The organism is Zunongwangia atlantica 22II14-10F7 (assembly GCF_002094855.1).
Lineage (GTDB): Bacteria > Bacteroidota > Bacteroidia > Flavobacteriales > Flavobacteriaceae > Zunongwangia > Zunongwangia atlantica.
Genome location: NZ_ARYN01000002.1, coordinates 1 through 57,671, shown reverse-complemented (window position 1 = coordinate 57,671; position 57,671 = coordinate 1). Strand labels below are relative to the sequence as shown.

Genomic DNA, 57,671 nt, shown 5'->3' with positions numbered 1-57,671 from the left:
AAACAAAAGTTTCCTTTCTGAAGAAAGTCTGAATACAGAGAATAATGAAGATTTCTTTAAACTGCTTCAGGAAGATGAAAGTAAATTTAAAGAGATCTACGAAGATGCGGCTAAGGATGGAGCTCAGCTTAAATACGTGGCGCAATTAGAAGATGGAAAAGCCTCTGTTGGTTTACAAAAAGTAGATGCAGATCATCCTTTTTATAATCTTAGCGGTAGCGATAATATTGTATTGTTCTTTACAGATCGTTATAGCGTTCAGCCATTAATCGTTAAAGGAGCCGGAGCAGGAGCAGATGTTACAGCTTCGGGAATATTTGCCGATGTTATACGAATAGGTAAGAAATAATGATGGAAGAAATAAAAGTTTTTGCTCCGGCAACGGTAGCTAACCTTTCCTGTGGTTTCGATGTTTTGGGCTGTTGCCTTGATAATGTTGGAGACGAGATGATCATTAAAAAAAATGATCTAAACCAGCTTCGAATCACAAAAATGGAAGGCCAGGATCTTCCTATGGAAGTCGATCAAAACGTAGCTGGCGTAGCGGTAAAAGCTATGCTGGAAAAACTGCAATCTAACGAAGGTTTTGATATCGAAATTTATAAAAAAATAAAAGCAGGAAGCGGAATTGGTAGTAGTGCTGCCAGTTCTGCTGGAGCTGTTTATGCAGTAAATAAGCTATTAGATTCCCCATTTTCGAGTGCAGAACTTTTACCTTTTGCAATGGAAGGAGAACGTTTAGCCAGTGGAAATGCGCATGCAGATAATGTGGCGCCAGCCTTACTTGGTGGTTTTACACTAGTAAAAAGTTATGAGCCATTAGAAGTTTTATCGCTGCCATCTCCAGAAGAATTGAATGTAGTTATTCTTCATCCACAAATCGAGGTGAAAACCAAGGATTCTCGTGCGATCATTAAGCGAAATATTAGTCTGGATAAAGCGGTAAGCCAATGGGGAAATCTTGGTGCTTTGGTAAGCGCTTTATATACTAATGATTATGATTTATTGGGAAGAAGTCTTAAAGATGATATCGTAGAGCCAATCCGGTCGATTTTAATACCGTATTTCGATGAAATTAAGGCCATTTCTTTGGAAAGCGGAGCGCTTGGTTTTGGTATTTCAGGTTCTGGGCCATCGGTTTATGCGATGTGTAGAGGCCAGCAAAATGCCGAAAATGTAAAAGCAAGTATTGCCGAATTTATGGAAAAACAAAGTATAACTTACGATCTTCATTTATCAAAAATTAATCCTGAAGGAGTTAAAATATTATAGAAAACATGAACTATTTTAGTCTGAATAATAAAAGCCATTCTTCTAGCTTCGAGAATGCGGTAATAAAAGGTCTTGCTCCTGATAAAGGATTATATTTTCCTGAAAATATCGAAAAATTACCAGATTCTTTTTTTAAAGATCTGCCCAATATGCCACAAACCGAAGTCGCTTACCAGGCGATAAAGCAATTTGTTGGCAATGAAATTCCTGAAGCCGAACTTAAAAAAATTATTGCTGAAACTTTAGATTGTGATTTTCCGGTAGTGCATGTAAAAGATAATGTGTACACTTTAGAGCTTTTTCATGGGCCAACTCTGGCATTTAAAGATGTTGGAGCGCGCTTTATGGCAGGTAGTTTGGGGTATTTTATCACAAAGAACGAAGTTGGTAAAGTAACCGTGCTCGTAGCAACCTCTGGAGATACCGGTGGGGCAGTGGCTAACGGATTTTTAGGAGTAGAAGGGATCGATGTGGTAATCTTATATCCTAAAGGCAAAGTGAGCAAAATACAGGAAAAACAATTAACCACGCTTGGTAAAAATGTAACCGCTTTAGAAATTGATGGCGCTTTCGACCAATGTCAGGATATGGTGAAACAGGCATTTCTAGATGACGAAATCCAGTCGGTAAGACAGTTAACTTCAGCCAATTCTATAAATGTAGCCAGATGGCTTCCGCAGATGTTCTATTACTTTTTAGCGTATCGCCAGTTAGCTTCCGAAGGAAAAGATATTGTATTTTCTGTACCAAGTGGAAATTTTGGGAATGTTTGTGCCGGGATGGTTGCGAAAGAATTAGGGCTTCCTATCAAACACTTTATCGCTTCGAATAACGCGAATAGAACGATTACCGATTATCTGGAAACCGGGAATTATGAGCCAAGACCGAGTGTCTCGACAATTTCAAATGCAATGGATATTGGGAATCCAAGTAATTTTGTGCGAATCTTACAGCTTTTTCAAAACGAATACGGAAACGTAAAAGAAAATCTAACCAGTTTTAGTTACGACGATGAAGTTACAAAAGAGGCCATGCAAGAGGTTTACAAAGAAACCGGTTATGTGATGGATCCTCATGGAGCGGTGGGTTATTTAGGACTTCAGGAGTATTTTAAAGATCATCCAAATGAAATTGGTGCTTTTTTAGAAACTGCACATCCTTGTAAGTTCCGTGAAACTGTAGAAGATGCCATTGGTAAGCAGATCGATATTCCAGATTCTATAAAAGAGGTTTTGGATAAAGAGAAAAAAGCTATTTCGATTAAAGATTATGCCGAATTGAAATCTTTTTTACTGAGTTAATCTTAAAAGAAGCTATTTTTAATCAAATTTTAATGTTCACTAATTGTTGTTCGTACAAGAAAGCAGTAATTTTATTGCTTATAGATGAAACATTAAAAAATCATGGAAAATAAAGTAGTAATTATCACTGGTGGAGCAATGGGGCTGGGTTATGCAGCCGCAGATGTTTTAGCTTCACAAAAAGCGAAACTTGTCTTAGTAGATTACAATGCAGATGCATTAGCAGAAGCAGAGGAAAAACTAAAAAAGACATACGAAGGTTTAGAAGTATTAAGCGTTACAGCCGATGTTTCTAAGGAAGATCAGGTAAAAGCTTACGTCGATCAAACAGTAGAAAAATTTGGTCGAATTGACGGTTTTTACAACAATGCCGGGATTGAAGGAAGACAGGCTTCAATGATCGATTATGATATGGATGTCTTTAAAAAAGTTATCGATATCAACTTAATGGGTGTTTATTACGGTTTACGTTATATCCTTCCAATAATGAAAGAGCAGGGATATGGGCGTATTGTAAACGTAGCATCTGTTGGAGGTATTCGTGGAGTGCTTAATCAATCTCCTTATGTTGCCAGTAAACATGCGGTGAGTGGAATGACTAAAAATGCTGCATTAGAATATGGACAATACGGAATCCTTACGAATGCGATCGCGCCTGGAGCAATTTTAACTCCTATGGTAGCCGAAGCATTTAAACAGGTGAACCCAGAAGATCCAAAAGCAGCCGAAAAAGAATATGCAAGCAGAAACCCAACTAGATCTTTGGGAGATCCTCAGGATGTAGGAAAACTGGTAGCATATTTGCTTAGTGCAGATAATGGTTACGTAAGCGGCCAAACAATTGCAATAGATGGTGGGGAATCTAACATGTACGGTAATCCATAATTGTATTGGCGCCGCCAAAGGGTATAATACTCCGAGGCTTGCCTCGAAATTATTTTTTTAGTGAATGACTTGTGGGCTTGCCCCGAGGTAGTTTACTTATAATTTTAGATAAAAAAAGCCTTTCCAGATCTGGAAAGGCTTTTTTATATTAATAACTTCAGCTTAATATTTTACTGGAGCCCCTTCAGCAGGTAAGCTGTTTTTAATGAATTCACGAATATCTTCGTTTGCAGTTTCTAGATCAGCTTTTCTAAGATACATCATATGTCCACTTTCGTAACCTTTAAAAGAAAGTCTGTCTTGCATTTTCCCGCTAGGATCTAATTGCCACATCGAGTATTTCGCATTAAAATAAGTACAGGCACCATCAAAATAACCAGACTGGATCATTACATCTAAATTGGGATTTTGCGCCATAGCCTGTCTTAAATTCTCTCCTGTGTTATCGCGACTTCTATCCCATGGATGAACCGGGCCAAACATAAAGTATTTAAGATCGGTCTTAAAATTAAGATCTTCTCTTAAGTAATAATTGATCGCCGGAGTAAAAGAATGCAACCAAGAGGTTAATTCGGCATTATAATCTGGATAATTACCAGACTCTTTACGATCGATTCCTAAGTAACGAGAATCCAAACGCCCTACGGTAAAACCATCTTCGCGACGAAGTTCTTTCCAAAAAGCACCAATAGGTAATTCTAAATTATTCTGAAGATAAACCTCTTTATCTACGCTAGAATAATAAGCCATTTTTTCAGCAGTGGCATTTTTAGTTGCTTCTGAAGCAAAACCACCTTTAACCAGTACTGGAAGTAATTCGTTAATGCTATATTCTTCAACCTCTTCTAAAAGATCGGTTAAAGATTTACTCTGTAATTCCTGTGGAAGCAATTTGTGATACCACGCCGTAGCCGCAAAATAAGGTAAGCGATTAGCAACTTCAACAGGACCTTCACGATCAATTCCCAGTTCGGTAGGGGAAACCAGGATCACTCCATTTAAATACATCCACTGGCTATCCTGAAGCTCTAAAGCTAATCCACTTACTCTGGTCGTTCCGTAGCTTTCTCCAATTAAATATTTAGGCGATAACCAACGATTTTCGCGAGTAACAAAAGTATTTAACCATTCGGCCAAATAACTAATATCCTGGTTTACACCAAAGAATTTAGATTTATCAACTTTACCATTCTCGTCTGGAATAGGTCTGGAATATCCAGTATTTACAGGATTTACATAAATGATATCGGCAACGTCTAATATCGAATATGGATTTTCTTTAATTCCGTATGGTTGTACAGGATAACCTTCATCGTCGATTTTTAGGATTCTTGGGCCAGTATAGGCAATGTGCATCCAAACCGAAGCAGAACCAGGCCCTCCATTAAAAGAGATCACTAAAGGTCGATTTTCGGTGTTTTTAACATCACTTTTTTTGTAATATGTATAGTAAAGGCTGGCAATAGGATTGCCCTGATCGTCCCAAACTGGTTGCATCCCGGTTTGAGCTGAATAATTGATGTTTTTTCCTTTTATGGTAACCGAATGATCGGTAACTACAGTAGTATCTACCGGAACTTTTACTTTTTGAGCAAAAGAAACTGTAGCCATAAGTGAGAAAAAGAGGAAATAAATTTTCTTCATTGGTGATTAAATTGTTTAGGGTTAAAGCTGAAAAATACTGCTATTTCTTATGTTCTACAAAAACAGGGCTTAAATTGTACAAAATCGGCTTAAAATAAAAGGAGCCTTTAAAAAAATAAGGCTCCTTTTTATCGAATTTCGGCCTGAATATTATGGCTCGTAGATAAGTCTTAAAAATGAACTGAATCTTTCATTATCTTTATCTATGGGGATTCCTGTAACGATACCCACCAATAGATGATCACTTACATCTACGCGCATTTGTGGTCTAATGGTCATATCAAATTCACCATCGTATATTTCTTTATTAAATTCTACTCCAATAAAATTTCGTGTACCCGGAATCATATAATGGATATTAGAGTTGATTTGCCAGGTAGTAGTGATATTTCCATTATTAAAATGATGATCGAATACCGGCCCGGTATAAATAAGCGAATGAAAATTACTGCCTAGTCGTTTTGCAGCGATCAAAAACGGATTGTAAACCAATCCTGTAAATAAAGTTTCCCTGCCATAATTATTGAATTCGGTTAGCGTGAATTCCTGGATATAACCAATCGCCATAGAAGCCTGGTGTTTTTCTGAGACTAAAAAACTGTATTGCCCAGCCATTTTTATGCTGTTAAGGTTATTTCCGGGAGCAGATCCATCTTCAGTTGGATAGTATAAAGAAAAAGGTAGTTCGATCTCTAATCCTAATCGATCCATTGGAGCCCATTCATATTCTATCAAGGCAGTGTATTCGTCATAATTTTCGTTATCGGTAAGGCCTACACCAAGATTCCATTCTCTTTCGCCTTTTCTGGCGCCCAGATCCCTAATTAAATCGATATATAAAGGTTCAGCATGTAAAACTTTTGCGGGAAGACTGTCTTTTTTTGTTTCTGTATCTTCAATATTTTGAGCCGTAATAGCTGTACTTACCAATAAAATTGGAAGTATAAGTTTACTTATGATTTTATTCATTATAAGTTTAGATTTTTTCAAATAATAATAGTCTCTAAATCCTTTCAGAATGCAGGATTAGAGTTGGTAAATTGTTTAGAAAGCAAAAATTAATTTGCCAGATGAAAATTAGAATCTAAACTTTTGGAGGGGGAGAAGTAACTTCTGGATAGAAATTGTAATATTTATGCTGATATTCTGAATTCATTAATTTCTGTAAAGAAATATCGAAAAAGATTTCAGGTTTTTTATCCAAGACATAATTGTCTACCGAAAAATCTTTTTTTACCAGTTGATTTTCACTATCACTGTCTTCATATTCAGGAATCGCATTTTCAAAACCCAGAATTTTTTCGATCAGGATTTCAACAATACTTTCCTGATCATTAAGATTAAGATCTTCAGGGAATTTCTTATTAAAGTCGGGCGAATCGACACTGATGTTTAAGATCACCAAGCCAATGATTAAGCTGAAATAACGTAAAGTTTTATTATTCCTGAAAATTTGCATCAACTATATTTTCCTCGCAATCCTGATTTTTTTAATTGAATTGCCGCCGGGGTTTTTGATTTTGGAAAAATACTATTTCCAACTGAATTGAAAAAGTGGAATTTTATTTTTTATTATTCAGGTTGTTATCTCTAAAAATGATCACATAACTAAGCCAGATTCCTAAAAATGCAGCTAGTATAAAAAATAAAATGGCGAATCCGGGATATCCAAAGATCACAAAATCTGTTGGTATTTGCATAAGCATTGATGCTCCAATAATCATTGCTGCAATGATGATCCCTAACGTAATTCTATTGGCTATTTTCTGAAAACCATCGGTAAGCCTTTCTTCATCTAGAGCTTCGATATTTACTTTAAACTTATTTTCAGCAAGATTATCTGTGATCTTATTTAAGCGCTCTGGGATATGTTCTACCAGTTTTTTGGATTCTAGTAGCATCGAGAAGAAATTCTCTGGCTTCAGTTCATCATACATCTTTTTTTGCATGATCTTTTGTGCATGTTTTTTTATGGCAACCCTTAGATCAAATTCAGGATCTAAAACAGCGATGATTTGATCCATATTCAGCAATACTTTCCCTAGAATATTTACTTCAACAGGCATATGAATACCGGTTTCAGCCGCAAGGCGATTTAACTGAATCAATAATCTACCTGTTTGCAATTCTTTCGCTGGGCTATTCTCACTTTCCATAATTATATCACTAATTATTTTATTGAAAGTAGGGAGATCGCTATCGTCATCAATCTCACTCATATTGATAATGATATGAGCTGTTTCTGGCCCATTGTTGTTACTAATCGCTATAAGTAGCTGAAGCAAACATTCCTGCATGTGGCTAGTAAATTTAGCCACCATTCCAAGATCAATTAGTGCAATTTTGCTATCTTTTGTAAACTGAATATTACCGGGATGTGGATCTGCATGTACAAATCCGTCGTTAATGATCTGTTGTAAATAAGCTTCAACCAATTGATCTACCATCGGCGCATAATCAACTTCTAATTGCTTAAGCGGGGAGAGGGATGTTATTTTTTTTCCGTCGATAAAATCCATCGCTAAAACTCTGCTTCCACAATAATCTGGCACAGGTTCAGGAACGATTAAGTAATTATACGGCAACAGATTTTCTCCTAGTGTAATAAGATTTTGCTGTTCTTTTGAATAATCAAGTTCGTTCAATAAAATGCGACGTAATTCGGCTAAAACCGTATCGATCGCATATTTTTTAGCAATTTTTGAATGTTTAACTGCCAGATCTGCCATTTCCTGAAGCGTATCCATATCGTCCAGGAACTTTTTCTTAATACCGGGACGCTGAATTTTTACCGCAACCGGCCTACCGCTGCGCAATGTGGCATAATGCACTTGGCCAATAGAAGCACTTGCGATTGGTTTTTCCTCGAACGTATCAAAAGCTTTTGAAATTCGTGTTCCCAGATCCTCTTCCACGATTTGGTGCACTTCTTCGTAAGGGATTGGCGGCACATCGTCCTGTAAGGTCGCCAGTGCTTTTAGATAGGCGTCTGGTAACAAATCTGGGCGAGTAGAAAGCAATTGTCCCAATTTAATATAGGTAGGTCCCATATTTTTTAAATCTTCTACTAACTCTTCAGGAGAACGATCATAACTATCCTGATCTTTATTTTCGCTAGAAGCATCTTCAAAAGCTTTTGCGGTAGTTTTCTTAAAGAGATCACTATTAGCATATTTCAGCATAAAACTGAAAAATTTACGATATCGTGTAAAGTTTTCGGGTAGTATAGACATTGCTTTTTGCTTAGGTTGCAAAGCAAATTACAATTCTTTAGTCTTTTAGCCGTGCATCTTAGCTTAGTTTTAGCACTTTAAAGGTTTAATCTTTTTCTTTCTGAAATTACAGCTATAGTTTTCTGAAAAATAAGGGCTAAAATTCGATAAAATCGGCATATATTTTTAAACCGCTAATAAGCTATTTAGATGATTGATATTTGAAGGATTGCCAAAAACATAAATAAGGTCACCGCGTTTAATTTTGGTTTTCGGTGTGATTTCAGTTAAGTATTTAGTATCTCTTTTGATAGCAAGAACCGTCACACCGTAATTTTTAGCCATGCCCGATTCTTCCAGACTTTTTCCAACAATATTTTTGTCTTTATGCTGAACGCTAAGCGTTGCAATTTCTTTGTTAGGGATGTTTAGATGATGTAAGGCAGGATTATGCGGTTTGTCTTTTAATCGGGTTAGCATTTCGTAATCTGCGGAACGAATATTGCTGGTAAATTCAACAATCTCGTCGTAAGGAACCAGGTATTTTTTAAGCACCCTGGTAAAGATCTCTATAGAAGTTTCGAAATCTGCCGGAATCACTTCATCTGCGCCTACACGAAGATGTTCTTCGATTTCTTTTACCTGCCTTGTTCTAACGATGATAAAAGCTGTTTGCGTAAACAAACGAATGGTGCTAATGATCTTTTTGGTAGCGGTAGTATCTGAAATAGCAATAACTACCACACGAGCTTCCTGAATATGAATATGTTTTAAGATTAGTGAATTTGTTGCATCACCAAAAACTACCGGTTCCTGATTTTTCTTTGCATTCTCGAAAGAATCTGGATCGATATCTACCACCACATAAGGAATATCTGCACTTCTGGCTGCTTTTGCAATATTTTCTCCGTTAGTTCCATAGCCAATTATTACGATATGATCGCTTAGATTTTCTTCGGAAAACTGCTCATCTGTATGTGCACTTTTTTTAATATTCGATAAACGATGTCTTACTGCTGAAGGGATTGGCGCTTTTAGAATAGTATAAGTAAGTTTTGAAGAATTCATGATTAAAAACGGAGTAAGCGCCATACTCAAGATCGATATTGCAAGAAAATACTGATAAATATTTTCAGGCAATAAACCATTATCCAAACCAACGCCAGATAATAATAAAGAGAATTCTCCTACCTGAAATAGGCTAAAAAGCGTTATAAAAACCGTTCTGGGTTTATACTTCAGTATTAAAACGGTAATTCCTATCACTAACATTTTCAGTAAAACTACACCAAGAACCAGCAAAAGAATATAGCCGATATTATCGAAAAAGAAACCTAAATCTAAAAGTGTTCCTACCGAGATGAAAAAGAAACTGATAAATATCTCACGAAAAGGAAGCACATTTGCAGTAGCCTGATGGCTGTAATCTGATTCAGAAATAATTAGTCCGGCAAAAAAAGCACCCAGCGCTAAAGAAAGACCAACAGAACTGGTAAGCCATGCGATCGCAAAACAAAATACGACCACAGTTAAGATAAAAAGTTCCTGGTTTTTAGTTTTTACCACCCAGCTAAACACTTTAGGAACTACATATTTTGCCAGTAAAAATATAACCAGTAAAACCAGTGCAATCTTACCAATTAAGATCCCTACCGTCATTAAAATATTATCTGACTTTCCTGCCAATATTGGTGTAAGCAGCATCATTGGAACAACGATAATATCCTGAAAGATTAAAATACCAATACTAATCCTACCATGTGGAGAAGTGATCTCACCTCTTTGTTGAAATAGTTTTAAAACGATCGCTGTACTACTTAAAGAAAACAGGAATCCCAGGAAGATTGAAGTATTTAAAGGGAGACCTAACAGTTGGGAAGCTAAAGTTGTAAATAAAATTGTACCACCAACCTGCAAACCACCGCCAATAAAAATAGTGTTCTTAATGGCAGCCAGGCCTTTTAAGGAAAGCTCGATCCCAATAACAAAAAGTAGGAAAATGATTCCTATTTCACTTAATAATTCAACCTCATGGCTATTGCTTATAAGATTAAAGGCATGCGGGCCGGCGATGATCCCTGCCAGTAAAAAACCTAAAATGCTAGGGATTTTTATCTTCTGAATTACAAGAATAATAAGGACCGATAATCCCAGAATAACTACAATATCCTGTAAGATTGGGATTTCCATAGCAAATTAGTTTTGGTTAGTTTGATGGTAATTTAGTTGAATTAAACGGAATAAAAAAGCTGCTTAAAATACTTCTTCAAACTATCTAATTTTGATAGAAAAGAGGCATCTTAAGCAGCAATGATATAAGCTGAAATTAGATGTTTTTGATTCTAATTTTTTGGCTTATTTTTTAAGCCAGGCTTCTCTTAATTTTACTTTTGGACTATCTGCTGGAAGATCCATTTCTGTGATCGAAGTTTCTTCAGTTTGTGGTTGAGAAACTTTAGCAGTAAGTGTTACTTCTTCGCCATTTCTATCTACAACGATCTCTACATCGTCGCCTTCTGCCCAGGATTGTGAACTTGTAATTAATCCGTAAACATTTTGAACAGTGTATTCTGTTCCGTTTATGGTTTTAATTACGTCACCACCTTTAGCACCAAGTTTCTCTAAGAACGTATTAAAACCAATACCTTCTCTAAAGAAAAGTTCACCAGAAGCAGGATCACCATCGATATAAGGAACCTGCCCATTTAAGAAATAACTGGTGTTTACCATAACAGATTTTTCTTCTAAACCAACTTTAGCGAAAAATTCGTTGTAAGGAATTGGCGTTTCTCCGGTTACATATTGGTCGAAAAATGATTGAATTTCAGGATAGCTTAATGCAACAATATCACCTATTAGATCTTCATCATTAAATGGTTTATCTTTCCCGTATTTCTTGCTTAATTTTTTCATAAGATCAAGAATACCCATTTCGCCATTACTTAGTTCTCTTAGACGAATGTCTAATGCCATTCCTATTAAAGCACCTTTTTGATAAACATTATAGTAGCTGTCTTTATATTCGTCTGTAAGAATATTTTCGCTCATTACTGTAAAAGGAACGGTATCATCAAAACTCATCGATGAAGCAATCTTTTCAGACATACGATCGTAAAAATTCTGGTTAGCGATTAATCCCTGATTGATCTGAAAAAGATTCGCAAAATATTCAGTCACTCCTTCATACATCCAAAGATGCTGAGACATTTTTGGATCGTTATAGTCGAAATAATGAATCTCGTTAGAATGCACACTAAGTGGAGTCACAATGTGGAAGAATTCGTGAGAAACCACATCTTTCATTGTTTCGTCTAACTGTGCTTTTTGCATGGTTTCTGGTAAAACCACGGTAGTACTGGTATGATGTTCTAAAGCACCAAAACCACGAGCATCTTTTTGCTGAAGATCAGATAAATATACTAAAATTGCATATTTTTTAGTATCATTTATATCTCCTAAAAATCTCTTTTGGGCGGCAATCATTTCTTCGATTCCTGGTTTAATATCTAATGCAGAAAATTTGCCGTTAGGGGAATACACATCTAAAAGCACTTTCATACCCTGAACGTCGAAACTTGTAGTATCAGGTTTTGCGTACATAATAGGATGATCTGTTACTTCAAAATAACGTCCTACATTAAAAATATCTGTACTAAAATTGTCTTCAGTATTTTTATCTTCAGTAGTAACTGTTAGTGAAGTTCCGCCAACAAGATTGTTTGGTTTAAGAATTTCTATGCGATAAGGTTCTTCCTGAAGTTTACTAAAATAGCCTACAAAACCATGCAAATTCAGCATAAAATTGGTAGAAGCATCGATATTAGTTCCGGCAGGAGAAAAGACACCGTTCTCACCTTCGATATCGTAACTGTCGTTTACCTCGTAGCTTACTTTGTCTAAGGCTTTGGCATTGGTGATCGTCCAGGTATTATCGTCTTGATGTGTAAATTCTAACTCGTTACCATCGTAATCGTAGGCTTTAAAGTTTTCGATAAATCTTCCGTAATTATCGGTAGAGTAAGTTCCGGGAACAGTTTTCGGAATAAAAAAGCTAATTTCTTCAGTAGTAATTTTAGCAGGATCTACACTTACTTTTACTTTGTCGTCTTCTACATTAACCAAATCTATTTTAGTGATAATTGGTTGATCTTCAGAAGTTAGGTTTTGTGTAGTTTTACAAGAGTACAAACTTGCCAGTAAGGCAGCGGCATACACTATTTTCTTCATGTTTATTTTATCTTTCTTATTGGACTATTAAAAACTCAAATAGTTACATTTTAGTATCCATTTTTTCGAATTTAAGACATTAAAAAGGGTGACAATCTTGTCACCCTTTTTGTTTTTCCATTTATAATGAAAATTATGCTCTAATATGCCCGTCACCAAGCACATAATATTTATTTGTAGTTAACTGTTTTAATCCTAATGGTCCTCTATGGTGAAGCTTATCTGTACTAATTGCCAGCTCTGCACCAACACCCATTTGTCCGCCATCAGTAAATCTGGTTGAAGCATTATGATAAACGGCAGCACTATCTACCTGTTCCATAAATTTAATCGCTTCTTCTTTATCTGTGGTAATAATAGAAGCTGAGTGTCCACCAGAATATTTGTTGATCTTTTCGATCGCAGCATCTAAACCGTCAATACTACCAATTACGATCTTCATAGCAAGAAACTCTTCGTACCAGGTAGATTCAGATGGAATGCTTTCCTCATCGCTAAGCACTTTTTTTACATCATCATCTACTAAGATGTTTACTTCATTTTCTTTGAACATTTCCTGCAGTTCTTTTATTTTAGCTTCGTAATCTGGAAGGTTAACATCTACAAGAACTTTATCTAATGCATTACAACCCGAAATTTTATCGATTTTCGCATTTAGCATCACTTTTTTAGCGGTTTCAAAATCAGCATTTTTAGAAACATAAAGGAAGTTGTTTCCTCTACCACTAACTAAAACTGCACCAGTTGCGTGTTCTTTTACGAATCCAATTAAACGCTCACCACCTCTTGGTACGATTAAGTCTAATTGTACCGGTGGATTTTTAAGAAATTCCTGAGTCTCTGGACGGCTAAGGTGCAATAACTCTATCCAATCTGAACTTAGATCATTTTCTTTAAGCGCCTCATGCCAGCATTCTACAAGAATTTTATTACTGTTAATCGCTTCTTTACCACCTTTAAGGTAAATTTTATTATTTGCTTTAAAAGCAAGCACAGCGGCCTCGATGGTAACATCTGGTCTAGATTCGTAAATAATCATGATGTTTCCAAAAGGAGCTGTTTTATTAGTAATATCAAGACCAGTATCAAGTCTCCTATGCTCGATAGTTTGTCCTACAGGATCTTCCTGTTCCATTACTTCTTTTACTGAAGTAATCATACCATCCACCTTCTTATCGTCACAAACCAAACGATCGTACATCGCCTGATCTCCTTCTCCAAAAGCTTCAAGATCCTTTTTATTTTCTGCGATAATTTCTGCTCGTTTTTCATCCAAAATTCGCATCATGGATTTTAAAACATTATTTTTTTTATCTGAATTTAAAAGTATCATTTTATCTGCTTTAAGTTTAATTAGTTAATTACCCGTTTTACCAGGTTTGTATATTTTAGAGCTGCTTTTTTGGAATGCTTATGATGTAAACTTAGTTCCAACTGGTTTACCATTCATAATATCCAAAATTACATTATGGCGTTTTCCATTGGCAATGTAAGTGGTGATGTTTTTAGCAGCAGTTTCTTTGGCAATCTTAATTTTAGACTCCATTCCGCCACGACCTTCACCTTCACCTTTATCAGATTCCTGAACATATTTCTCAACGTTTTGGTCGATCTGAACTTTATTCAGTTTTTCTGAATCATCATCATCTGGATGTCCAGTATAAAGTCCGTCTGTATCACTAAGAATTATTAACGAATCTGCACCGATCAATTCGGCAACTAAACTTGCTAGCTCATCATTATCAGAGAACATCGACATGGTAACAGAAACCGCATCATCTTCGTTTGCGATAGGAATAATACCTTCAGAAAGTAAAGATTCATAGCAGTTAATCATGTTTTCTCTATGAATTCCCGGACTAAAATCTCTTTTTGTAGCAAGAACCTGGGCACAACGCATACCATAATCATGAAAAATTCCGTAGTAATGTCTCATCATTCTTGGTTGTCCTACTGAAGAATATACCTGTCTTCTTTTAGAAGGATCGTGTACATTAATTTCTCCAAGAATTTCTTTACCTGCAATTGCAGAACCCGAGGATACCAGAACGGTCATAATATCTTCTTCATAAAGTTCTGATATTTGTTCTACTAAATGTTTTAGAACAGGCCCTAAAATTCTGTTGTCTTTGTTGGTCATTACGTTAGTTCCAACTTTTACAACGATTCTTTTTTTCTTATTTTCCATTATTAAGTTTGATAGTGTTAGTTAGTAGATTATTTGCCTTCCCCTAGTTCTACTGCACGGTCAAATGCAGCATAGGCAGCTTCTTTAATTAGTTCTTTAACGTTGTTATCGTCCATAGAATCTAGTGCTGCACGGGTAGTACCACCTTTGGAAGCAACTCTTTCCATCCAGGTATCTGGTGAAAGATCATGCTGGTTAAAAAGTTCAACGGCACCTTCAAAAGTCTGACTTACAAGAACTCTACTGTCATTTTCTGAGAATCCCATTTTAAGAGCAGCTTCTAACATAGATCCCATAAAATAAAATACATAAGCTGGACCACTACCACTAATACCAGTTGAAGCATCGATAAATTTTTCGTTTTCAACTTTAATAGACTCTCCGGTGGTATCTAGAAGATTTCTTACCATTAGCAGTTCTACTCTAGAAACCTCTTTAGCCGCAGTGTAAGATGTTACACCTTTACCAACCTGAGCTGGCAAATTAGGCATAGATCGTACAACCTTTTTCACTCCTAAACCATCTTGAATGGTTTTTATAGTTACCCCTGCCATTAGGGAAACGAATATTTGCTCATCATTTACCATTGGTTTAATTTCTTCAAACAAACCGTCAATATGGTAAGGTTTTACAGCCAGAAATACTATATCTGCCTGAGGAAGGCAGTGCTCTACTTTATCGAAAACATCAAAATGGTCTACTTTACTTAAGTCGGTAATAACTTCAGCAGACTTATCGAAGATCATTAGATTTCTTCGATTTAGAAGACTACTTTTTGCCATACCTTCGGCATAAGTAAGTCCCATATTTCCTGCTCCAATAACTAATACTTTCATTTCTGTGTTTTTCAATTTTGTTGTGTGGCTTTCTGCCACGATATTAAGTTAAACTTGCCTTTTATTGCACAAAGACCGTGCGAGCCAAAAAAATATTTTGACACTATTATTTTTAAACTCTTTTAATTTAGGCTGAAATTGTTTTAACAAAATCTCAATAAGGGTTAAAGAATAGCAAAAAAAATGAAGTTTTATTTTAATAATTTCAGTGATATAATAAGCTGTAACTGTTATTTTATGCTGATTTTGAAAGAGAAAGTGCTCCAAACTCCTGTTTTTTTAGATGTTAAATTTTCATAATAAAATGAAGGTATTAATGGGGTGAAATCTTTATATTGAAAATTACTATGGTGTATAGTTATTTCTTATAGCTGCCGAACTGACAAAAGCAACTGTTAAGCTGGCAGGAAATTATTGGGAACCTTCTATTTAGAAGTGATAAAAATGTGGTGGATAACGTGCATTTTAAAAGCATTTGTAGTACACAATGTACTTTTTATCCAATATATTTGACATTTACACGTGTAAACTACTGCCCAAAAAATTCAATGACTAGAAATAACAAACTAACACCAAAGGTAAAACCAAGACAGAATAAAAATGCTAAATCCAGAATTATTGCCGTAGGGGCAAGCGCTGGAGGCCTGGAGGCTTTAAAAGCATTTTTTAATGGGATTCCTGAAGAAGATAATAATACCTATGTGGTGATCCAACATTTATCTCCAGATTACAAAAGTATGATGGGAGAATTGCTGGCAAAATCTACCAAATTCCCTATCAAACAGATTAAGGACGGAATGGAAATGGAAGAAAAAACCGTTTACCTTATTCCGCCAAAATGTAATCTTCTGGTAGAAGATGGTTGTTTAAAACTGGTAGAAAAACCAGAACGGGCACATCTTAACCTTCCTATAGATATGTTCTTAGAATCGCTTTCGCAATACAAAAAGGATAAAGCGATTGCTGTTATTCTAAGCGGTACGGGAAGTGATGGTACACGTGGAATTAGGGCTGTTAAAGAAAAAGATGGGATGGTAATGGTACAGGATCCCGAGCAGGCAAAATTCGATGGGATGCCACAAAGTGCCATACAAACAGGTCTTGTAGATTATATTCTACCAGTAGAAGAGATGGGAGAAGAGCTAAGAAAATTTATCAATGCTCCTCTTATTTTTGATATTGAAAATCATGATGTTGAATTTGATCAAAAAACCATTTCCAAAATTCTTCACTTAATCGACGAAAAAACAGGTCTCGATTTTAGAGAATATAAATATTCTACATTGGCCAGAAGGGTTGCCAGAAGAGTAAATGTTAGTGGTTGTAGTAGCTTAGAAGAATATTACGATATGCTTTTGCATAACGATGAAGAAATTCCCATGCTATACCGGGAGTTTTTAATTGGGGTTACTAACTTTTTTAGAGATCAAAGGGTTTGGGAAATCATTGCAGATGATATTGTTCCAGAACTTGTAGAATCTAAAAAAGATAACGAAGTTCTTAAAATTTGGGATGTAGGTTGTAGTACAGGAGAAGAGGCTTATTCTTTGGCGATGTTGCTTCATGAAGAAATGCAGCGGCAGGATAAAATGCTGGAAATTAAGATTTTTGCCACAGATATTTCACAAGAGCATTTGGATATTGGTAGCGCCGGAATTTACTCAGAAAGTATTGTTGCCAATGTAGAAGATAAGTTCCTAAAGAAATTCTTCATTAAAAAGCCAGAAGGATATCAAATTGTAGAGAAAATAAGACGTATGGTTATTTTCTCTAAACATAACATTATTAAAAATCCACCATTCAGTAATATGGATATGGTGCTTTGCCGTAATCTGCTTATTTATTTTCAGTCTACGATCCAAAAGAAAACAATGGATGTGCTGCATTATGCCTTAAGAGAATACGGTTTCCTTGTTTTAGGAACAAGCGAAAGTGTGACCTCGCATAGAGATTCTTTTGAGGACATTAGTAGAAAATGGAAGATTTTTAGAAATGTACATCCAAGATCACGCATTCGAACTCAAAATTTAAGATCTACTACCGGTAGACCGCATATAGATTACGAAGAAAAGAGTCGTTCACCTAGATACACAGATAATCGCACTTATAATAATAGTAAGCAAAAGTTTGTAAATGAACTTAATGAGGCGATTATGGAGCAGTTTGGAGCTGCCAGTGTATATGTAGATTCAGAATTTAATATTATGGAAGCTGTTGGCGAATTTAGAAAATACGCTAATCTTCCCGTATCTGGATTTACAACCAACCTTGTCGAGATGCTTAATAAAGATCTTAAGCATGTTGTACAGTCTACAACTAAAAAATCCTCGAAAGAAAAAAAACGTGTAGTTTATCACGATGCTATAGTAAAAGAGGCTGATGGTAGCGTGATGAAGCTGGATATTGTAGTGAAGCCTTTTAAACCAAAAAATCTGGATAACGAGAATAACTTCGTTCTAACTTTTATCGAAAAAGAAGTTAAGGAAGAAGATACTATCGAAGTAGAGCAGGTTACGATAAATGGCCGAACTCAGGAATACATTGCAGAACTTGAAGAAGAGCTAAAGAAAACAAAAGAAGAACTACAAACTTCACTTGAAGAAATAGAAACCAGTAATGAAGAATTACAGGCTGCAAATGAAGAATTATTGGCCTCTAATGAAGAGTTGCAAAGTACTAATGAAGAGCTGCAAAGTGTAAACGAAGAAATTAATACGGTAAATGCTGAGAATATCCAGAAAATGGACGAGCTAGCTCAGCTTAATGCCGATATGAATAATCTTCTTGAATCTACCAATATTGGTACTATTTTCTTAGATAGCGATTTAAGAATTAGAAAATTCACTCCAGCCATTAAAAAGCACTTTAGCTTGATAAACAGTGATATTGGCAGGCCTATAGATAATTTTACCACTAATTTTGGGGTAAATAGAGGTAAAGGACTGGTAGATCGTTGTAATAAAGTGATGGAAACCGGGAAAATCCTGGAACGTAATATTCTTTCTAAAGAAGGTAGGAATTACCTGCAACGTATTTCTCCTTTTAGAAATGGAGAAGATAATACTGAAGGTATCGTAATTACTTTTGTAGATATTGAATCATTGCAAAAAGCTAAGAATAAATTATTGGCTAGTGAGAGAAGATTTAAATCTTTCTATGAGGAAGATCCGGTTTTACATTTTAGTGTAGATCCAAAAACTTCAGAAATTGTACAATGTAACCAGGAGGCAGTAGAGAAATTAGAATACGATTCTAAAGAAGATATCATTGGGAAACCTATTTACGAGTTTTACGAAGATGAATCAAAACTAAGAGCATTACGTCTTAATAAATTATTTCAGGAAAAAGGAGAGCTTAAGAATGTAGAGCAGGATATGGTTACCAAAACAGGTAAAATTGTTCCGGTAATTATGAACTCTACCGTAGAGCTTGACGAAAATGGTAACGGGATTACCAATAGATTTACCTGTGTAGATATTTCAGCATTAAAACAGGCTCAGGAAGAACTGCAGCAACAAAAGAAAGATCTGGAGAGAGCCAATCACGATTTAGAGCAATTTGTCTCCATTTGTTCTCATGACCTTCAGGAACCTCTAAGCACTATTAAATTTGGTAGTGATATCTTAGGAAAGATTTATTCAGATAAATTAGATCAAAAAGGAAAAGATTATATTCAGTATATCGACGAAGCTTCAGATCGTTTATCAGCACAGATAAAAGCTTTATTAGAGCATTCCCGTATTGGTAGAAATACAAAGAAAAAACTGGTAGATACAAGAGAACTTGTAGAGGTTGTAAAATACGATCTTACCAAGCGAATAAAAGATACTCAGGCAAAAGTACATATTGGTAGTTTGCCAAAACTAAAGGTTTACGAAGTTGAAATGCGTCTTTTATTCCAGAACCTTTTAAGTAATGCTTTAAAGTATTGTGCAAAAGATAAGACTCCAGAAGTTCGAATTTCAGCATATCAGGAAGATGAATATTGGGTATTCTCTATAATGGATAACGGAATTGGTATTTCTGAAGAAGATCAAAAAAATATATTCACCATTTTTAACCGTGTACCAACAGAAGAGAAGTACGAAGGAACCGGAGTAGGATTGGCACACGTACATAAGATTGTGATATTACATGGTGGTTCGATTTGGGTAGATTCGCAACCAGGTGTAGGTAGCACATTTTATTTCAAAATCAAAGCAAAATAAATGAGCAAAACCGCATATAGCGAACAAGAAGTAAATATCACAAATTGCGACAGGGAGCCTATACATATTATAGGTAAAGCTCAGGAACATGGTGTTATCGTTGTTTGTGATTTAAATTCTTTCAATGTTTCGCAATGCAGTGAAAATATTGAGACTATTTTAGGCATTCGCCATGCCGATGTTTTAGGCAAACCTTTAAAAGAGGTTTTATCTAAAAAAGTGGCTAAATCTTTCAAAAAGAAGTTTAGAAATGATGAATCTCTTTTGCCCGAAAAACTAAAAATCGAAGAGCAAAAGTTTTTATGCATTCCTTCAATTTCCGGTGATCATTTAATTATAGATGTAGAACCTTCAGGAAAGTCATTAGATCCTATTCGTTTTCAGGAGCAATTAACCAAAATTTTAACTGAATTAGACGAATCTGAATCTATAAACGATATGTGCCAGCAGGCTGCATTGCTTGTGAAGCATTTATTCGATTACGATCGTATAATGATTTACAAGTTTGATGAAGAGTGGAACGGTGAAGTTGTTGCTGAAGTAAAAGAGCCCGAATTAGACAGCTGGTTAGGTTTGCATTATCCAGCAACCGATATACCTAAACCTGCAAGAGATATTTTTCTAAAGCAAGGTGTTAGGATTATTAGTGATGTGAATTATAAAGCATCTCCCATAACTCCAGAAATTTCGCCAATAACAGGTGAACCTTTAGATATTTCAAATTCTGAATTGCGCGCGGTTTCTCCTATTCATATCGAGTATTTACAGAATATGAAAGTTGGAGCTTCTTTAACCGCTGCGATTGTTCTAAATGGGGAATTGTGGGGACTAGTAGCTTGCCATCATTATTCTCCTAAATTTATTAATTACCATCAAAGACAATCTTGTTTGTTTTTAACACAGGTTTTTTCAAATAAACTGGCGCTAAAAACAACAAAAACCTTTTTAGAGAATACAGCAAAGTCTGATGAGGTTAGGAAAAAGCTGGTGCTGCAAATGACTTCAATCAAAAATATTGAAGATGCGCTTTATCGTTTCGATCCAAAGTTTACAGATCTTATAGAATGTGGTGGTGGCGCATTGGTGATGGACGGAGAAATTTATCTTTCAGGAGAAACACCAACAAAAGCTGAAATTAGATATTTATGCGACCAATTTTTAGCTAAAAAAGAGGTTTATTTTTCAACAAAATCGATTTCTGCTTTATATCCAAAAGCACTGGATTTTAAAAATACCGCATCAGGAATTCTTAGTGTTCAAATAGGGGAGCAGGATAATAATTTTATCATGTGGTTTAGACCAGAGGCTAAGGAAACGGTAAATTGGGGCGGAAATCCAGAAAAAAATGGCTACGTAAAAGATGGGATAGAATATTTAACTCCCCGAAAATCTTTTGAGCGCTGGACAGAGAAAGTAGCCGGAGTTGCACAGCCGTGGGAAGATTATGATCTTGAAGCTGTTGGTAGTTTAAGAGAAAGCATCGTTCATATTTTGGTAAAGCAACAAAAGGATAAAATTGATAGTCTAAACGACCAGTTATTAGATGCTAATAAAGAGTTAGAAACCTTTAGTTATAGTGTGTCTCACGATTTAAGAGCTCCGCTTCGCGGTATCGATGGTTATGCCAGGATTTTACAGGATCATTATATGGATAGGTTAGACGATTATAGTCAAAAAGCCGTAAAGACCATTGTTAGATCAGCTTCAGAAATGGATACACTTATAGACGATATTTTATCATACTCTAAAGTAGGGCAAACACAATTGACTAAGCAGGTGTTATCGATGAAACAAATTGTAGAAAATGCTCTCGATTCTCAAAATGCAGAAAGTAATTATCCAAAAACAACTATAAAAGTTGCAGAGAAATTACCAAAAATCGTTGGAGACCGTAGGATGCTTTCGCAGTTGGTAAATAACCTGATTAGTAATGCTTTAAAGTATAGCGGAAAAAAAGAGCAACCTTTAGTAGAAATAGGTTTTAAAAACGAAAACGACCAAACAGTTTACTTCATCAAAGACAATGGCGTGGGGTTTGATCCCTTACATAGAGACAAAATTTTTGAAGTATTTTCACGAGTGGCCACAGAAGATTTTAAAGGCTCTGGAATAGGACTTTCGATCGCTAAAAAAGTGGTAGATAAGCATAAGGGTGAGATATGGGTAGAAACAACTCCTGGAGAGGGTTCCACTTTCTATTTTAGCCTGCCAGACATGGAAGAATAAGGGATAAATTAAAAATTTATTTTGTATTTTTCGGCCACCAAACCAAACTAACTAGATGATAAAGACTGCACTTAAGATATTGCTGGTAGAGGATTATGACGTCGATGCCGATCTTATCACTATGCAAATTCAGAAAATCGTAGAGAATCCTGAAGTAAAGATTGTAGATAATGTAGAAGATTGTAAGGATAAATTACACAATTTCGTGCCAGATGTTGTGTTATCAGATTATAATCTGCCAACCTGTACCGGTCTGGATATTCTTCAAGTGGTAAAGCAATTTGATGATAACTTGCCATTTATATTCGTTACCGGGACAATAGATGATGACGAGCTTGCTGCGAATACCATTCTATCTGGAGCCTCTGGATTTATTCTGAAAAAGCATATGAATACTCTGGGTGAAAAATTGAAGCCATTACTTAAAAAAGTGGTGTTCAATATGCTGGAGAAAGAAGAACTTCGCGAAAAAATACGTCGAAATAAGATTGCCGTAAACCAGATCTATCAATATCTAGATGATATTAATGCTGAAAATGAAGAGCAGCGAATAAGTCTTAATAAAATTCGTGCGAATATAGAAAGCATAACACTCGAGAAAGACAATGCTGCAGACGCTTAGAGAACAAACAGCCACATTACACAAAGAAATCGAAAAGGATAATACTGCAGGTTTGATCATGGATCACAGTATTACTCTTGAAGAATATAAATTATTATTGCTTCAAAACTATTTAGCTTATAAAATAGTGGAGGACGAAATTAAGCAATTTGAGTCTGAATTTTCTACGGATAAAAGCGAAAGACTGGCTGAAGATCTCACTGCACTAAATATCGATTTTTCTTCGCCTTTAGTACAGTTCGAGAGTCAATTTCATTGTAAGGATAAGATTGAAGCTTTGGGAGCTGCGTATGTTTTAGAAGGTTCTGCAATGGGCGGAATGCTTATTGCAAAAGAACTTCAAAATTGTACAAAATTGGCTTCAATTTCCAAGCATCATTTCTTTAACGGAGATCGTAAAAATGTGCAAGGCTGGAAGGAGTTTATGAAAAGAGTGAATGCCAGGGAGTTTTCAGAAGAAGAAATTCAGAAAGCAACACTTAAAGCTCAGGAAACCTTTAGTTTTTTTGGTAAGATCTTTGAGTATCAGCCACAATTTTCAGCTTAATTAGAATAATTTCTTTCAAATAATATACAATTTGACTAGGTTTAGGTTTTCGATCATATTCCTAAACCTATGAAAAAAATATATACCCCACTATTTCTTATTATTGGATGTTTTTCGCCATTATTTTCAACTTTTGCGCAAAGTGGCCGTATTCCTGTTTCTTCAGAAAAAGGGATCGTTACCAGTAGTCATAAACTCGCTTCCCAGGCGGGAGCGCAGATTCTTAGTGATGGCGGTAATGCCATAGATGCTTCAATTGCAACTGCTTTTGCACTTGCGGTAACTTTACCTTCTGCAGGTAATATTGGCGGTGGCGGATTTTTGGTGTATCGTGGTGAAGATGGTACAGAAACTACTTTCAATTTTAGGGAAAAAGCACCTTTAGCAGCTACAGAAACCATGTATCTTGGTGAAGATGGCAAAGTAAAAGACAATTCTAATCACGACGGATTGTTAGCGGTTGGCGTTCCGGGAACGGTTGCCGGACTTTATAAAGCACATCAAAAATTTGGAAAGTTAGATTGGGCAGCGCTTTTAAAACCTGCATTGAAATTAGCAAAAAAGGGATATCCAGTAAGTGAGGATATGCAATGGTTTTTTAAGTGGGTTAAGGAACACAAAGATGAGTACGCAAGTACTGCTGAGATATTTTTGAAAGAAGATGGGAGTCTTTATAAGAATGGCGAAATTCTGGTTCAGAAGGATTTATATAAGACCTTAAAACGAATTCAAAAGTATGGACCAGATGGGTTTTATAAAGGCAAAACAGCCGAATTGTTGGCCGATTTTATGGCAAAGAATGGCGGAATTATTACTGAAGAAGATCTTGCCAAATATGAAGCTGAAGAAATGAAGCCCATCAAAGGAACTTATCGTGGTTACGATATTATTGGAATGCCACCACCAAGTTCTGGCGGAGTTGCGGTAGTAGAAATGTTGAATATCCTTGAAGGCTATGATATGGCTGAATTTGGACAAAATTCGGCTACTTCTTTACATTTAATTACTGAAGCGATGCGCCGCGCTTTTGCAGATCGCGCCATGTATTTGGGAGATACCAACTTTAATCCTAATATGCCTTTGGAGGAACTGATTTCTAAAAATTATGCTGAAAAACTTCGAAAATCGATTTTGATGGATGCAGCTTCAGAGAGTGATTCGGCTAATTTCAATAAAGCGCATTTAAAATACGAGAGTAAAGAAACCACACATTTATCTGTTGTAGATAAAGAAGGCAATGCGGTTTCCCTAACCTATACTTTGGAGCAGAGTTATGGTTCTAAGTATGTGGTAGAAGGAGCAGGATTTTTACTGAATAACGAAATGGGAGATTTTAATCCAATTCCGGGTTACACGAATTCAAGAGGTTTAATAGGAACAGATCCTAATTTGATCGCTCCTGAAAAAAGAATGCTTTCCAGTATGAGTCCGGTGATCGTCTCAAAAGACGGAAATACGGTGCTAGCAATTGGCAGCCCTGGTGGACGGACGATCATTAACACTGTGCTTCAGGTTATTTTGAATACCATAGATTACGATCTTGATATAGCTAAAGCAATAGAGTCGCCAAGAATCCATCATCAATGGTTGCCTGATATTACTTATTTTGAAGAATGGGGATTCTCTCCAGATACCAAAAGAATTTACGAAGAAATGGGACATAAAACCGGCACAAGAAGCAGCCAGGGTAGAGCGATGGGAATTTATATTGATCCTGAAACCGGAATGCGCTATGGAGCAGCAGATTCCAGAAGTTATAGCGGCGGAGCTGTAGCAGAAATGGAAGATTAAGTTTATTGGAAGCTAATCCTATTTGATAATGTAAGTAATTAACGCAACCATTTTTAAATTGATGCATCTACAATGAAACAAACTCAATGAAAAAAAAATTATTTTATTTTGTTCTAGTGTTATCCATTTTGTCATGTTCAACAGATGATAGCACCTTAACTGTAGGTGCTCAAAAAGTTGATAAAGTTATTTTTGGAGGAATATATGGAATGTGCGGCGGAGACTGCAGGGATCTATATATGATAAATGAAAATGGCTTATATAAAGATGCAGATAGTGAAGCTGATGAATATGGAGAATGGTCAAATACGACATTTACTGAAAAATTAAATTCTGAAATGTTCGATAATACTTCTGACTTATTGGATATACCTTCCGAAATTTTGGAAGAGGGTTTAACTCAGGAAGACTTAGTTCAATCGTGGCTCGATATTGATTACTACATATACATAGAAAAGGATGGGAAATCAGAAGAATTCATTTTAGATCACATTCATAAAAATGCCAGCCCTGCTGTAAAGGCCTATTTTAAAAAATTCCTTGAAAGCTATAAAGAATTAGGTGGATATATGATAGATACAACAAACGTTGAGAAATATTATTGATGTGTATAACTAATCCTATCTTAAAATAATTAATTCGACGCATTTTAAGAGGTAAGAATATTATATAATTATTAATAGCTGTGTGTAAATCAAAATACACGACACCATCTAATATGTATTGAGGCTTGCTTCGTGTCCTCCTTCCAAAATCACATCAGCATATAATTTGGTAATTTTAGCTATCAAATTTTTGAAGTTCGATTACTTCACCGCTATCCATATCGTTTAGTTTTTCATTTCCTATTCGTACACGAACCAAACGAAGTGTTGGGAAACCAACAGCCGCCGTCATTTTTTTTACCTGGCGGAATTTCCCTTCAGTAAGTGTGATCGAAACCCAGCTGGTTGGGCCGTGACGTTCGTCCCTAATCTTTTTTGCACGTTCAGGAAAAACAGGTCGGTTTTTTAATTTAAAAGCTTTACAGGGCAGCGTTTGATATTTTGAACCGTTAATACTTATCTCTACGCCATTTTTTAATAATGCTACAGCTTCTTCAGTAATATCACCGTCAACCTGAGCATAGTACTCTTTTTCTACGCCACTTCCGGTAATTCTGGCACTTTCTTTTCCATCTGTGGTTAAAAATAAAAGTCCTTCAGAATCCTGATCTAGTCGTCCTACGGCCATAGTTTCTTCAGGGAAATCACCCAGTTCTCCCAATAATTTTTTCTTTTTTCGTGGAATCTCATTTGTGATAAACTGACTAAGATAACCGTAAGGTTTGTAGATTTTAAAGTAGCGATGCATAGAAAAAATTGTTCAGCAAAAATAGAAAAATAAAAGTGCTGTAAAATGCCTAATCTTGATTGAGAAAAATCAGCAATCAATATTCTATAATTTTTCGAGGTTTTTTTCTGAACGTTCTCTAAAGTCGGCTTGGTCCATATTATTCTCCAAAACGGCGAGATAATCCAAAATTGCCTTGCTATGATTCATGATCTCTTTTACGGCCTCGTCGCCAGCTTTCCAATGCCGTTCTATTTCTGGGAGTTTATCATGCGCTTTCTTAGAAAGACGCAGTAAATGTTTGCGTTTGTCTTTTTTATCTTTTACCGAGTTGATGTAGCCTTTTTTCTTCATCTTATCTACCAGCTGAACGATGGCAGGGTGGGAGAGGTGTAATTTTTCTGCAATTTCCATGACCGTTAATTTTTCATGTTTTTGAAGTAAAAGAAAAATCATGTGCCAGTTTGGTTCAATTTCGAGTCCGTGATCTCGATAAAATTGCCGGGTAGAATACACAAAAGCATCACTTAACCTTTTTAATCTTCCCGTTAAACCGGCATAACCCATTTCTACTAAAAAATCATTATCCATAAATCTTATTTAAGAACTGCAGTAAAAGTAAGCACTTACGTAATTCTAATAAAGAAAAATGTTACTCGAAAATCGAGATTATTGATTTAGTATTGTATTTAAATTTCTATTTATAAAATGTAGAAAGCCTGGCTTGCAGTATTTTTTTGCTCACGCAAGATTACATATTCTTTCATTGGATTTTCCAGATGAACCATGCCAATAGGATAATATTCGTAAAGTCTTAAAAGATCTTTTTCAGGCTGATTTTCTTTATCTGTATCGACGCTGATAATCGCTCTTTTTAGATCAAATTTTTCAAAGATCTTATCTACAGAAGAAATGATGCTATTCTCACTTTCTTGCTGACTCAGGTTTACATGATCAAACAACCTAAATTTAATCTTAGCTTCTTTACCTTCTCTAATGGCGGTGACACTTACAAAACCAATCGTTTCCTGATCACGAGACCACAATAAATGATAGTTTTTTGTTTGGTGATTTTCCAGGTTAAGTTCTGCTTTTAAGAATGTAAGCAGTTTACTAACGTAAGGATCGGTTTGCTCGTTATTGGTGTTTGTTTTTGGTAAAAAAGTAGATGCAATGTTTTCTAAATTCATTGCATTGAGTTCTTTAATGTCTAGTGCTAAATTGTTTGTTCTCTCTAAGATCATAACTCATTTGTTTACAAAATTGATTTTTCAATTTCAGGTCATAATTCGGTTTTAAAATATATACGTAAGTGCTTACGCAAATGTAGTCAAATAAAAAGGTAAGTGCTTACATTGTTTTTCGATTTTAACGATAATTTAATTACTTATTAAGTTTTTAATTCTTAGAGATTTGATCCTGAATTGATGAAAATTGTTTTGATATATAGTTAGTTAGCGTGTTTAGACCTTTTGGGTTGTCGTTAAATTTTTCACTTCGGAATTTTATAAAACAAAAAAGCCATTCCTTTTAAAGAATGGCTTTCATTATTCTATTAAAGTAACCGAATCTTATTGCTAAGATTCGATAAAATTAAGACCGATTATTTTTTCGGAATTGGGAATCCGCGATCGCGCATCAACGCATCGATATTCGCATTTCTGCCTCTAAATTTTTTATAAGCTTCAGCAGGATCCATCGCATTTCTTGGTGCAAACAAGAACTTAACCAGCTTATGCGCGGTTTCTTTATCGTAAAAACCATCTGGGGCTTCAGCAAAAGCTTCCGCAGCATCAGCGGTTAATACATCAGCCCATAAATAACCGTAATAACCTGCAGCATAACCTTCGCCAGAAAAAACATGCCCAAATTGAGTAGATCTGTGACGCATTGGGATTTGCTCTGGTAAACCAAGTTCGTCTAGTTGTTGTTGTTCAAATTCCTGTACGTCTGTAATTTCTGAAGGGTCTGTCGTATGATATTTCATGTCCATTAAAGCCGAAGCTAAAAATTCTGTCGTTCCAAATCCCTGATTAAAAGTAGCCGCTTTTTTAATCTTTTCTACTAATTCTTCCGGCATTGGCTCGCCAGTTTCGTAATGACGTAAGAATTGATCGATCACAGCATCTGTAGATAACCAACGCTCTAATAATTGCGATTGAAATTCAGTATAATCTCTAACACCGCTATTAAGTTTCGGATATTTAATATCTGCAGAAAGGAAATGCAGCGCATGCCCAAATTCATGGAAAAAAGTTTCAGCATCATCCCAGCTTACTAGTGTTGGTTCTCCTTTTGCAGGTTTTACAAAATTTGAATTATTGGAAGCTAATACCGGTTTGCTTCCCATTAATTCATCTTTGCTTCTATAAGTCGTTGCCCATGCACCAGAACGTTTTCCGGGACGAGCATAAGGATCTAAATACCAAAGGCCAATTACTTCTCCGCTTGTTTTATCGTTAACTTCGTAAACAGTCACATCTGGATGAAATACCGGAACATAGCTGGTATCTACAGGCGTAAAATCGAAATTAAAAAGTTCGCCTGCAACGTAGAATATCGCCTTTTTAAGATTGCCTAATTGTAGATATTGTTTTACTTCTTCGCTATCCAGATCGTATTTTTCTTTTCGAACTTTTTCCATGTAGTAGCGATAATCCCAGGCTTGGATTTCAATATCTTTACCTTCTTTATCGGCAAGTTGCTGCATGTCTTTAATCTCTTCTTCTACACGACCTAAGGCAGCAGGCCACACCGCTTCCATCAATTCCATCGCCTGTTTAGGTTCTTTTGCCATACGATCCTGCAAACGCCATTGTGCATAGTTATCGTAGCCCAAAAGTGCCACACGCTCGTCACGAAGCTTTAAAATTTCCTTGATTACCTGGTTGTTATCAAACTCATCTCCGTTATTTCCACGAGAATAATAGGTTCTCCATACTTTTTCTCGAAGCCCACGTTCATCTGAATAAGTTAAAAAAGGATCCATTGAAGACCTGGTGTTCGTAATCGCAAATTCTCCTTTGTGATCTCTTTCTTCAGCAGCGCTGGCGGCAGATTTTATAAAACTTTCTGGTAGTCCGCTTAGTTGCGTGCTATCAATGTAGGTCACATAACCTTCTTCATCGGCCAAAATGTTATTAGAGAATTGCGTGTATAATTCAGATAATTCCTTATTAATTTGAGCATAACGTTTTTTGTCTTCTTCGGAAAGATTAGCGCCATCCATTTCAAAATCTTTGTAGATAAGATCGATGGTTCTTTGTTCAGCCGAATCTAGCGGAGTTTCCTGAGATTGCTCGTAAACAGATTTGATTCTTTGAAAAAGCTTCTCATTTTGTGAAATCTTCGAACTGTATTCAGATATTTTTGGGGATAGTTCTTTCTGAATTTCTCTAAATTCTGGAGAAGAAAGGTTGCTGCTAAAAATTCCGTAGTACGTAAACGCGCGATCTAGTGCTTCACCAGATTTTTCGAACGGGATAATCGTATTTTCGAAAGTGGCAGCTTCAGGATTATTAGCGATACTGTCTATTTCTTCAAGGTGTTGCTGCATACCTTCAAGAATTGCAGGTTTCAGCATTTCAACTTTCATTTTATTAAAAGCCGGTACTCCCTGGTAAGGACCTGTCCATTCAGCAAGAATAACATTGTTTTCCATAGCATCATTTTTATTTTGGGAGTCGTTTTTACAGGCCGCAAACAATACGATCGCTGCCATTCCCAAATGTTTTGTAAACTTTCTTTTCATGCGTTTTGAGAGTGTTGAGGTTTTAAGGCCTGAATATACAAAGACTGTAAATTCTGAAGAATGAACTGATAAAAAAGCTTGAAAAATTTATCGATTCTGAATGCAAAATAATTCTATATTTATCGCCGATTTCAGCAAATTATAATGAATCAAAAAGTCAATCACATAAATCAATCAAAATGAATATCAGGAATTTATTTTTTATCGTTTTATTATTTTCAGTATTTAAAATTACTGCGCAGGAGCACCAGTTTGGAGTAAAAGCAGGCGGGAATTTAGCGAAATTCACCGACGCATCTGGTAACGATTATCGTTTTAGAAATCGAGGGGATTTTAAATTTAAGCCAGGATTTTATGCGGGAGCGTTCTATGCATTTAGGTCTGGAAATTACCAATTTCAGCCAGAGGTTTTATTTGGATTACAGGGAAGTAAAGTGGTAAAGGATGATCTAAGTGTTCCTGCTTTCGATTATTACGGCAATCCCATTTCATCTTCAACTTACGAATATAAATATAGCATCCACGAATTAAGCATTTTGGTGCCCTTAATGTCTCGATTTTATGTAACAAACGGGTTATTTTTTGAAGCAGGGCCACAGTTTGCTTTTATTGTAGATCGCAATTTACAATCTGATTACCAGGTGATCGAGGGAGAGAGTGATAATTTTATTATGCGCGACGGAGATTCTTTTGATGCCGGATTAAATCTGGGTGTGGGACATCATATAAACAAGACGATATTAGTGAATTTTCGCACTTATTTTGGAGCAATAAAAAGAGAGAATGAGATTAGAGGTATCGTTTTAAATTTAGGCGTAGAATATCGAATTTGGTAGAAAGTTTTTGTATCATTTTTGATTATCATGCTTTTATGTTTCTTTCAAAGTAAATAAACTCTTATTATTGCAGCTCCAAACGTTATAATTGCATTTCTGAACCTATGAATTTGAAGTCTACTATTACTGTTTTTTTCTTATTGTCTTGTTTGTTCTCTTTTGGACAGGAATCTTTTCAAAAAGGTTATTTTAAAGATGAAAATGGAATAAAAAATGAAGTTTTTATTAAAAATTTAAATTTGGATAATAATCCTAACAGTATTGATTACAAAAGCGATCTATCAGAAGAAGAAATCAGTCTTTCTCTATCTGAATTTACTGAATTTGGAATTTATAATCAGGTAAAGTTTATTAAAAAAGTTGTTGATATTGATCGTTCTTCTGAAAAAGTAAATGATTTAAGTATTTCCAAAAATGCTGAGTTTGAAAAGGACACTATAGTATTAAAAGTTCTTGTAGAAGGTGCTGGAAATCTATATTCTTATAGAAATAATAGTCTTAAACGATATTTTTATAATGTAGCAGGAAATGATATCGAACAGTTGGTGTATAAAATGTATAAGACTCCTAGTAATAAAATAGCTACTAACTCAAGATACAAACAGCAGTTATTTAATAATTTAAATTGTGAGATCTTTACAGCTTCAAAACTTAATAGTATCGAATACAAAGAAAAATCTTTGATAGGTTTCTTTAAAAAATACAATGAATGTAAAGATTCAGAGTTTAAGGTTTACAAGACGAAAACTAAAAAGGGAATTCAATTAACGATTAGGCCTGGAATTTATCAGTCTTCTTTAAGCATTGACAATTCTAATTCTATATTTTCTACTGTAGATTATGGAGATTATACTGGATTTAGATTAGGACTAGAGTTAGAAAAGAGTATAGGGACTCAGAAAAAGTTTAGTCTTATTTTGGAGCCTACTTACCAAAATTATAACAAAGAAGAGTCTGTTATTACTTCTGAAGTTAGTGGAGGTATTCTTTTTACTGAAATCAAATATTCTTCTTTAGAAATTCCTATAGGCTTAAGATATTATGTGAATTTTGGAGAGAAATCGAGAATATTCTTAAATGCCGGTCCTGTAGTAGATGTGGACCTTGGTAGTTCTTACGATGTAAGAAGAACCAATAGTTCTAGCTTTCCTTTGGAACATGAGTTTACTACAGCTATAAATGCAATGGGAGGTATAGGTTATCTATACAATGATAAATTGTCTGTTGAACTAAGGTACCAAACAGAAAGAAATATTTTTGGCTCTAAACCTTTAAGCTCAGAATATAAATCTTTATCATTTATAATTGGCTACAGACTTTTTAATTTATGATCAATGATGATCATGACTATGGTCTTCATCATGCTCATGCTCTTCGCTGGTAAGCAGTTCACAACTTTCATTATCTAATTCGGTTTCGATGGTGTAATGATCAAAATGATATGCTTTTAAAACCTCTTTTATCTGTTTTTTTACCTCGAGTAATTCCTGGAAATCAGTAATATTTTTCAGTTTAATATGGGAAGTAAAAACGTGATGTTCTCCTTCTAAACTCCAAACATGCATATGATGTAACGAGTCAATATTGTTGATTTTTAGGATGTCTTTTTTAATTTTTTCGGGCTTAATTTCTTTAGGAACTCCCTGTAGAAAAATGTACAGTGTCTCCTTAAGCCTAAGTATTACATTGTAAAGAATATACAGCGTAATTAACAGCGATAGGGCAGGATCTAAATATTGATTATCTGTAAAATTTAGTACGATTGCAACGATTAATACCGCTACCCAACCTAAAACATCTTCAAGTAAATGCCAGGAAACTGCTTTTTCATTGAGACTGGTGCCGCCACTTAGTTTCCAGGCTGCAAAACCGTTGACTAAAACACCTACAATGGCAAACACGATCATTCCTTGTGCATCTGAAGGTTGTGGATCAAAAAGTCTTTCAATAGCTTCAGAAATAACGTAAACAGATCCAGCAATCAATACAATGCTATTGATTAAAGCTCCCAGTAACGAAAATCGCTTATAGCCAAAGCTGTATTTTTCGTCTGCTCCTTTTTTAGACTTTTTATCCAGATACCAGGCTGTTCCCAAAGAAAGGCTATCGCCAAGGTCGTGAACCGCATCAGACATAATGGCGATACTGTTTACGTAAATTCCGCCGAAAAATTCTAAAATTGTAAATCCTAAGTTTAGGAAAAACGCAAGCTTCAGGTTTTTACCCGATTGATTATGGTGGTGATGGTGGTGGTGTGACATGGTGTAAAAGTACATCGGGACTTATGCAATCCCAGTGCAAATCTAATCGGTAACCGAGATTAATTATTTTTGTTTCATACGGAATCGGCATATGAACTAAATAATATCAGCTTTCAATAATTACATCAAACATTCTTCTTTAGGTAGTTATTTTAAGAATTTAAGATAATTTCTTAATGATGGCAATAACATCTTCAGCTCCAAGTTCAGCTTCGGCGTTTTTAAAAGTGTTATACGCAGCATTTCCAACCGGTTTGTCAAATCCGCTGTTTTGCGCCAGTCTTAAATCTTTGGTAAGATGCTCTAAAGTAAAGGCTGCATTGTAATTTTCGTTAATAGCGGCTTCTCCTTTAATTTTTCCAAAAGTACTTCCTAAGGCGCTGTTATTAATAATCTCCATAAGATCTTCAGTTTTTACATTTTTTGTACGTGAAAATTGAATAATCTCAGCCAGTCCCTGTGTTAAGATCCCTAAGTAAGTATTTACCGCTAATTTTGCAGCATTTCCAACACCATTTTCTCCCACAAGAATAGCTTTTTTAGAATAGGCCTCTAAAACCGGTTTCACTTTATCGAAGATTGATTGTTCGCCACCAACAATACTTACCAGTGTTGCATCTTCAGCTTGTTTTACACTCCCAGATACGGGAGCATCCAGATAAAATGCATTTTTATTTTTTAATTCTTCGGAAAGGGAAATGCTTAATTCCGGAGAAATTGTACTGGCATTTATAAAGATCTTATTTTTTACTTCCGCAGAAAAAATTCCGTTTTCCTGATTGAAGATTTCACTTACAGCCTCGTCATTAGAAACCATAATGAAAATAGCATCTGTTTTTTCAACCAATTCTTTAGCCGTTGCGGCAGAGGTTGCTCCTTCGGTTTCTAAAGCTTTTGTTTTTTCCTGAGAGCGATTATAAACTCTTAATGGATATCCTGCTTTTAAAATTTGTTTAGACATGGGATTTCCCATTTTTCCTAAACCAATCCAACCTATTTTAAATTTTTCTGAAGTCATTTTATATATTTCAACTAATAATTTCTACGTTCCATATCGATATTGTACACAAAAGCCCTGTATTTTAATAGTGCTACAAAAACACCACCACCAATAGAGTTTCCTAATAATCCAAAACTTTGAAATTTAAGATAATCCAGAATTTCGATATTTGGCGATACAATCATACCGGCAAAAACCTCTATACTACCTATAATACTGTGGTGAAGCCCGGTAAAGGCCATTGTTGCAGTAATTATAAAAATGATAAAAATACGGCTCATGGTATCACGTGAGGAGGTTATAAGCCATGAAAGTAAGCCCATAAGCCATCCTGCTAAAATAGCGCTTACAAAGATCACAAAACCATTATAATCGGTAACGTGATGCGCAATTTTTTCTATTGTATTATGCTCAAAAAGATTAAGTTTTGGACCAATCCAAATTAGGATAAACGCAATAATGTAACCACCAAGAAGATTACCTGCGATTACCGTCCCCCAGATCTTCAACAAACTTTTAATACTTCTTTTGTTGTTTAAAACAGGCAGGGTAAGTAGTGAAGTTTGTTCTGTAAATAAAATCGACTGCCCTAAAATCACTAAAATAAACCCAACAGGATAAACAAATGCCATGATTTTAAACAAGGTTTTTTCAGGGAAACTATCACTAAAAAAAGAAAATACGCTACAAAGTAAAAGATAGCTAAAACCTATTTCTAATCCGGCGGTGATAGAACTTAACAAAATACTGCGAGGGTTACGATCGTATGTTTCCTGGCCTTCAATAATTTGCTGTTTTAAAATCTCACCATGAGATTTTGTACTGTCGTCGCCAGAATGTGAAGTTGAGTCTTTTAGCTCTTTGTCTATGCTCTCCTGTTTTTTTTCCTGCTCCTTTTCCTTTTTCTTTTCTTCTAATTCTTCGTTTTCCATTTCAAAAATTTAGTTCAAGTGATATAAAATACACTAATAAAATCTGGCCGTCTTTGATGTCTAAAGTAAATATTTCAAACTATAAAAATGAAGTGCTGTAGCGACTTAAGCATTTATTTAACACAGATACATAAAGAAATTATAAGGAAAATAAGAGTGACGTTTAATAATTGCTGAAGCTTAAGATATTCAAACATTTTTCGATATTTAAAAATCTAACTATTAGTATTTTCTTACATCTTGATAAAATGAAATATTGATTGTGAAAAAAAATCTGACTAAAAATGTATAATTTCAATATGCTGTTCTTCAATAATTTTTAACCCAAATGTTTAAAGGTGATTTTTCTTTCCTTAAAATAAAGAAAAGTGGTCTTTTATCCTATTTTAGGTGCTCTTATAGCTTTTAGCTAGCTAATTTTCTGTTTAGATTGTTATCTAAAATTAGATTTTTAGGAATTAATTGATATTTTGCAATCAAGATCAATTTTCAATACAGAAAAACGAATATTATTGTAAATTAGATTAGTTATAATATATATTTTTTAGGTTTAAAGTATCATTGGATTAATCCACTATAAATTTTTATGGCATTACATTTTAAAAATCTACATGCAGAGTTTAAAAATTTAATTGCAGAAAATGCGAATCTCATATGCTGGTTTGGAGAGCATATTTTTGAGTGCATTTGGTTTGTTGATGTTGCCGATAGTGCGATTTGGGGAAATTTCAATCAGGTTCACAGTAAAAAGAAATCGCTTAATTTTAATCAATTATGTGATCTTGCCAACGATCAGGTTAATTTTCTAGGTTTTACGGAAGAATTTTTGACTTCAGAAAAGGAAGAAGATCAAATCGATTTTTATAGTACTGAAGCTGATGCTAAAAAATGGCGTTTTCATTTTAGGAAAATGCGCTGCGGTGCTTGCGGCGATAAGGATTATGTGTTTATTCTACAGCAATATATTCCTTTTAAAGAAAAATATTTGAGTCTGCACGACGAGATTAGCTATCTTAAAAAATTAAATGAGGTTTTTGATAAAACCAATGAAGTTGCGAGTGTAGGTGGTTGGATGGTAGATCTTGTAAATAACAATGTTCTTTGGACCAAGGTTACCAGGGATATACATGAGGTTGCTGAAGATTACGTGCCAAATGTAGCCGAAGGTCTTAATTTTTATTTGGAAGGTGAAAATAGAGAACGCATTACCCAAATATTTACGAAAGCTATAGAAGAAGGAAGTTCTTTTATGGGAGATTTCGAGATTTTATCTGCCAAAGGAAATAAAAAATGGGTTAGGGTTTTTGGAAATGCTGAAAGAGAAGGAGGTAAGACCGTTAGGGTTTATGGAGCTTTTCAGGACATTACAGAACAGAAAAACCAGGATTTTGAATTTCAGTTAACCCAATCAAGGTTTCAGGGGATTTTTGATACTTCTCCGTTAGGAATCATTTTGGTAGAACCAGAAACCAATAAAGTTTTTCATGCTAATAATTCAGCAATAAGCATTTTTGGATATGAAAATGTTTCCATAGAGAAGATTTATAATCTATCGCTAAAAGATGTAATTCATCAGGACGATTTAGAGTTAGCAGCAGATAAGAGAAGAAGGCTAATAGAAGGAGAATTTGATAGTTATAGAATAGAATGTAGATTTTATAAGGGTGATGGCAGTATCATTTGGGTGCAGTCATTTACTTCTTTACTAAGAGAAAAAGATGGCAGCCCTAAATTAATTATTACTCAGGTTGAAGATATTACCGCCAGGCGTGAACTTGAAGCCGAATCATTTAGAAATGCCAGTCAGTTTAAAAGTGCATTCGATTATTCTCCTAACGGAATGTCTTTAGTTTCTCTAGACGGTAAATGGATTAATGTAAACCATAATCTTAGTAAGATGATTGGTTACACCAAAGAGGAGTTTATGGAAATGTCTTTTATGGATGTTACTTATCCTGAAGATTTAGATAAAGATCTAAGACTATTAACAAAGTTGTTAGCAGGCGAGATCGATACCTATACGATGGAGAAACGATACATTCATAAAGATGGTCACTTATTATGGGGGCTGTTAACCGTTTCTTTATTAAAGGATGAGCAAGGAGAACCGGTTTATTTTATATCTCAAATAAATGACATAACCGCAGCGAAAGAAGCCCAGGAAAATATAAATAAAAGTTTCCGTGAATTACAGAACCTTATGGAGGCCACAACCCAGGTTTCTATTATTGAAGGAGATTTAAACGGAGTAATAAAGAAATTTAATAAAGGCGCAGAAAATTTCTTTGGCTATAAGGCCGAAGATATGATCGATAAAGAAAAGGTATTTATCCTGCACGATGAAGCCGAGGTTAAAAGGCGGGAAATAGAACTTTCAAAAAAATATGGTAAAGAAATACGAGGCTTCGATGTATTTACAACTGGCCCCAAAATTAAAGATTACGAGTCTTTAGAGTGGACGTATATTCGTAAAAATGGAGAACGTTTTCCTGTTCAGCTAGTCGTTACGGCAATTAAAAATGCCCAGGATGAGATTACAGGATATGTAGGTGTAGCAACAGATATTTCTCAGTTAAAAGCCATTCAGGAAGAATTAAAACAAAGCGAACAGCGTTGGCAATTTGCTTTAGAAGGATCTGGTGATGGTATTTGGGATTGGTTTATAGATTCTAACACACAATTTTTATCAAAAAGGGCAAAAGAAATGCTTGGTTTTGATGAAAGTGATGATCTTACAGATGTAACGGAATGGGATAAACGAATACATCCTAGCGACGTAGAAAAAAGTGAGAAAGCCTTAGACGATTATTTTAGTGGAAAAGTCGCTGTATACCATATAGAGAAAAGGATTAAATGTAAAGACAATCAATATAAATGGATTCTGGATCGCGGTAAGGTAACCGAATGGACAAAGGATAAAAAGCCACTTCGTATGATTGGTACCCAAAGCGATATTACCGATAGAAAAATAGCAGAGCGCCAAATTAAACAAAATGAGGCCAGATTTAGATCGCTTTACGAACTTTCACCAATTGGGATAGGTTTAATAGATGTCGAAAATGGAACTTTTGTAGAAGCTAATCAATCTCTAATAGCATCTTCAGGATATACCAAAGAAGAATTTACCGGTATATCTTATCGCAAAATCACTCCAAAAGAATTTATTCCACTAGCTCAGGATCGTTTTGGTAAAGTGGTTTTAAATGGAAAAGTAGAACCTTTTGAAAAGAACTTCATCAAAAAAGATGGCACTGTATATCCAGCTTTAGTGAACGGTGCTAAAATTAAAGATTCTAATGGAAGGGATATTATTTTGGCAACCATTCAGGATATAACGAAGAGAAAAGAGATGGAGAATTCGCTGGTAGAAGCGAAGTTAAAAGCGGAAGCTGCCAGTAAATCTAAATCTGAATTTCTGGCCAATATGAGTCATGAAATTAGAACTCCATTAAACGGTGTAATTGGATTTACAGATCTTTTAATGAAGACCGAATTAAATACCAGTCAGAAACAATACATGGAGACGGTTTATAATTCTGCCAACACTTTACTGGATTTAATTAATGATATTCTGGATTTCTCTAAAATCGAAGCTGGAAAGTTAGAATTAAGTGTAGAAAAAGTAAATATTATAGAGCTTTGTGGGCAAACAATAGATGTAGTTAAGCATAAAGCTCACGAAAAAGGATTAGAAGTTTTACTGAATATTAGTCCAGATGTAGATCGTTACATTTATGGGGATTCAGTAAGGATTCGACAAATCCTTACCAATTTATTAGGAAACGCCGTAAAATTCACTAATCAGGGAGAAATTGAATTACGTATAGAAGCCGGCCAGCTTAATAATGAAAATAAAAGAGAATACAATTTTATCGTAAGGGATACGGGGATTGGTATTGCACCACAAAACCTGGAACGAATTTTTAAAGCTTTTGATCAGGAAGATGCCAGTACCACAAGAAAATATGGGGGTACGGGATTAGGCCTTACCATTTCAAACAAGCTGCTATATTTAATGAATAGTAAGCTGGATTTAAAAAGTGAGTTGGGTGTAGGCTCTACCTTTTCTTTTAAAGTATGTTTTGAATCTGAAGAAGGAGAATCATTCCTTAATAATAATTTCAGAAAAATTAATGATGTACTGGTTATAGATGATAATTATAATAATCAGGTTATTCTTAAAGAAATGCTGGCGATGGAAGATATTAACTGCGATGCAGTTTCTAACGCTATCGAAGCTTTAAACGTACTAGAAAAGAATAATAAATATCAATTGGCAATTGTAGATTACAATATGCCGTATATGACAGGGATCGATTTTATTGCGCATTTACGAAACGATTTAAAGGTAAATGCAGATCAATTGCCATTAATCCTTCTACATAGCTCTGCTGAAGAAGAGAAATTAGGTAAATCCTGTGAAGAACTAGATGTACAGTTTAATATTACCAAGCCTATTAAAATAGATCAGTTATTTGGGATGTTAAACCAGATACAGGCACCATTTAAAGATATTGAAGAAAATATTGTAGATGTGGTTACAGAAAAAACTTTTGAGGATAAATTTAGAATTTTAGTTGCCGAGGATAACCCGGTAAATAAATTTTTGGCAAAAACCATTTTAACCAAAGCGGTTCCAAATGCTGAAATTTTCGAAGTCGAAAATGGTTTAGATGCAGTATCATTTTATAAAGTAAACCCTGTAGATATCATTTTTATGGATATCCAAATGCCAATAATGAGTGGTTTTGAGGCTTCTGAAGAAATAAGAAAGTTTGAAGAAGAGCGCAATGAAGAGAGTCATGTTCCCATCATAGCCTTAACAGCACGAACTATAAAAGGAGAAAAAGATCGTTGTCTTGAAGCGGGAATGGACGATTATATTACCAAACCTGTAGTTTTTGAAACTATAAAATCTGTTATAGAAGAGTATTTATTAAATAAAAACGAAGATCTAGAAAATACAAATAGTCTGGAACACTTCGATAAGCAAAAATTGCTAGAAAAGTTTGATCAGGATCAAAACACCTACGATCAACTTATGCAAATTGTAAAGCAAAGTTTGGATGAATATCCTAAGCAATTAAGAAGACTAATCGAACATCGCGATTTAGAGGGAATAAACAAATTAGGCCACAAAATAAAAGGCTCGGCACAAAATTGTTGTTTCTATAAATTGGAGTATCTTGCGGGCAGATTAGAAGAATTTAACCTATTTAAAGAATCGATATTATTAGATTTAGAAAAGGAGATCGAAGCAGAAATAAATTTATTGAAAGATAGCATTTAGAGAATTACTATTTTTTCATTGAAGTTTTGCAGGTTATGAGCCCTAAATCACCTACAAAATGGAAGATCAATCTAAAGAATTGGCAGGCCTACACGGTGTGTTGATCGTACATAAAGATTACGATCAGGTAGCACAACTATCTCTTTTTCTTAAAGAGCAGGGTTTTTATTGCCACTACGTAAAATCTGGTTTAGAAGCAATCAAAAAGTTTGAAACCGAAGAAGGAATTAAAACTTTGATTATTCAGGAGAATAATCTTCCTCTTAATGCTTATAAAACTATAGATTATATAAAAACTGAGTTAAATAAAAATCCGTATAGTATAGTATTACAGGAATCTGAAGGTACAGAAGTTATAGCTTCACAAAAATTAGTTCCTGTAGATCAGTTTTATTTGTTGGGAGATAATATCAATATTTTACTGGACAATATTAATAAGCAGGAAAAATCTGTGCTAAAATCGGCCAAAAGCTGTTGTTATTCAGTAGAATATTTGAAAGAGATTTCAGATAATAGTTTAGAGTTTATAGAGGAATCCTTACAACTTTTTTCGGCGTCTGTTGCAAAAGATATTGGAGATTTGTATCTTAAAGTTAAAACTAAAGACTACGAAGAGATTCGTAAGATTGCTCATAAAATAAAACCTTCTTTTGCGATGGTCGAGAATTTTAAAGGAGTAGAACTCTGTGACGAGATTACTTACAAAGCAAAAGATGACGATTTTAAAAAATTAATAGAAGAATTATATTCTGAATTTGTACAAATTCAGAACGCATTAAAACAGGATTACCCCAATCTAAACCTATAATAATGAAGAAGATTTTAGTTATAGAAGATAACGCAATGGTCATAAAATCTCTTCAATTTAAGCTTACGAAGGATGGCTACAATGTGATTATTGCACCAGATGGAAGGGAAGCAATGAAGCTGTTACAGGATGGAGAATACGATTTGATATTAACAGATTTAAACCTTCCTTTTGTAACGGGTAACGAGCTTATCGCTTACGTTAAAGAGAATTTACCTACGGTTCCTATCATTGTTTTATCTACATCTACCCAGGAAAGTATAATTATGGATGCTTTTAATATGGGAGTAGAAGATTTTATTACTAAGCCATTTAGCCCAAATGAGTTATCATTAAGGGTAAGAAGACTCCTTTCTTAAGTTTATTGAGTTTACAGAATTGTGGTAATTGCTGTATGATCCTGAAAAAATCATATATGGCAGTTATTTATTCCATAGATTTGCAATGGATATTTGGGTATTTGCCCGATGATATTCCCTTTGTAATAAAGGTAAATATTATGATGACCATAATCTTTTTTGTTTTTGCAATTTTCTTTGTGGGGTTTATCGTCTTATTAAGACTCTATAAAATTTTTAGGAACCGTAAAAAAGAAGAGCAGCGCTTACTATTGGAAGATCTTCTAAATTCTTACCTTTTTGACGAAGATTTTGATAAAGAGCGAGAACTAAAGAAATTTAAAGATGAGCATTTAAATAAATCTTTAGAAATAAAAATAGCCATTAAAGAAATATTGTTGTTCCATAGCAATATTAAAGGAGAGTCTGCTATACAATTAAGAGAACTTTTTCTTCGATGGAAATTAGATGAGTTTTGTAAAAAGCAGCTGGCAGATAGAGCGTGGTACAGTAAATCCAGAGCTTTATTTAGTTTATCTGAAATGCTTATTAAGGTAGATTTGGAAAAAATAAAACCACTTCTAAATCACAAACAGGATGAGGTTAGGCAGCAGGCACAATTGTACTTTATTAAATTAGCCGAAGATAATCCTTTAGAGTTTTTGGATCATATCGATAAACCTTTAACCTTATGGGAAGAAATCTTTATCGAAGATGCGCTTAAAAACGAATATCATGGCCCAATGCCAGATTATTCTAACTGGCTTCATTCTTTGCAAAATAGTGTGGTAGAATTTGCAATTAGAATGATTGCAAAATTTAATCAATTCGAAAATATTTCAGAACTTTTACCATTATTAGATCATCCTTCAGAAGAAGTACGTCGAGAAGCCATTAGATCTTTAAGCGCATTAGAACATCAGGAGATTATCGATTTGCTGATTTCAAAATTTGAGACTGAAACAAATCTGGTAAAAAAGACTATCTTAGATGCAATAAAACATTTGGGCGGTTATAATGATTTGTTGATGCTGAAAGATAAAATGCAGGATAACGAATGGGATTTGAAGATAAAGTATTATAGCATCGCTCAAGATTTTTTACCAGAAAAAAAGCAGAGTATTTATACTCAGTATGAAAAAGAAAAAGCACTTTTGCTGTAAATGGGCATAACCTTCGACGACATCGCAAATATTGCCAGTTGGCTTTTTTTGGTTTACGGAATTCTAATATGTTTAGGTTATCTATTTTCCGCCATCTTTTCGATTTTCGAAATTAGAGATTACAAACGCTCTAATAATTATAGAGATGAAATAGCGCTTTTACAGGCATCTGAATTACCGCCTGTTTCTATTTTGGCACCAGCCTACAACGAGGGACTTAATATTGTTGAAAATGTTAGGTCATTACTTACCATAAATTATCCAAGTTTCGAAATCGTGATTATTAACGATGGGAGTAAGGACGATACCATGCAACGGCTAATAGATGAATATGATCTTGAAAAACAGGATTATCTATTTCATTACTTTATTAAAACAAAAACCATTAGGGGGGTTTATAAATCTAAAAACACGGCCTTTAAAAACCTGTTGGTAATCGATAAGGAGAACGGCGGAAAAGCAGATGCTTTAAATACCGGTATCAATGTTTGTAGCCACGATATTATATGTTGTATCGATGTAGATTGTATCTTAGAATACGATGCGATGCTGAAGCTTATAAAGCCTTTTTTAAACGACAGAAAAAAGGTAATCGCTTCAGGTGGAGTAATACGTGTAGCCAACAGCTGTGTGATTGAAGATGGTCGCATTTTAGAAGTAAGACTACCAGAAAAATTTGTCGCCAGGGTTCAGGTTATCGAATATTTTAGGGCATTTTTAATGGGAAGAATGGCGTGGTCTCGTGTAGATGGATTATTACTTATTTCTGGTGCTTTTGGAATGTTCGATAAGCAAATAGCAATAGAAGCCGGTGGTTATAATCATAATACGGTAGGAGAGGATATGGAGCTTTTAGTGCGTATGCGCCGTATGATGCGCGAAAAAAATATCCCTTATAAAGTCGGTTTTGTGCCCGATCCATTGTGTTGGACAGAGGTTCCACAAAGCTGGGAAATCCTGAAAAGACAACGTAACCGCTGGACTAGAGGTACGGCCGAGACATTACTGCTTCATAAAAAAATGATTTTTAATCCTAAATACGGTGTATTGGGTTTATTATCTACACCATTTTGGTTGTTTTTTGAATGGATGGCGCCACTTATAGAATTTTCGGGAACAGTTTTCTTTATTTTCCTTTTATGGTTTGGGCTTATTAGTTGGAAGTTCTTTTTTACTTTTTTATTCGTGGTTTATGCCTTTGCGGTTTTATTTTCTATTACGGCATTGTTTTTTGAAGAGTATAGTTTTCAGCAATATAAAAAGCCAAAATATATTTTTAAGCTTATCGGAACTGCCTTTTTAGAACCAATAGTATATCATCCTTTTGTGATGTGGGCTGCAGTTCGCGGAAACTGGGATCTTATAATTGGTAAAAAGAGCTGGGGAGAGATGACAAGAACCGGCTTGTCTAATTCATCAAAGAAATAAGATTTTTATGTAATCTAAATTACTTATCGAAATTCGTTAAAATTCGATCTAATTTTATAGAAAATCAATTAGTGTTTTTCAATTTTAAAAGCCGCTAATCATATCTTCTAGACCTCTTTTATCATCAATTTTGGTCTTTTTCCCTTTGGTAGCAATAAAACCTTCTTTTTTAAGATCTGCGATTAAGCGAATACAACTTTCGGTTGCTGTTCCCACAACATTTGCTAAATCTTCTCGGCTAAGGTTTACAGATAAAAATCCTTCATCGTCAGTTCCAAAATTGGTTTCGAGATAAAGTAAAGCTTCAGCAATACGCTGTTTCACGTTATGCTGAGACATATTCACGATAAAATTATCAGACTCCCTAAGATCTGATGCCATGATTTTCAATAAATTCCGAGTAAATTCTGGATTTTCGTTTATTTTATCAATAATTAATTGCTTTGGGATATAACACATCGATGTGTCGTTAAGCGCAGTGGCACTTAAGTTAGTTTGCTCGTCTGCAACTACAGATCGTTGTCCCAATATTTCTCCTTTTTTTGCGATTTTTACGATTTGATGCTTTCCGTTTTCACTAAGTTTAGAAAGTTTAGAAGCTCCATCTCTAACACAAAATACCCCATTAAGTTTCTCACCTTCCTTAAAAATCTGCTCACCTTTCTTAAAATCTTTGGTTATTTTATTGTCTGAAATAACTTTTAATTCTTCTTTACTAAAAGCCTTTAACGCATTAAACTGCCGTATGATACAACTTTCGCATCTTGTTTTTTCAGGGGTTTTCATACTTAAGACCAGGGTTATTGGTTACATTTTTGGTTTTACAAAGGTAAACATTTAAGTCAACTGATATTTATCATATTTTAAATTCTATAAGCAGCGAATATTTGTACTACGGTTAAGTTGTGCAAATTATGAAATTATGTTACCACTGTGGCGAAGCTTGTAAAAGCGACTCTCTTGTTTTTGAAGAGAAAGATTTTTGCTGTAATGGATGCAAAACGGTTTACGAAATTTTAAGTAGCAATGATCTTAGTTATTATTACGCTCTTGACGAACGCCCTGGAATCTCTCCTAAAACTCAATTAGGGAAATTCGATTTTCTAAAGAATGACGAGATTGTAGAAAAACTGCTAGAATTTAAAAGTAATGAGGTTTGTATCGTAAATCTTCTTATTCCAGAAATTCATTGTAGTTCCTGCATCTGGGTGTTAGAAAATCTCTCTAAACTGCATCCTGGAATCAAAAATTCTCAGGTTAATTTTCCTGAAAAAACCTTAAGAATTCATTTTTCTGCGGAAAAAATTACGTTTTCGCACTTGGTTGAATTGCTCTGTAAACTAGGCTACGAACCCTATATTTCACTTTCTGATAGTGATAAAAAAGAAAAGAACATCGACCGAAGTTTAATCTACAAACTTGGAGTTGCCGGTTTCGCTTTTGGGAATATCATGTTTTTATCTTTTCCTGAATATTTTGAAGTTAAAGAATTTTGGCTGGATCAATTTAAATATGTGTTTCGCTGGTTGATGTTTGCGTTTAGTTTGCCGGTGGTATTTTATTCGGCCAGCACTTATTTTATTTCAGCTTTTAAAGGTTTAAAATCTGGAATTTTAAATATCGATGTGCCCATTGCATTGGGAATTACCGTATTATTTTTAAGAAGCACTTTTGAAGTTGTTTTTGATCTGGGAACCGGATTTTTTGATAGCCTTTCTGGATTGGTGTTTTTCTTATTACTAGGAAGATTTTTTCAGCAAAAAACCTATTCTTATCTGTCTTTTGAACGTGATTATAAATCTTATTTCCCAATTGGGGTTACAAGAATTAATCATCCAAATACCCAAAATCAAAACGAAGAGCAGGTAGAAGTTTATAAATTGAGGAAAGGCGATAACATTCTTATTCGCAATAATGAACTTATTCCTGTAGATGCAAAATTGCTTGAAGGTGATGCTTTAATCGATTATAGTTTTGTTACCGGGGAAGCCGTACCGGTTTCGATTAAAAAAAGTGAGAAAATTTATGCCGGCGGAAAACAAACTGCAGGATTGCTCCAAGTTGAAGTTCTAAAACCTGTAGAACAATCCTATCTAACGCAGTTATGGAATAACGAGGTTTTTGATAAAAATTTTAAAGGAAGCTTTCAGGATCTTACCAATAAAATAAGTGGATATTTTACAAAAGCGATCTTAAGCATATCGATTTTGGCCACAATTGCCTGGTATTTTATCGATCCTTCGATGATGCCACAGGTATTTACGGCCGTGCTAATTATTGCCTGCCCATGTGCATTGGCCTTGGCAGCGCCGTTTACTTTAGGAAATTTACTCCGAATCTTCGGTCAGCATAAATTCTATCTAAAAGAAGCTAATATCATCGAAAAAATGGCCAACATCGATGCGGTAGTTTTCGATAAAACAGGAACACTTACTTCAACCAAACGAAATATCATTACCTACGAGGGTGATTTGCTTTCCGAAGAAGAAAAATCGCTGCTAAATAGCACTTTAAGAGCTTCAAACCATCCATTAAGTAGATCCCTTTATGAGATTTTAGAGCAAAATGATATTAAAACGCTCGATTCTTTTACTGAAGAGGTTGGGAAAGGAATGGCAGCTTCTGCAAACCGAAATTCGATAAAAATAGGCGCCTTTAAATATGTTGCTGAAAATAAAGAATTTGATAAGGACGTATTAAATCAAACTGTGGTACATATTAGTACCAATAATCATTATAAGGGGCGTTATATTTTAAAAAATGAATATCGTGAGAATGTCACTCAATTATTTAAAGAATTAGGCCAAAACAAGCAACTATTTGTGCTTTCTGGGGATAATGATGGCGAACGAAAAAGCCTTGAAAAATTATTACCGTTAAGCACCAAAATGAGGTTTAACCAAAAGCCTCAGGATAAGTTACAGTTTATTAAAAAACTTCAGGAAGAAGGAAAATCTGTAATGATGATTGGGGATGGGTTAAACGATGCCGGTGCATTAAAACAGAGTGATGTTGGAGTAGTAATTTCAGAAAATATTAACGTTTTCTCGCCTGCCTGTGATGCCATTTTAGATGCTTCGGTCTTTGGTAAGATTGGTCAGTTTTTTAGCCTCGCTAACAGTGGACACCGCATTATAAAATTCAGTTTTTTACTATCACTTTTCTATAATCTAATAGGTTTAGGATTTGCAGTTACGGGGCATTTATCGCCTATAGTTGCTGCTATTTTAATGCCTTTAAGCTCCATTAGTATTGTGGCGTTTACCACGGTAAGTTCACAGTATTCAGCGAAAAGGATTTTAAACAAGAATGCTAAAAATATACAATATCAAGCAGAACTTAATTATCAGTAAAACCTGATAAATGTCATTTTTTGCCAGCACGGCTCATAATATTTTTACAAAAAATTAAGAAATCCCATGAATATCATCTACGTGTTGCTAAGTATTAGTGTGGTCGTAGCGATTGTCTTTTTTATAGCCTTTATCATATCGGTAAAAAGAGGACAGTACGACGACACCTATACCCCATCTGTAAGAATGCTGTTTGAGGATGAAGTCATAGACAGTAAAGAAAATTCTAAAATCACCGATAAATAATTTGTTTATAATCTTATGGAAAAAGAGCAGTTTTATTACGACAACAAGATCGTAAGGAAATTTATCAATGCCACGATTTTTTGGGGTATTGTTGGAATGAGTGTAGGGCTATTGCTCGCTTTTATGTTTTTGTTTCCTAATCTAACAGATGGGATCTCATGGCTTAGTTTTGGCCGTTTACGACCATTGCATACCAATGCTGTGATCTTTGCCTTTGTAGGGAACGCAATTTTCGCCGGGGTATACTATTCTACCCAACGATTATTAAAAGCAAGGATGTGGAGTGACGCGCTTAGTAACTTCAACTTTTGGGGTTGGCAGGCGATCATTGTGGCAGCAGCTTTAACCTTGCCTTTAGGTTACACGACTTCTAAAGAGTATGCCGAATTAGAATGGCCAATCGATATTGGTATTGCTTTAGTTTGGGTTGCTTTTGGAGCTAACTTAATTGGTACGATCTTTAAACGTAGACAACGCCACTTATATGTTGCGATCTGGTTTTACCTGGCAACTTTTGTAACGGTAGCCGTTTTACATATCGTAAATAGTATCGAATTACCGGTAAGTGCTTTAAAAAGTTATTCGGTTTATGCTGGTGTACAGGATGCGCTCGTACAGTGGTGGTATGGCCACAATGCGGTTGCGTTTTTCCTTACCACTCCGTTTTTAGGATTAATGTATTACTTCGTTCCTAAGGCGGCCAATAGACCGGTTTATTCTTATCGATTATCGATCGTTCACTTTTGGTCTTTAATATTTATTTATATCTGGGCAGGGCCTCACCATTTATTATATTCTGCGTTGCCAGATTGGGCACAAAACTTAGGTGTTGCATTTTCTGTAATGCTAATTGCACCATCCTGGGGTGGGATGATCAATGGATTATTAACCCTTCGTGGAGCATGGGATAAAGTAAGAACAGATCCTGTACTTAAATTTATGGTTGTTGCAATTACCGGTTATGGTATGGCAACTTTCGAAGGGCCAATGCTTTCTCTTAAAAACGTTAATGCCATTGCACACTTTAGTGACTGGGTGATTGCTCACGTTCACGTAGGCGCTTTAGCATGGAATGGCTTTTTAACTTTTGGTATGATCTATTGGTTAGTACCAAAATTATTTAAGACTAAACTTTGGTCTGTAAAATTAGCAAATGCACATTTTTGGATTGGTACTTTAGGTATTGTTATGTACGCTTTACCAATGTATGTTGCTGGTTTTGTACAGGCTTCTATGTGGAAACAATTTAATCCAGATGGAACGCTAACTTACGGTAACTTCTTAGAAACACTTACTGAAATTATCCCAATGTACTGGATGAGAGCGATTGGAGGTAGTTTGTTTATCGTAGGAGCATTTATTGCACTTTACAACGTATACAAAACAGCAAAACAGGGAACTAAAGTTACAGATGAATTAGCTGAAGCTGCTCCACTTGCTAAGATCACTAATAAAAGAACTGCTAAAGAAGGTTATCATACCTGGTTAGAAAGAAGACCGGTAAAACTTACCATTTTCGCTACGATCGCAATTTTGATAGGTGGTATGGTACAAATTATTCCTTCTTTGATGGTAGATGAATATGTTCCGGTAATTTCTAGTGTAAAACCTTATACACCGCTAGAACTAGAGGGTCGGGATCTTTATATCCGAGAAGGTTGTGTAAGTTGCCATTCACAGATGATTCGTCCTTTCAGAAGTGAAGTAGAGCGTTATGGCGAATATTCTAAATCTGGAGAATATGTTTATGATCATCCATTCTTGTGGGGTAGTAAACGGACTGGCCCAGATCTTTTAAGAGTTGGCGGGAAATATTCAGATAACTGGCATTTAAATCACCTTTATGATCCACAAAGTACGTCGGCTGGTTCTATCATGCCATCTTATAAATGGTTGTTGAACAGAGAGCTTGATAAAACTTCTACTGAAGATAAAATGGAAGCCATGGTAAGTTTAGGTGTTCCTTACACTCAGGCTGAAATCGACAGAGCACAGAATTGGATGACCGAACAGGGAAAACAAATTGAAGAGAACCTGTACAGCGATCCAGATTTTGCGAAAACCTATGAAGCTGATAAAGCTTACGCACAGGAAAACGGAGAGGAATTCGTAGAAATGCGTAACCGTGAAATAGTTGCTCTAATCGCTTATCTGCAACGATTAGGTACAGATATTAAAGTAAAGAATATCGACGAAGAACAGGAAGCCGATATTCTTGGTGAAACTGAAGATGGCCTTGGGGCGATCAAATAAATATTCAGCTTAAGTTATAACATCAAAAAACTAGATCATGCTAAAATTTATAAAAGGAAATCTAGAGAACATCGATGGGGTAGCCGTTTATCCTATGATCTCTCTGTTGATATTCTTCATCTTTTTTGTAGCGCTTTTTGCCTGGGTAATTACCGCTAAGAAAGAACATATAAAACAAGTGAGTAACATTCCTTTAGAGGACGATAATCAGGAATTATTATGAGAAATACGGCATCATTTTTAAGAGTTATCGCAATCACGGTTCTGGCCTTTATTTTTCTTGAATTAACGATAGAATCTTCAGAGGAATGGGCATTTATGGAATACCCGATAATTTGGGCTGTAATAGGTATTCTATTTGTATTTGGCATTGCTATGGAAGTTGTCCTGGCCAGTATCACTTCAGTATTATTTAGAAGTTTAACGCCAGAAGCTCAGGAGCGATACCTTCAGCAGCAATCTTTAAGAAAAAAGAACCGCTTTGCTAAACTAAAAGCATTCTGGAAACGAATGAACGATAGCAAACCGGTAGAAGAGGAAGATGAGATTATCTTAGATCATAATTACGACGGAATTCGCGAGCTGGATAATAACCTTCCGCCATGGTGGTTGTATGGTTTTTACGCTACAATGGTGTTTGCGGTGGTTTATTTGGTAAGACATCACATTTTTGATGCACCAGATCAAAAAGAAGAATATATCGCAGAGGTAGCTTCAGCTAAAAAAGCGATCGAAGAATATAAGAAAACAGCTAAAGATTTAATAGATGTAAACACGGTTGAACTGCTTACAGGAGAAGAAGATGTAAAAGCAGGACAGGCAATTTTTGCCGGTAATTGTGTTGCATGTCATAAGGAGGATGCCGGTGGTGGTATTGGGCCTAACTTAACCGACGACTACTGGATACTAGGTGGCGGTATTAAAAATGTTTTCAATACTATTTCTGAAGGAGGGCGTCCTGGAAAAGGAATGGTATCCTGGAAAACGGATTTAAAACCGGGGGAAATCGCCCAGGTAGCCAGCTATGTTTTAAGCCTACATGGTACTACACCGGCAGATCCTAAAGAACCACAAGGCGATCTTTGGATCGACGAAAATGCTCCTGTAGAGGAAGTAGATGTAGAAGTCTCAGCCGATTCAACTTCTGTAGAAGTAATGATGGAAGATGAAGCGGTAGAGAAAGATTTTGAAGAATAAACAAATCCAGAGTCGGCCGTTTTAAGTCGGCTCTGGTTAATTACTCACAATGGTGAGCCTAAGTTATGAGCAAGATCCCCGAAAATAACTTTAGAGATTCTATTGGTACAATAGACCAGGAAGGTAAAAGAGCATGGATATTTCCTAAAAAACCTTCCGGTAAATTTTACAAATATCGCAAGCTGGTAAGCTATTTTTTACTTGCGATATTATTTGCTGCTCCATTTTTTAAAATTAATGGCAACCAGTTTTTGCTCTTCAATGTACTGGAACGCCGCTTTAATTTTTTTGGGTATCCTTTCTGGCCGCAGGATTTTTATTTGGTGGTGATCATGATGATTATAGGGGTAGTCTTCGTGATTTTGTTTACTGTGGCCTTTGGAAGGATATTTTGTGGCTGGATTTGCCCACAAACCATTTTTATGGAAATGGTTTTCCGAAGAATCGAGTATTGGATAGAAGGCGATCGTGGTAAACAAATGCGTTTGGCGAAGCAAGCCTGGAATGCTGAAAAGATCTGGAAAAAAGGCCTAAAATGGACAATCTTCTTTATCATTTCATTTTTAATCGCGAATATCTTTCTTGCCTATTTAATTGGTAGTGATAAGCTTCTAGAATACATCACTGAAGGTCCTGTAGAGAACCTAAGCACTTTTATTTCATTATTGATATTTACCGGGGTTTTCTATTTCATCTTTGCATGGTTTAGAGAACAGGTTTGCATTATAGCCTGTCCTTATGGTAGACTTCAGGGTGTTTTATTAGATAATAAATCGATCATTGTAGCTTATGATCATAAACGTGGTGAAAAGGAAAAAGGAAGAGCAAAATTCAGAAAAAATGAAGATCGACAGGCTACCGGAAAAGGCGACTGTATTGATTGTTTGCAATGTGTACAGGTTTGTCCCACCGGGATCGATATTCGGAATGGTACGCAGTTAGAATGTGTAAACTGTACAGCCTGTATCGATGCTTGCGATTCGATGATGGATGCTGTGAATCTTCCAAAAGGTCTTATTCGATATGCTAGTGAAGAAAATATCGAGAAAAAGGCCAAATTCAAATTTACAGCCAGGTTAAAAGGCTATACGGCGGTTTTGGTCATTTTAATAGGTGTTTTAACAGGAATGTTATTTCTACGGAATGATGTTGAAGCCAGGATTCTTCGTTTACCAGGACAACTTTACGAACACCAGGAAAATAACAGAATCAGCAATGTGTTCACCTTTAAACTGGTCAATAAAACTACCGAAAATATCGAGAATGTTCAGCTTAAATTAATCTCTCATAAAGGCGAAGTGCGATTGGTGAAAAGTGATAGCCTTATCGTGCCAAAACAGGGATTTGCTGAAGGAACTTTATTTATCGAAGTGCCAGCCGCTTCTTTAAAAGGTGAAAAAGAAAAGCTTAAAATAGGTGTATACAGTAATAATGAATTAATAGAAACTACGACAACCAATTTCCTTGGACCACGTAGTTATCGATAAAAAAGACAGAATTATGAAATTTAATTGGGGAACCGGACTCGTAATTGGCATGGGATGTTTTATTGGTTTTATCATGTTTTTCGTGATAAAAATGAGTACCGACGAGAAATATGAACACGATCTTGTAGTTGAAGATTACTACGGAAAAGAATTGCATTTTCAACAGGAGATCGATGCTGAAAAGAACCTGAATCTTTTTTCTGAAGAGATTACAGGGAATAAAACTAATGAAGGCTATGAGCTTATTTTTCCTGAAACTCAGGGAAAAATTGAAGGTAAAGTAAACCTTTATCGACCTTCTAACAAAAAACTCGATTTTGCATTGCCATTAGAACTTACTGAAGGCAAGATTGTAATTCCTGAAGCACAATTAATCGAAGGGCGTTGGGATATTTCTGTAGAAATGACCTACCAGGGAAAAGAAGTATTATTTAAAAAATCCATTACTTACTAGATATGCTCATCAGCGGTTTGATATTCGGACTTTTAGGTAGTTTTCATTGCATAGGGATGTGTGGTCCCATTGCGTTTCTATTACCTTTAAACAGGGATAAAAAGCCGCTGATGTTTTTTCAGTTATTTCTTTATCATTTTGGGCGCATTTTATCCTATGCAGTAATCGGACTATTATTTGGTTTGCTTGGAAAAGGACTAAATCTTTTTGCGGCACAACAAAAATTATCGATCGCCATAGGGATTTTGATGATTTTGACGGTAGTTTTTTCCTTCGGAAGTATGAAATTCGATAAAATTGGTACTCCTTTTTTTAGAATTATAAGTCGGTTAAATTCAAAAATTGGAGCCGGTTTAAAGAAGAAATCACCAGATACTTTCTTTTCTATTGGTATGCTGAATGGTTTTTTACCATGCGGACTCGTTTACATGGCGATGCTGGGCGCAATTGCACAAGCTAATGCCCGTTTTGGAGCTTTATACATGGTATTTTTTGGCTTAGGAACGATACCGCTTATGACAACAGCAGTATTTTTATCTACCAAACTTTCAAGCGGAGTAAAAACACGGGAAAAAATAAGAAAGCTAATCCCAATATTCGTTGTTTTAACAGGCTTTTTATTTATCCTTCGCGGTGCAGGATTAAATATTCCGTATCTCTCTCCAGCAATGGCAAAAGACAAAGTCGACGCCAAGATCGAATGCCACGAACCCGTACAGATTTCTTTTGAAAAGCAGTAGAGTAGAATTAGATTTGAGACCGCTTCGCTTTTAGATATTAGAATATAGACATGTGAAATTATTTTGGATGCTGAATTTTGAATGTGAAGGTATGTCATCTCGACCCTGCCTCGCCGGCAGGCAGGCCTAGCGGAGAGATCTTGCTTTTATTCGGAAAAGAGATTTCTCCATTCCGCTGCGCTTCAGTCGAAATGACAAAAAACGATAATTGTTTCTTGATTGTTGTTTATTGAAAATGACTTCTCGATACAACAAATCTCTCCGCTTCACTTCAAAATTTGCCACTCGAAGTGCCACCCTTAGATAATAGTTTATTGATAATTGAGTAATGCCAATCCAAATAGATTTCTCGACTACATTTCATTTCGCTCGAAATGACAATCTAAGGAAATTGATTTCTGTTTATTGTTAATTGATCACTGCCAACTGCCAGCTATGACTACTCACTGCAAATAGAGATTGATATTTCTCTATTCCGTTGCGCTCTTAGAATTTAGCCATGAGACCGCTTCGCTTTTAGAAATTAGAATCTAGACCTGAAATCTCGAATTTTAAATGCTGAATTTTGAATGTGCAAAGATTTTATGTCATCTCGACCCTGCCTCGCCGGCAGGCAGGCGAAGCGGAGAGATCTCTTTTGAACTTATGATGAATTTTCAATTCTAGTGATTTTTGACGTAGCCTTAGCGGAATTAAAATTGTATCGAGAACTTATGGACTGCAAACTGCGACTGTTCACTGTTTATTGAAAATGACTTCTCGATACAACAAATTTCTCCGTTTCACTTCAAAATTTGCCACTCGAAGTGACATAAACTTTTTATTGCTCACTGCCAACTGCGACTGCCCACTGTCTATTGATAATTGATTACTGTTTATTGTTAATTGATCCGCTGCTGATTGATCAAAAGTGCGACAATAAAAACGAGCTTAAAAAGCCCAAAACGCACATTAAGCCAATGATGCTATGACCTTTTTCGAATGCTTCAGGGATCATAGTGGCAGAGATCATGTTAAGGATCGCTCCGGCTGCAATTGCGAGTGTTGCGCCATTAATGGCAGGAGAAAGCTGGCTAAATAAGGAGTATCCCAAAATAGAAGCCAACGAAGAAAGTATGGCAATACCCAGCCAAATTCCGAAAATAAAAAGTTTAGAACGTCCAGCTTTTTTCATTCCGGCAGAGCTGGATAAACCTTCAGGTAAATTCGAAATATAAATAGCGATCACGGTGGCAATACTTACCGCACCACCTTCAAGCATACTAATTCCAATCGCGATCGATTCAGGAATACCATCTAAAAGAGCGCCTAAGGCAATGGCGATTCCGCTTCCTTGCTGTTCGTCTTCAGAAGGTTGCTGTTGCTGAGATCGTTTTCGGTGTTTTGCGCCACTTTTTTCTAAGAACTTATTGGCGAAATAGTAGATTAATGCTCCGCTTAAAAATCCAATTGAACTGGGTAATAATCCGCTTTGTTCAAAAGCTTCTTCCATCAATTCGAAAGATAAAGCCGAGATTAAAACTCCGGCTCCAAATCCCATAATGATAGCGATCACTTTTTGTTTCAGATTAAAAAAATATCCAAAAACAGATCCTACGATTAAAGCACTTCCTGTAAATAGTCCCCAAAGACCAGCCTGCACCCAAATTGGCATTTTTTACTTTATTTTTTATAAAAGTAGTGAATTAAAAGGAGTGACCAGAAAGAAAGAATAGGGGGTAGCTGACTAAAAATTTAGAAAAAGGAAATAAAAAAGAGGCTTTCCAGAACGATATCTTACCCTCCAATCAGAAAATCCCCGAAATCTTATGGATAAGGTTAAGAGCGTTAAAAGAAAGCCCCTGGTTTAAAGAAGACAGAATTTAAATTGTCATGGAAAATAGTTTAGTATCAGGTTTTTTTCGTTGTAGCCTAAGATCGAATGCCATACACACATTACGAACAAAGGCTCTACCCTTTTCTGTAATCTCAATTTTATTCTCGAGGATTTTTAATAATCCGTCTTCTTGCATTTCAGATAGTTTTATAATCACATCTGGTAATTCTGAAAACTGCATTTGTTGATCTTCCCAACTGGTTTCCAGTTTACACATAAGGTTTAGAATATGGCGGCGAATTATTAGGTCTTCAGGACTTAAAATATGCCCACGATAGATTGGGAAAATTCCACCTTCAACTAAACTTTTATATTCTTCAATACTTTTTACATTTTGCCCAAAAGCATACCACGAATCTCCAATAGCAGAAACTCCCAATCCTACCATTAACTGCGTTGTTGCCGTGGTATAACCCATAAAATTTCTATGGATTGTTTTTTGGTATAAACTTTTAGCTAGTTCATCTTCAGGCAAGGCAAAATGATCCATGCCAATTTCGATATAACCCGCGTCTAGTAATAATTGTTTACCCAACTCAAACTGTGCCTTTTTTTCTTCCGCCGAGGGTAAATCTTCATCTTTAAAACCTCGCTGTCCGTTTCCTTTAATCCATGGGACATGAGCATAGCTGTAAAATGCGATACGCTCTGGCCTAAGTTTTTTGGTGAGGTTAATCGTATTTTCTATATCTGCCGTTGTTTGAAATGGCAATCCAAAAATAATATCATGGCCTATCGAGGTGTAACCAGCCTGTCTTGCCAGTGTGGTAACCTTTTGCACATTTTCGAAAGGCTGAATTCTATTAATGGCTTGCTGAACTTTTAAATTATAATCCTGTACCCCAAAACTTACCCGTGTAAAGCCAAGATTGGCCAAAACTTCAAGGTGTTTATGAGTGGTGTTGTTAGGATGTCCTTCAAAACTTAGTTTTGCTTCAGATCGCTCACTGGGATCTTTAAATAATCCCTCGATGAGAAGCTTTAAATTTTCCCAAGAGAAAAATGTAGGTGTACCACCACCAATATGTAATTCTGAAATCTTCGGTGTTTCTTCGAAAAGCGATACATACAAATCCCATTCGATAAGAAGCGATTTGATGTAAGGAATTTCTACCAGATGATTTTTGGTAATCCTTTTATTGCAGCCGCAAAAGGTACACATACTTTCACAATATGGGAGATGTATGTAGAGGCTTATACCGTTGTGCTTACTTTCTACATAACTTTTCTTTAAACATTCTTTCCACTCTTTTAATGAAAAAGAAACATCATCCCAATACGGCACGGTTGGATAGCTTGTGTACCTTGGACCGGCTACATTATATTTATTTACCAGCGATTGCATGATTTATATGCTGTTTCCTATAATTAGTAAGGTGTTAATTAAAACACTAGCGGTAAATAAGTGAAAAACTACACTAGGTTTTTGCACTGTTAATATCGATGCATTATGGGCGCTACAAATAGCAACACTAATAAAAACCAGGAACATTTGTAATGCGCCATGGCCATGCATTAAAGAGGTCATAATTGCGATCCCTCCTAAACAAGTAGAAACGATCATTGCTATTGCTGAATAGCCTAAAAAATTGTGACTAAATTCTTCGTTTAATTTTGCATAAAGTGTCATAACTCGAGGATTTTTAATTATACTTCAAAATTACCCCAGAAGCTCGTGCTAAAACATGATAATTGTCAGTTTGGATATTTTTTCTGAAATTTTTTTAGAAATTTTTTTCATTATTGAAATTGCCGGAAGGACAGTCAGCCTTTTCCTTAAGAAGAGCGAATGAAGGTTTAAAAAGCTCTAGTAAAAAATAGAGATAAAAAATGTCGAATATTGATTAAATTGCAATTACAGGTTTTAGAAAGAAGTAATACCTCATTTTAAGCCAATCTTAAGGAGAATCTAAAGACTATTTAAAAGAGAAATAGCAATTTTGTATTATGAGAATTCTAATTGTAGA

The 57,671-nt window shown here is 35.4% G+C and carries 45 protein-coding genes (1 of these 45 running past the window's edge); 25 read left to right on the top strand and 20 right to left on the bottom strand.

Annotated features, from left to right (window positions below):
• From thrA to IIF7_RS02565, 4 genes are all read left to right on the top strand, one after another.
• On the top strand, window positions 1–349 hold the 3' portion of the coding sequence (thrA, locus tag IIF7_RS02580; protein WP_084840115.1) for a bifunctional aspartate kinase/homoserine dehydrogenase I. 2,099 nt of this gene lie to the left of the window's left edge; the window shows 349 of its 2,448 coding nt (coding positions 2,100–2,448); the start codon falls outside the window, past its left edge; its stop codon occupies window positions 347–349.
• 2 nt (window positions 350–351) lie between these two features.
• Window positions 352–1,272 carry a homoserine kinase gene (locus tag IIF7_RS02575; RefSeq protein ID WP_084840329.1) on the top strand — a complete coding sequence of 307 codons (921 nt, stop codon included), beginning with the start codon at window positions 352–354 and terminating at the stop codon, window positions 1,270–1,272.
• Between the two features lie 5 nt (window positions 1,273–1,277).
• Complete coding sequence (gene thrC / locus IIF7_RS02570; protein ID WP_084840114.1) at window positions 1,278–2,573, top strand: threonine synthase; 1,296 nt, start codon at window positions 1,278–1,280, stop codon at window positions 2,571–2,573.
• A gap of 102 nt (window positions 2,574–2,675) precedes the next feature.
• Window positions 2,676–3,458, top strand: coding sequence for an SDR family oxidoreductase (locus IIF7_RS02565; protein WP_084840113.1), 783 nt, complete (start codon window positions 2,676–2,678; stop codon window positions 3,456–3,458).
• Between the two features lie 162 nt (window positions 3,459–3,620).
• Here IIF7_RS02565 and IIF7_RS02560 read toward each other — a convergent pair whose 3' ends face one another.
• From IIF7_RS02560 to proC, 9 genes are all read right to left on the bottom strand, one after another.
• A complete protein-coding gene (locus IIF7_RS02560; protein ID WP_084840112.1) occupies window positions 3,621–5,102 on the bottom strand; it encodes a S10 family peptidase in 1,482 nt (493 codons plus the stop codon).
• Between the two features lie 150 nt (window positions 5,103–5,252).
• A complete protein-coding gene (locus IIF7_RS02555) occupies window positions 5,253–6,071 on the bottom strand; it encodes an HAEPLYID family protein (protein WP_084840111.1) in 819 nt (272 codons plus the stop codon).
• A 115-nt stretch (window positions 6,072–6,186) separates the two neighbouring features.
• Entirely contained in the window at window positions 6,187–6,561 is a 375-nt protein-coding gene (locus IIF7_RS02550) for a hypothetical protein (protein WP_084840110.1), read from the bottom strand.
• 103 nt (window positions 6,562–6,664) lie between these two features.
• Window positions 6,665–8,335, bottom strand: coding sequence for an ABC1 kinase family protein (locus tag IIF7_RS02545; RefSeq protein ID WP_084840109.1), 1,671 nt, complete (start codon window positions 8,333–8,335; stop codon window positions 6,665–6,667).
• 165 nt (window positions 8,336–8,500) lie between these two features.
• Window positions 8,501–10,504 (bottom strand): monovalent cation:proton antiporter family protein, encoded by a 2,004-nt coding sequence (locus tag IIF7_RS02540; protein WP_084840108.1) that lies wholly within the window; start codon window positions 10,502–10,504, stop codon window positions 8,501–8,503.
• 165 nt (window positions 10,505–10,669) lie between these two features.
• A complete protein-coding gene (locus IIF7_RS02535; RefSeq protein WP_084840107.1) occupies window positions 10,670–12,541 on the bottom strand; it encodes a M61 family metallopeptidase in 1,872 nt (623 codons plus the stop codon).
• A gap of 133 nt (window positions 12,542–12,674) precedes the next feature.
• Window positions 12,675–13,874, bottom strand: a complete 1,200-nt coding sequence (locus IIF7_RS02530) for a glutamate-5-semialdehyde dehydrogenase (protein WP_084840106.1) — start codon at window positions 13,872–13,874, stop codon at window positions 12,675–12,677.
• A gap of 78 nt (window positions 13,875–13,952) precedes the next feature.
• A complete protein-coding gene (gene proB / locus IIF7_RS02525) occupies window positions 13,953–14,729 on the bottom strand; it encodes a glutamate 5-kinase (RefSeq protein ID WP_084840105.1) in 777 nt (258 codons plus the stop codon).
• Between the two features lie 29 nt (window positions 14,730–14,758).
• A complete protein-coding gene (proC, locus tag IIF7_RS02520; RefSeq protein ID WP_084840104.1) occupies window positions 14,759–15,565 on the bottom strand; it encodes a pyrroline-5-carboxylate reductase in 807 nt (268 codons plus the stop codon).
• Window positions 15,566–16,113: 548 nt separating this feature from the next.
• Here proC and IIF7_RS02515 point away from each other — a divergent pair.
• From IIF7_RS02515 to IIF7_RS02490, 6 genes are all read left to right on the top strand, one after another.
• Window positions 16,114–19,773: a CheR family methyltransferase gene (locus tag IIF7_RS02515; protein ID WP_084840103.1), complete on the top strand. Its 3,660-nt coding sequence runs from the start codon at window positions 16,114–16,116 to the stop codon at window positions 19,771–19,773.
• Window positions 19,774–21,999, top strand: a complete 2,226-nt coding sequence (locus tag IIF7_RS02510) for an ATP-binding protein (protein WP_084840102.1) — start codon at window positions 19,774–19,776, stop codon at window positions 21,997–21,999.
• Window positions 22,000–22,054: 55 nt separating this feature from the next.
• A complete protein-coding gene (locus IIF7_RS02505) occupies window positions 22,055–22,621 on the top strand; it encodes a response regulator (RefSeq protein ID WP_084840101.1) in 567 nt (188 codons plus the stop codon).
• Entirely contained in the window at window positions 22,605–23,168 is a 564-nt protein-coding gene (locus IIF7_RS02500; RefSeq protein ID WP_084840100.1) for a biliverdin-producing heme oxygenase, read from the top strand. The genes IIF7_RS02505 and IIF7_RS02500 overlap by 17 nt, the downstream gene beginning before the upstream one ends.
• Window positions 23,169–23,237: 69 nt before the next feature.
• Entirely contained in the window at window positions 23,238–24,959 is a 1,722-nt protein-coding gene (ggt, locus tag IIF7_RS02495; RefSeq protein ID WP_084840099.1) for a gamma-glutamyltransferase, read from the top strand.
• 86 nt (window positions 24,960–25,045) lie between these two features.
• Entirely contained in the window at window positions 25,046–25,564 is a 519-nt protein-coding gene (locus IIF7_RS02490) for a hypothetical protein (protein WP_084840098.1), read from the top strand.
• 175 nt (window positions 25,565–25,739) lie between these two features.
• Here IIF7_RS02490 and IIF7_RS02485 read toward each other — a convergent pair whose 3' ends face one another.
• From IIF7_RS02485 to IIF7_RS02470, 4 genes are all read right to left on the bottom strand, one after another.
• Window positions 25,740–26,312, bottom strand: coding sequence for a pseudouridine synthase (locus IIF7_RS02485; RefSeq protein WP_084840097.1), 573 nt, complete (start codon window positions 26,310–26,312; stop codon window positions 25,740–25,742).
• Window positions 26,313–26,396: 84 nt separating this feature from the next.
• A complete protein-coding gene (locus tag IIF7_RS02480) occupies window positions 26,397–26,882 on the bottom strand; it encodes a MarR family winged helix-turn-helix transcriptional regulator (RefSeq protein WP_084840096.1) in 486 nt (161 codons plus the stop codon).
• A gap of 110 nt (window positions 26,883–26,992) precedes the next feature.
• Entirely contained in the window at window positions 26,993–27,535 is a 543-nt protein-coding gene (locus tag IIF7_RS02475; protein ID WP_084840095.1) for a hypothetical protein, read from the bottom strand.
• 359 nt (window positions 27,536–27,894) lie between these two features.
• Complete coding sequence (locus IIF7_RS02470) at window positions 27,895–30,042, bottom strand: M3 family metallopeptidase (protein WP_084840094.1); 2,148 nt, start codon at window positions 30,040–30,042, stop codon at window positions 27,895–27,897.
• A gap of 179 nt (window positions 30,043–30,221) precedes the next feature.
• Between IIF7_RS02470 and IIF7_RS02465 the strand changes: the two genes are divergently transcribed.
• Together IIF7_RS02465 and IIF7_RS02460 are read left to right on the top strand one after the other, a co-directional pair.
• The gene (locus IIF7_RS02465) at window positions 30,222–30,878 is read left to right on the top strand and encodes a porin family protein (RefSeq protein WP_084840093.1); all 657 of its coding nucleotides are present in this window, start codon (window positions 30,222–30,224) and stop codon (window positions 30,876–30,878) included.
• A gap of 104 nt (window positions 30,879–30,982) precedes the next feature.
• A complete protein-coding gene (locus tag IIF7_RS02460) occupies window positions 30,983–32,209 on the top strand; it encodes an outer membrane beta-barrel protein (protein WP_084840092.1) in 1,227 nt (408 codons plus the stop codon).
• Here the strand turns inward: IIF7_RS02460 and IIF7_RS02455 are convergent, their stop codons facing one another.
• The 3 genes from IIF7_RS02455 to IIF7_RS02445 form a co-directional block, all read right to left on the bottom strand.
• A complete protein-coding gene (locus tag IIF7_RS02455; RefSeq protein ID WP_084840091.1) occupies window positions 32,210–33,139 on the bottom strand; it encodes a cation diffusion facilitator family transporter in 930 nt (309 codons plus the stop codon). It lies immediately after the preceding gene.
• 160 nt (window positions 33,140–33,299) lie between these two features.
• A complete protein-coding gene (locus IIF7_RS02450; RefSeq protein WP_084840090.1) occupies window positions 33,300–34,157 on the bottom strand; it encodes an NAD(P)-dependent oxidoreductase in 858 nt (285 codons plus the stop codon).
• Between the two features lie 14 nt (window positions 34,158–34,171).
• Window positions 34,172–35,071 carry a formate/nitrite transporter family protein gene (locus IIF7_RS02445; RefSeq protein WP_084840089.1) on the bottom strand — a complete coding sequence of 300 codons (900 nt, stop codon included), beginning with the start codon at window positions 35,069–35,071 and terminating at the stop codon, window positions 34,172–34,174.
• Window positions 35,072–35,657: 586 nt separating this feature from the next.
• Here IIF7_RS02445 and IIF7_RS02440 point away from each other — a divergent pair.
• Genes IIF7_RS02440 through IIF7_RS02420 form a run of 5 tightly spaced genes read left to right on the top strand, consistent with a single transcriptional unit; the run spans window position 35,658 to window position 44,098 of the window.
• The gene (locus IIF7_RS02440) at window positions 35,658–40,361 is read left to right on the top strand and encodes a PAS domain S-box protein (RefSeq protein ID WP_084840088.1); all 4,704 of its coding nucleotides are present in this window, start codon (window positions 35,658–35,660) and stop codon (window positions 40,359–40,361) included.
• A 58-nt stretch (window positions 40,362–40,419) separates the two neighbouring features.
• Window positions 40,420–41,169, top strand: a complete 750-nt coding sequence (locus tag IIF7_RS02435) for an Hpt domain-containing protein (RefSeq protein WP_084840087.1) — start codon at window positions 40,420–40,422, stop codon at window positions 41,167–41,169.
• Between the two features lie 2 nt (window positions 41,170–41,171).
• Window positions 41,172–41,528 carry a response regulator transcription factor gene (locus IIF7_RS02430; RefSeq protein ID WP_084840086.1) on the top strand — a complete coding sequence of 119 codons (357 nt, stop codon included), beginning with the start codon at window positions 41,172–41,174 and terminating at the stop codon, window positions 41,526–41,528.
• Between the two features lie 56 nt (window positions 41,529–41,584).
• The gene (locus IIF7_RS02425; RefSeq protein ID WP_176218886.1) at window positions 41,585–42,670 is read left to right on the top strand and encodes a HEAT repeat domain-containing protein; all 1,086 of its coding nucleotides are present in this window, start codon (window positions 41,585–41,587) and stop codon (window positions 42,668–42,670) included.
• A complete protein-coding gene (locus tag IIF7_RS02420) occupies window positions 42,671–44,098 on the top strand; it encodes a glycosyltransferase family 2 protein (protein ID WP_084840084.1) in 1,428 nt (475 codons plus the stop codon).
• An 84-nt stretch (window positions 44,099–44,182) separates the two neighbouring features.
• Here IIF7_RS02420 and IIF7_RS02415 read toward each other — a convergent pair whose 3' ends face one another.
• Complete coding sequence (locus IIF7_RS02415) at window positions 44,183–44,884, bottom strand: Crp/Fnr family transcriptional regulator (protein ID WP_084840083.1); 702 nt, start codon at window positions 44,882–44,884, stop codon at window positions 44,183–44,185.
• 128 nt (window positions 44,885–45,012) lie between these two features.
• On the opposite strand from IIF7_RS02415, the gene IIF7_RS02410 reads away from it, so the two are divergent.
• The 8 genes from IIF7_RS02410 to IIF7_RS02375 all read left to right on the top strand — a co-directional run bounded on the left by IIF7_RS02410 (window position 45,013) and on the right by IIF7_RS02375 (window position 53,828).
• Window positions 45,013–47,451, top strand: a complete 2,439-nt coding sequence (locus IIF7_RS02410) for a heavy metal translocating P-type ATPase (RefSeq protein ID WP_084840082.1) — start codon at window positions 45,013–45,015, stop codon at window positions 47,449–47,451.
• A 66-nt stretch (window positions 47,452–47,517) separates the two neighbouring features.
• The gene (gene ccoS, locus IIF7_RS02405; protein ID WP_084840081.1) at window positions 47,518–47,697 is read left to right on the top strand and encodes a cbb3-type cytochrome oxidase assembly protein CcoS; all 180 of its coding nucleotides are present in this window, start codon (window positions 47,518–47,520) and stop codon (window positions 47,695–47,697) included.
• A gap of 15 nt (window positions 47,698–47,712) precedes the next feature.
• Complete coding sequence (ccoN, locus tag IIF7_RS02400) at window positions 47,713–49,950, top strand: cytochrome-c oxidase, cbb3-type subunit I (protein ID WP_084840080.1); 2,238 nt, start codon at window positions 47,713–47,715, stop codon at window positions 49,948–49,950.
• 37 nt (window positions 49,951–49,987) lie between these two features.
• Complete coding sequence (locus IIF7_RS02395; RefSeq protein ID WP_084840079.1) at window positions 49,988–50,173, top strand: CcoQ/FixQ family Cbb3-type cytochrome c oxidase assembly chaperone; 186 nt, start codon at window positions 49,988–49,990, stop codon at window positions 50,171–50,173.
• Complete coding sequence (locus IIF7_RS02390; protein ID WP_084840078.1) at window positions 50,170–51,147, top strand: cbb3-type cytochrome c oxidase N-terminal domain-containing protein; 978 nt, start codon at window positions 50,170–50,172, stop codon at window positions 51,145–51,147. The genes IIF7_RS02395 and IIF7_RS02390 overlap by 4 nt, the downstream gene beginning before the upstream one ends.
• A gap of 65 nt (window positions 51,148–51,212) precedes the next feature.
• Window positions 51,213–52,634, top strand: a complete 1,422-nt coding sequence (gene ccoG / locus IIF7_RS02385; protein WP_084840077.1) for a cytochrome c oxidase accessory protein CcoG — start codon at window positions 51,213–51,215, stop codon at window positions 52,632–52,634.
• A 13-nt stretch (window positions 52,635–52,647) separates the two neighbouring features.
• Complete coding sequence (locus IIF7_RS02380) at window positions 52,648–53,088, top strand: FixH family protein (protein ID WP_084840076.1); 441 nt, start codon at window positions 52,648–52,650, stop codon at window positions 53,086–53,088.
• 2 nt (window positions 53,089–53,090) lie between these two features.
• On the top strand, window positions 53,091–53,828 hold the full coding sequence (locus IIF7_RS02375; protein ID WP_084840075.1) for a sulfite exporter TauE/SafE family protein: 738 nt from the start codon (window positions 53,091–53,093) through the stop codon (window positions 53,826–53,828).
• Between the two features lie 904 nt (window positions 53,829–54,732).
• Here the strand turns inward: IIF7_RS02375 and IIF7_RS02370 are convergent.
• The 3 genes from IIF7_RS02370 to IIF7_RS02360 all read right to left on the bottom strand — a co-directional run bounded on the left by IIF7_RS02370 (window position 54,733) and on the right by IIF7_RS02360 (window position 57,334).
• Window positions 54,733–55,482, bottom strand: coding sequence for a ZIP family metal transporter (locus IIF7_RS02370; RefSeq protein ID WP_084840074.1), 750 nt, complete (start codon window positions 55,480–55,482; stop codon window positions 54,733–54,735).
• Between the two features lie 208 nt (window positions 55,483–55,690).
• The gene (gene hemN / locus IIF7_RS02365; RefSeq protein ID WP_217806675.1) at window positions 55,691–57,052 is read right to left on the bottom strand and encodes an oxygen-independent coproporphyrinogen III oxidase; all 1,362 of its coding nucleotides are present in this window, start codon (window positions 57,050–57,052) and stop codon (window positions 55,691–55,693) included.
• Window positions 57,053–57,334: a hypothetical protein gene (locus IIF7_RS02360; RefSeq protein WP_084840072.1), complete on the bottom strand. Its 282-nt coding sequence runs from the start codon at window positions 57,332–57,334 to the stop codon at window positions 57,053–57,055.
• Window positions 57,335–57,671: the final 337 nt, after the last annotated feature.

Coding starts and splice junctions, on each gene's coding strand:
- IIF7_RS02410 (WP_084840082.1), top strand. CDS start 45,013: ATGAAATTATGTTACCACTGTGGCGAAGCTTGTAAAAGCGACTCTCTT.
- IIF7_RS02555 (WP_084840111.1), bottom strand. CDS start 6,071: ATGAATAAAATCATAAGTAAACTTATACTTCCAATTTTATTGGTAAGT.
- IIF7_RS02420 (WP_084840084.1), top strand. CDS start 42,671: ATGGGCATAACCTTCGACGACATCGCAAATATTGCCAGTTGGCTTTTT.
- IIF7_RS02430 (WP_084840086.1), top strand. CDS start 41,172: ATGAAGAAGATTTTAGTTATAGAAGATAACGCAATGGTCATAAAATCT.
- IIF7_RS02545 (WP_084840109.1), bottom strand. CDS start 8,335: ATGTCTATACTACCCGAAAACTTTACACGATATCGTAAATTTTTCAGT.
- IIF7_RS02375 (WP_084840075.1), top strand. CDS start 53,091: ATGCTCATCAGCGGTTTGATATTCGGACTTTTAGGTAGTTTTCATTGC.
- IIF7_RS02565 (WP_084840113.1), top strand. CDS start 2,676: ATGGAAAATAAAGTAGTAATTATCACTGGTGGAGCAATGGGGCTGGGT.
- ccoG (WP_084840077.1), top strand. CDS start 51,213: ATGAGCAAGATCCCCGAAAATAACTTTAGAGATTCTATTGGTACAATA.
- IIF7_RS02515 (WP_084840103.1), top strand. CDS start 16,114: ATGACTAGAAATAACAAACTAACACCAAAGGTAAAACCAAGACAGAAT.
- IIF7_RS02475 (WP_084840095.1), bottom strand. CDS start 27,535: ATGATCTTAGAGAGAACAAACAATTTAGCACTAGACATTAAAGAACTC.
- IIF7_RS02445 (WP_084840089.1), bottom strand. CDS start 35,071: ATGGAAAACGAAGAATTAGAAGAAAAGAAAAAGGAAAAGGAGCAGGAA.
- IIF7_RS02425 (WP_176218886.1), top strand. CDS start 41,585: ATGGCAGTTATTTATTCCATAGATTTGCAATGGATATTTGGGTATTTG.
- proC (WP_084840104.1), bottom strand. CDS start 15,565: ATGAAAGTATTAGTTATTGGAGCAGGAAATATGGGACTTACTTATGCC.
- ccoN (WP_084840080.1), top strand. CDS start 47,713: ATGGAAAAAGAGCAGTTTTATTACGACAACAAGATCGTAAGGAAATTT.
- IIF7_RS02450 (WP_084840090.1), bottom strand. CDS start 34,157: ATGACTTCAGAAAAATTTAAAATAGGTTGGATTGGTTTAGGAAAAATG.
- IIF7_RS02500 (WP_084840100.1), top strand. CDS start 22,605: ATGCTGCAGACGCTTAGAGAACAAACAGCCACATTACACAAAGAAATC.
- IIF7_RS02490 (WP_084840098.1), top strand. CDS start 25,046: ATGAAAAAAAAATTATTTTATTTTGTTCTAGTGTTATCCATTTTGTCA.
- IIF7_RS02415 (WP_084840083.1), bottom strand. CDS start 44,884: ATGAAAACCCCTGAAAAAACAAGATGCGAAAGTTGTATCATACGGCAG.
- IIF7_RS02390 (WP_084840078.1), top strand. CDS start 50,170: ATGAGAAATACGGCATCATTTTTAAGAGTTATCGCAATCACGGTTCTG.
- IIF7_RS02535 (WP_084840107.1), bottom strand. CDS start 12,541: ATGAAGAAAATAGTGTATGCCGCTGCCTTACTGGCAAGTTTGTACTCT.
- IIF7_RS02505 (WP_084840101.1), top strand. CDS start 22,055: ATGATAAAGACTGCACTTAAGATATTGCTGGTAGAGGATTATGACGTC.
- IIF7_RS02395 (WP_084840079.1), top strand. CDS start 49,988: ATGCTAAAATTTATAAAAGGAAATCTAGAGAACATCGATGGGGTAGCC.
- IIF7_RS02575 (WP_084840329.1), top strand. CDS start 352: ATGGAAGAAATAAAAGTTTTTGCTCCGGCAACGGTAGCTAACCTTTCC.
- IIF7_RS02440 (WP_084840088.1), top strand. CDS start 35,658: ATGGCATTACATTTTAAAAATCTACATGCAGAGTTTAAAAATTTAATT.
- proB (WP_084840105.1), bottom strand. CDS start 14,729: ATGGAAAATAAGAAAAAAAGAATCGTTGTAAAAGTTGGAACTAACGTA.
- IIF7_RS02530 (WP_084840106.1), bottom strand. CDS start 13,874: ATGATACTTTTAAATTCAGATAAAAAAAATAATGTTTTAAAATCCATG.
- IIF7_RS02360 (WP_084840072.1), bottom strand. CDS start 57,334: ATGACACTTTATGCAAAATTAAACGAAGAATTTAGTCACAATTTTTTA.
- IIF7_RS02470 (WP_084840094.1), bottom strand. CDS start 30,042: ATGAAAAGAAAGTTTACAAAACATTTGGGAATGGCAGCGATCGTATTG.
- thrC (WP_084840114.1), top strand. CDS start 1,278: ATGAACTATTTTAGTCTGAATAATAAAAGCCATTCTTCTAGCTTCGAG.
- IIF7_RS02480 (WP_084840096.1), bottom strand. CDS start 26,882: ATGGATAATGATTTTTTAGTAGAAATGGGTTATGCCGGTTTAACGGGA.
- IIF7_RS02510 (WP_084840102.1), top strand. CDS start 19,774: ATGAGCAAAACCGCATATAGCGAACAAGAAGTAAATATCACAAATTGC.
- IIF7_RS02370 (WP_084840074.1), bottom strand. CDS start 55,482: ATGCCAATTTGGGTGCAGGCTGGTCTTTGGGGACTATTTACAGGAAGT.
- IIF7_RS02560 (WP_084840112.1), bottom strand. CDS start 5,102: ATGAAGAAAATTTATTTCCTCTTTTTCTCACTTATGGCTACAGTTTCT.
- IIF7_RS02550 (WP_084840110.1), bottom strand. CDS start 6,561: ATGCAAATTTTCAGGAATAATAAAACTTTACGTTATTTCAGCTTAATC.
- IIF7_RS02485 (WP_084840097.1), bottom strand. CDS start 26,312: ATGCATCGCTACTTTAAAATCTACAAACCTTACGGTTATCTTAGTCAG.
- IIF7_RS02540 (WP_084840108.1), bottom strand. CDS start 10,504: ATGGAAATCCCAATCTTACAGGATATTGTAGTTATTCTGGGATTATCG.
- IIF7_RS02380 (WP_084840076.1), top strand. CDS start 52,648: ATGAAATTTAATTGGGGAACCGGACTCGTAATTGGCATGGGATGTTTT.
- IIF7_RS02465 (WP_084840093.1), top strand. CDS start 30,222: ATGAATATCAGGAATTTATTTTTTATCGTTTTATTATTTTCAGTATTT.
- IIF7_RS02460 (WP_084840092.1), top strand. CDS start 30,983: ATGAATTTGAAGTCTACTATTACTGTTTTTTTCTTATTGTCTTGTTTG.
- IIF7_RS02455 (WP_084840091.1), bottom strand. CDS start 33,139: ATGTCACACCACCACCATCACCACCATAATCAATCGGGTAAAAACCTG.
- ggt (WP_084840099.1), top strand. CDS start 23,238: ATGAAAAAAATATATACCCCACTATTTCTTATTATTGGATGTTTTTCG.
- ccoS (WP_084840081.1), top strand. CDS start 47,518: ATGAATATCATCTACGTGTTGCTAAGTATTAGTGTGGTCGTAGCGATT.
- IIF7_RS02435 (WP_084840087.1), top strand. CDS start 40,420: ATGGAAGATCAATCTAAAGAATTGGCAGGCCTACACGGTGTGTTGATC.